49 protein-coding genes and 1 tRNA gene (1 of these 50 only partly in view) are annotated in these 57,177 nt (G+C 71.3%); 31 read left to right on the forward strand and 19 right to left on the reverse strand.

Annotated elements, in window-relative coordinates; genetic code table 11:
• Positions 1-17: 17 nt before the first annotated feature.
• From C4U44_RS38390 to C4U44_RS38410, 4 genes are all read right to left on the reverse strand, one after another.
• A complete protein-coding gene (locus tag C4U44_RS38390; protein WP_103884115.1) occupies positions 18-1,460 on the reverse strand; it encodes an NF041680 family putative transposase in 1,443 nt (480 codons plus the stop codon).
• A 755-nt stretch (positions 1,461-2,215) separates the two neighbouring features.
• Entirely contained in the window at positions 2,216-2,980 is a 765-nt protein-coding gene (locus C4U44_RS38400; protein ID WP_103890761.1) for a DUF2637 domain-containing protein, read from the reverse strand.
• A 102-nt stretch (positions 2,981-3,082) separates the two neighbouring features.
• On the reverse strand, positions 3,083-3,775 hold the full coding sequence (locus C4U44_RS38405) for an ATP-binding protein (RefSeq protein WP_103890762.1): 693 nt from the start codon (positions 3,773-3,775) through the stop codon (positions 3,083-3,085).
• Positions 3,772-4,701: a hypothetical protein gene (locus C4U44_RS38410; protein ID WP_103890763.1), complete on the reverse strand. Its 930-nt coding sequence runs from the start codon at positions 4,699-4,701 to the stop codon at positions 3,772-3,774. Before C4U44_RS38410 ends, C4U44_RS38405 begins: the two co-directional genes overlap by 4 nt.
• Positions 4,702-5,419: 718 nt before the next feature.
• Here C4U44_RS38410 and C4U44_RS38415 point away from each other — a divergent pair.
• Both C4U44_RS38415 and C4U44_RS38420 read left to right on the forward strand, forming a co-directional pair.
• On the forward strand, positions 5,420-5,629 hold the full coding sequence (locus C4U44_RS38415) for an excisionase family DNA-binding protein (protein WP_235032668.1): 210 nt from the start codon (positions 5,420-5,422) through the stop codon (positions 5,627-5,629).
• Complete coding sequence (locus C4U44_RS38420; protein WP_103890765.1) at positions 5,629-6,834, forward strand: tyrosine-type recombinase/integrase; 1,206 nt, start codon at positions 5,629-5,631, stop codon at positions 6,832-6,834. Before C4U44_RS38415 ends, C4U44_RS38420 begins: the two co-directional genes overlap by 1 nt.
• Before the next feature lie 395 nt (positions 6,835-7,229).
• On the opposite strand, the gene C4U44_RS38425 is transcribed toward C4U44_RS38420, so the two are convergent.
• Positions 7,230-7,303: transfer RNA gene (locus C4U44_RS38425), tRNA-Gly, on the reverse strand.
• A gap of 453 nt (positions 7,304-7,756) precedes the next feature.
• Here C4U44_RS38425 and dcd point away from each other — a divergent pair.
• Positions 7,757-8,332, forward strand: a complete 576-nt coding sequence (gene dcd, locus C4U44_RS38430; protein ID WP_103890766.1) for a dCTP deaminase — start codon at positions 7,757-7,759, stop codon at positions 8,330-8,332.
• 107 nt (positions 8,333-8,439) lie between these two features.
• Here dcd and C4U44_RS38435 read toward each other — a convergent pair whose 3' ends face one another.
• Both C4U44_RS38435 and C4U44_RS38440 read right to left on the reverse strand, forming a co-directional pair.
• On the reverse strand, positions 8,440-8,916 hold the full coding sequence (locus C4U44_RS38435; RefSeq protein WP_103890767.1) for a DUF2000 domain-containing protein: 477 nt from the start codon (positions 8,914-8,916) through the stop codon (positions 8,440-8,442).
• Between the two features lie 104 nt (positions 8,917-9,020).
• Positions 9,021-10,052, reverse strand: coding sequence for a Yip1 family protein (locus C4U44_RS38440; RefSeq protein ID WP_235032659.1), 1,032 nt, complete (start codon positions 10,050-10,052; stop codon positions 9,021-9,023).
• Positions 10,053-10,194: 142 nt separating this feature from the next.
• Between C4U44_RS38440 and C4U44_RS38445 the strand changes: the two genes are divergently transcribed.
• Positions 10,195-11,043 (forward strand): DsbA family protein, encoded by an 849-nt coding sequence (locus C4U44_RS38445; protein WP_160145199.1) that lies wholly within the window; start codon positions 10,195-10,197, stop codon positions 11,041-11,043.
• Positions 11,044-11,135: 92 nt separating this feature from the next.
• Here C4U44_RS38445 and C4U44_RS38450 read toward each other — a convergent pair whose 3' ends face one another.
• Positions 11,136-13,394 carry a (Fe-S)-binding protein gene (locus C4U44_RS38450; protein WP_103890769.1) on the reverse strand — a complete coding sequence of 753 codons (2,259 nt, stop codon included), beginning with the start codon at positions 13,392-13,394 and terminating at the stop codon, positions 11,136-11,138.
• 450 nt (positions 13,395-13,844) lie between these two features.
• On the opposite strand from C4U44_RS38450, the gene dnaK reads away from it, so the two are divergent.
• The 5 genes from dnaK to C4U44_RS38475 all read left to right on the forward strand — a co-directional run bounded on the left by dnaK (position 13,845) and on the right by C4U44_RS38475 (position 18,806).
• On the forward strand, positions 13,845-15,722 hold the full coding sequence (dnaK, locus tag C4U44_RS38455; protein WP_103890770.1) for a molecular chaperone DnaK: 1,878 nt from the start codon (positions 13,845-13,847) through the stop codon (positions 15,720-15,722).
• On the forward strand, positions 15,719-16,429 hold the full coding sequence (gene grpE, locus C4U44_RS38460) for a nucleotide exchange factor GrpE (RefSeq protein ID WP_103890771.1): 711 nt from the start codon (positions 15,719-15,721) through the stop codon (positions 16,427-16,429). Before dnaK ends, grpE begins: the two co-directional genes overlap by 4 nt.
• A gap of 62 nt (positions 16,430-16,491) precedes the next feature.
• Entirely contained in the window at positions 16,492-17,682 is a 1,191-nt protein-coding gene (gene dnaJ / locus C4U44_RS38465) for a molecular chaperone DnaJ (RefSeq protein ID WP_103890772.1), read from the forward strand.
• Positions 17,683-17,686: 4 nt separating this feature from the next.
• On the forward strand, positions 17,687-18,163 hold the full coding sequence (locus C4U44_RS38470; RefSeq protein ID WP_322973736.1) for a heat shock protein transcriptional repressor HspR: 477 nt from the start codon (positions 17,687-17,689) through the stop codon (positions 18,161-18,163).
• 196 nt (positions 18,164-18,359) lie between these two features.
• Positions 18,360-18,806 (forward strand): SRPBCC family protein, encoded by a 447-nt coding sequence (locus C4U44_RS38475; protein WP_103890773.1) that lies wholly within the window; start codon positions 18,360-18,362, stop codon positions 18,804-18,806.
• Positions 18,807-18,968: 162 nt separating this feature from the next.
• On the opposite strand, the gene C4U44_RS38480 is transcribed toward C4U44_RS38475, so the two are convergent.
• Positions 18,969-20,012 carry a medium chain dehydrogenase/reductase family protein gene (locus C4U44_RS38480; protein ID WP_103890774.1) on the reverse strand — a complete coding sequence of 348 codons (1,044 nt, stop codon included), beginning with the start codon at positions 20,010-20,012 and terminating at the stop codon, positions 18,969-18,971.
• 108 nt (positions 20,013-20,120) lie between these two features.
• On the opposite strand from C4U44_RS38480, the gene C4U44_RS38485 reads away from it, so the two are divergent.
• A complete protein-coding gene (locus C4U44_RS38485; RefSeq protein WP_103890775.1) occupies positions 20,121-20,777 on the forward strand; it encodes a TetR/AcrR family transcriptional regulator in 657 nt (218 codons plus the stop codon).
• A 66-nt stretch (positions 20,778-20,843) separates the two neighbouring features.
• The gene (locus C4U44_RS38490) at positions 20,844-21,350 is read left to right on the forward strand and encodes an FBP domain-containing protein (RefSeq protein WP_103890776.1); all 507 of its coding nucleotides are present in this window, start codon (positions 20,844-20,846) and stop codon (positions 21,348-21,350) included.
• A 23-nt stretch (positions 21,351-21,373) separates the two neighbouring features.
• On the opposite strand, the gene C4U44_RS38495 is transcribed toward C4U44_RS38490, so the two are convergent.
• Both C4U44_RS38495 and C4U44_RS38500 read right to left on the reverse strand, forming a co-directional pair.
• Positions 21,374-21,781 carry a pyridoxamine 5'-phosphate oxidase family protein gene (locus tag C4U44_RS38495; protein WP_103890777.1) on the reverse strand — a complete coding sequence of 136 codons (408 nt, stop codon included), beginning with the start codon at positions 21,779-21,781 and terminating at the stop codon, positions 21,374-21,376.
• 43 nt (positions 21,782-21,824) lie between these two features.
• Positions 21,825-23,057 carry a cytochrome P450 family protein gene (locus C4U44_RS38500; RefSeq protein WP_235032660.1) on the reverse strand — a complete coding sequence of 411 codons (1,233 nt, stop codon included), beginning with the start codon at positions 23,055-23,057 and terminating at the stop codon, positions 21,825-21,827.
• A gap of 138 nt (positions 23,058-23,195) precedes the next feature.
• Here C4U44_RS38500 and clpB point away from each other — a divergent pair, with 138 nt between their 5' ends.
• The 3 genes from clpB to C4U44_RS38515 all read left to right on the forward strand — a co-directional run bounded on the left by clpB (position 23,196) and on the right by C4U44_RS38515 (position 27,123).
• Positions 23,196-25,826, forward strand: a complete 2,631-nt coding sequence (gene clpB / locus C4U44_RS38505; RefSeq protein ID WP_103890778.1) for an ATP-dependent chaperone ClpB — start codon at positions 23,196-23,198, stop codon at positions 25,824-25,826.
• On the forward strand, positions 25,823-26,356 hold the full coding sequence (locus C4U44_RS38510) for a YbjN domain-containing protein (protein WP_103890779.1): 534 nt from the start codon (positions 25,823-25,825) through the stop codon (positions 26,354-26,356). Before clpB ends, C4U44_RS38510 begins: the two co-directional genes overlap by 4 nt.
• Before the next feature lie 161 nt (positions 26,357-26,517).
• The gene (locus tag C4U44_RS38515; RefSeq protein WP_103890780.1) at positions 26,518-27,123 is read left to right on the forward strand and encodes a GNAT family N-acetyltransferase; all 606 of its coding nucleotides are present in this window, start codon (positions 26,518-26,520) and stop codon (positions 27,121-27,123) included.
• 37 nt (positions 27,124-27,160) lie between these two features.
• Here C4U44_RS38515 and C4U44_RS38520 read toward each other — a convergent pair whose 3' ends face one another.
• Entirely contained in the window at positions 27,161-28,384 is a 1,224-nt protein-coding gene (locus C4U44_RS38520; RefSeq protein ID WP_103890781.1) for a pyridoxal phosphate-dependent aminotransferase, read from the reverse strand.
• A 365-nt stretch (positions 28,385-28,749) separates the two neighbouring features.
• On the opposite strand from C4U44_RS38520, the gene C4U44_RS38525 reads away from it, so the two are divergent.
• From C4U44_RS38525 to C4U44_RS38585, 13 genes are all read left to right on the forward strand, one after another.
• Positions 28,750-29,271 (forward strand): DUF2617 family protein, encoded by a 522-nt coding sequence (locus tag C4U44_RS38525; RefSeq protein WP_103890782.1) that lies wholly within the window; start codon positions 28,750-28,752, stop codon positions 29,269-29,271.
• 186 nt (positions 29,272-29,457) lie between these two features.
• Positions 29,458-31,050 carry a polyamine aminopropyltransferase gene (locus tag C4U44_RS38530; RefSeq protein WP_103890783.1) on the forward strand — a complete coding sequence of 531 codons (1,593 nt, stop codon included), beginning with the start codon at positions 29,458-29,460 and terminating at the stop codon, positions 31,048-31,050.
• A 207-nt stretch (positions 31,051-31,257) separates the two neighbouring features.
• Positions 31,258-31,581: a hypothetical protein gene (locus C4U44_RS38535; protein WP_103890784.1), complete on the forward strand. Its 324-nt coding sequence runs from the start codon at positions 31,258-31,260 to the stop codon at positions 31,579-31,581.
• Between the two features lie 112 nt (positions 31,582-31,693).
• Positions 31,694-33,757, forward strand: a complete 2,064-nt coding sequence (locus C4U44_RS38540) for a hypothetical protein (RefSeq protein WP_103890785.1) — start codon at positions 31,694-31,696, stop codon at positions 33,755-33,757.
• Between the two features lie 686 nt (positions 33,758-34,443).
• Positions 34,444-35,370: a CoxG family protein gene (locus tag C4U44_RS38545; RefSeq protein ID WP_103890786.1), complete on the forward strand. Its 927-nt coding sequence runs from the start codon at positions 34,444-34,446 to the stop codon at positions 35,368-35,370.
• Between the two features lie 84 nt (positions 35,371-35,454).
• Positions 35,455-36,252 (forward strand): aldose epimerase family protein, encoded by a 798-nt coding sequence (locus C4U44_RS38550; protein WP_103890787.1) that lies wholly within the window; start codon positions 35,455-35,457, stop codon positions 36,250-36,252.
• Between the two features lie 132 nt (positions 36,253-36,384).
• Positions 36,385-36,924 carry an orotate phosphoribosyltransferase gene (gene pyrE / locus C4U44_RS38555; protein ID WP_103890788.1) on the forward strand — a complete coding sequence of 180 codons (540 nt, stop codon included), beginning with the start codon at positions 36,385-36,387 and terminating at the stop codon, positions 36,922-36,924.
• 229 nt (positions 36,925-37,153) lie between these two features.
• Positions 37,154-38,176 carry a class II fructose-bisphosphate aldolase gene (gene fbaA / locus C4U44_RS38560; RefSeq protein ID WP_103890789.1) on the forward strand — a complete coding sequence of 341 codons (1,023 nt, stop codon included), beginning with the start codon at positions 37,154-37,156 and terminating at the stop codon, positions 38,174-38,176.
• Between the two features lie 161 nt (positions 38,177-38,337).
• Positions 38,338-38,751 carry a DUF3151 domain-containing protein gene (locus C4U44_RS38565; RefSeq protein WP_103890790.1) on the forward strand — a complete coding sequence of 138 codons (414 nt, stop codon included), beginning with the start codon at positions 38,338-38,340 and terminating at the stop codon, positions 38,749-38,751.
• Positions 38,752-39,077: 326 nt separating this feature from the next.
• Positions 39,078-39,971, forward strand: coding sequence for a DUF3152 domain-containing protein (locus C4U44_RS38570; protein ID WP_235032661.1), 894 nt, complete (start codon positions 39,078-39,080; stop codon positions 39,969-39,971).
• Between the two features lie 181 nt (positions 39,972-40,152).
• A complete protein-coding gene (locus C4U44_RS38575) occupies positions 40,153-40,989 on the forward strand; it encodes a tryptophan 2,3-dioxygenase family protein (RefSeq protein ID WP_103890792.1) in 837 nt (278 codons plus the stop codon).
• On the forward strand, positions 40,982-42,286 hold the full coding sequence (gene kynU, locus C4U44_RS38580; protein ID WP_103890793.1) for a kynureninase: 1,305 nt from the start codon (positions 40,982-40,984) through the stop codon (positions 42,284-42,286). Before C4U44_RS38575 ends, kynU begins: the two co-directional genes overlap by 8 nt.
• A 3-nt stretch (positions 42,287-42,289) precedes the next feature.
• Positions 42,290-43,258: an alpha/beta hydrolase gene (locus C4U44_RS38585; protein WP_103890794.1), complete on the forward strand. Its 969-nt coding sequence runs from the start codon at positions 42,290-42,292 to the stop codon at positions 43,256-43,258.
• Between the two features lie 117 nt (positions 43,259-43,375).
• Here the strand turns inward: C4U44_RS38585 and C4U44_RS38590 are convergent, their stop codons facing one another.
• Positions 43,376-44,050 (reverse strand): Crp/Fnr family transcriptional regulator, encoded by a 675-nt coding sequence (locus tag C4U44_RS38590; RefSeq protein WP_103890795.1) that lies wholly within the window; start codon positions 44,048-44,050, stop codon positions 43,376-43,378.
• A gap of 294 nt (positions 44,051-44,344) precedes the next feature.
• Here C4U44_RS38590 and nth point away from each other — a divergent pair, with 294 nt between their 5' ends.
• The 3 genes from nth (at position 44,345) to C4U44_RS38605 (ending at position 47,122) form a co-directional block, all read left to right on the forward strand.
• Complete coding sequence (gene nth, locus C4U44_RS38595) at positions 44,345-45,142, forward strand: endonuclease III (RefSeq protein WP_103890796.1); 798 nt, start codon at positions 44,345-44,347, stop codon at positions 45,140-45,142.
• Entirely contained in the window at positions 45,139-45,822 is a 684-nt protein-coding gene (locus C4U44_RS38600; RefSeq protein WP_103890797.1) for an NUDIX hydrolase, read from the forward strand. The genes nth and C4U44_RS38600 overlap by 4 nt, the downstream gene beginning before the upstream one ends.
• A 100-nt stretch (positions 45,823-45,922) precedes the next feature.
• Positions 45,923-47,122: a MarP family serine protease gene (locus C4U44_RS38605; RefSeq protein ID WP_103890798.1), complete on the forward strand. Its 1,200-nt coding sequence runs from the start codon at positions 45,923-45,925 to the stop codon at positions 47,120-47,122.
• 396 nt (positions 47,123-47,518) lie between these two features.
• On the opposite strand, the gene C4U44_RS38610 is transcribed toward C4U44_RS38605, so the two are convergent.
• The 6 genes from C4U44_RS38610 to C4U44_RS38635 all read right to left on the reverse strand — a co-directional run bounded on the left by C4U44_RS38610 (position 47,519) and on the right by C4U44_RS38635 (position 56,295).
• Positions 47,519-48,517, reverse strand: coding sequence for an alpha/beta fold hydrolase (locus C4U44_RS38610; protein ID WP_103890799.1), 999 nt, complete (start codon positions 48,515-48,517; stop codon positions 47,519-47,521).
• A gap of 13 nt (positions 48,518-48,530) precedes the next feature.
• Positions 48,531-49,007, reverse strand: a complete 477-nt coding sequence (locus C4U44_RS38615; RefSeq protein ID WP_103890800.1) for a phage holin family protein — start codon at positions 49,005-49,007, stop codon at positions 48,531-48,533.
• A 79-nt stretch (positions 49,008-49,086) separates the two neighbouring features.
• Positions 49,087-50,487 carry a Na+/H+ antiporter NhaA gene (nhaA, locus tag C4U44_RS38620; RefSeq protein WP_235032662.1) on the reverse strand — a complete coding sequence of 467 codons (1,401 nt, stop codon included), beginning with the start codon at positions 50,485-50,487 and terminating at the stop codon, positions 49,087-49,089.
• 243 nt (positions 50,488-50,730) lie between these two features.
• On the reverse strand, positions 50,731-52,689 hold the full coding sequence (gene acs, locus C4U44_RS38625; RefSeq protein WP_103890802.1) for an acetate--CoA ligase: 1,959 nt from the start codon (positions 52,687-52,689) through the stop codon (positions 50,731-50,733).
• Positions 52,690-52,776: 87 nt separating this feature from the next.
• Positions 52,777-55,086 (reverse strand): bifunctional SulP family inorganic anion transporter/carbonic anhydrase, encoded by a 2,310-nt coding sequence (locus C4U44_RS38630; protein ID WP_235032663.1) that lies wholly within the window; start codon positions 55,084-55,086, stop codon positions 52,777-52,779.
• A 174-nt stretch (positions 55,087-55,260) separates the two neighbouring features.
• Positions 55,261-56,295, reverse strand: a complete 1,035-nt coding sequence (locus C4U44_RS38635) for an ATP-binding protein (RefSeq protein ID WP_103890804.1) — start codon at positions 56,293-56,295, stop codon at positions 55,261-55,263.
• A gap of 104 nt (positions 56,296-56,399) precedes the next feature.
• On the opposite strand from C4U44_RS38635, the gene C4U44_RS38640 reads away from it, so the two are divergent.
• Positions 56,400-57,177, forward strand: partial view of a Fic family protein gene (locus tag C4U44_RS38640; RefSeq protein ID WP_103890829.1) — the 5' portion only. 80 nt of this gene lie beyond the right edge of the window; only the first 778 of its 858 coding nucleotides appear in the window; the start codon lies at positions 56,400-56,402; the stop codon falls past the right edge of the window.

The following is a 57,177-nucleotide window of genomic DNA, read 5'->3' on the forward strand; positions in this document are numbered from 1 at the left end:
CTCTGCTTGTTCTTTATCTACCAAGATCTTCCGGGCTTGCCGATGGCTTTGAGGGTGTCGGGGCGTTTGACGGTTTTGCCGACGTCGTAGCGGGGTGCCCGGTGCTTGTTCTTGGCGCCGGGTGGCCGTCCAGGACCGGCCCCTCGGGGTTTGGGAACACGGGCCGGGCAGGCGAGATGAGCGCGGATGTTCCTGAACCCCCGGCGGACCCGGGCCGGGGTGAGCCGGCCGGAGGCGGCGGGTTTCTCCCAGGGCCGGCGGAGGTCCGCGGCGAGGGGCCGGGCGAGCCGGAGCTGGGTGTGAGCGACGATCAGGATCCAGGTCCAGCGGTCCGCGGCCTCGGGGGTGCGGAGTTTCGGGGTGGTCCATCCGAGGGTCTGCTTCGCGAAGCGGAAGGTGTGCTCCAGGTCGAAGCGGCGGAGGAATGCCTGCCAGAAGCGGTTCACATCGTCGGGGGTGGCACCGGTCTTGGAGGACCATAACCACAGTGGTGGAGCGTCCCGTTCCTTCGACAGGTGCTCGACCTTCAGCCGCATCAACGTGCCCTCGACCAGAGGTAGTTCGCCGTCGTGGTCGAGCCATGAGGAGCGGTGGGTCAGCCGGGGGTGGACCCGGTCCCATGCCTGGGTCTCGGCCTTGCCGTAGTTGGTGGTGTCGGCGACCGTGGTGATCGCGGGCTCGGGCCAGGTCTCCGGCTTGGTGAACCGGAATTCCGGGCCGTGCTTGGGCGGCCGGCCGTTCGTCCCCGGTTGGCGGGTCGGCTTCGGCAGGCGCATGACGCGGTCGGAGCGGACTCGGCCGACCAGCTCGACGGGCAGGTCGCGCAAGACCCAGGCCAGGCGGGTGACGTCGTAGCCGGCATCGCTGACGATCACGATGTCCGGGTTCCCGGCCTGCCACTGGCCGGCGGCGATGAGTCGTTCAATGACCCCTCGGAGCTGGGCTGCGGTGACAGCGGTCGCGTCATCGGCCGGACCGAGCCGGACCGCATCCAGGATCGCGGTCCACGACGTGGCGCCCGGCTCCAGCACGGCCACGAAGGAGTAGGGCCAGCCCGGAATGAACTGCGAGGCGGTCTTCGCACGGCCGTAAACGTGACAGAACAGGCGGTCCGCCGAGCATGGCGCGTCCGAGCGGAGCCACGGCGACACATCGACCGCCAGGACCATGCGGCCGCCGTCGAAGCGCGGCAGCGGCAGGCCGGCCAGCACCGTCCGCAGCCGGTTGGTGTCGAGCCGGCCGTGGTTCAAGCCGCCATACATCGCTCCGTGCCCACGCCGGTGCTCGGGCAGCAGAGTCAAGTCCACCGGGGACTTCACCGCACCGTCCGCACACAGCACCGCGTCAGCCAACTCGAACAACTCGTCGCGCCGGGCGGTCAGACACTCGTAGAACTCGCCCCGGAAGCGTGACGCTTCCGCGAACGCCTCCCTCCGGACAGAGTCAGGCAGCAGACTCACTCTCACGGCCTTCGTCTCGGTCACGTTGCACCTTGGTCGGAGCACATGATCAGACGAAGGTCGTCCCCACGTCCGGCGAATCCTCAGGTGAGCGAATCCGTTCGAGACGCCATTCGAGACCGTGGCACCATGTACCGCATGACGACGAACCGAAAGGTCCATGCCGCGTAGACGGCCAGGACACATCCGTGCCGGCGCCCCCGGCAGCCACCAGACCACCGGTACAAGGCCGGTCATCGACGGCCTGTCTTCGCGTGCGGTCTCCGAGATCATCCGCCTTGAGCACACCCGCAACTATCTGCAGCCAGGCGACGTCAGCGCGGCTGTGAGTCTGTGGAAGGACTACGTCCACCAGCCCGAGCGCACCCTGTGGCACGACTACGAGTGGGGCAACGTGCACTGGTACTGCTGTGGCAACCCTCTCGAAGCCCGAGCCCTCCTCGACACCGTGATGCAGGCCCTATCACCACGAAGCGCCCGCGAACTTCGAAAGATCGTCCACCGGTCAGACGCCGTCTGGAATCTTCCGACCCCGCCCTACGACGCGGCCGGAAGATAAAGAACAAGCTCTGTTCAGTTGCTGAACGGCCCGCGTGTTCAGTAACTGAGCAGGATGAGCTTCCGGCAGGCCGTGTAGAGAGGGCCGATGGGCTGTGGTCCGGAGGCTCTTGGGCGGGGGACCGCCGCTTCGGGTGTTGACCGGTTGGGCGGACCAGGCGGGGCTGGTCCGCGGGTTGAGCTGGGGAGACTTCCGGTCAGTGGCCGTCGCGTTCGCGGCGGAGCGCGGCGATGAGCTGGGTGAGGCGGTCCTCGCTGATGGTGTGGCCGGCGGCGCGGATGGCCTCGCGGACCACGGCGCGGGTGGGGGTTTCGTGCAGGTGGAAGGCGGGGCGGGCGAGGACGAGGAGCTGGTCGAGTTCCGCGCTGGGCGGCCTGCCGATGCGGCGGACCGGGCGGGATGTTTCGTGGCGTGCCGGGGGGAGTTCGGGACGGGTGTGCTGGATCTCCTGCTCGGGGCCGACCGGAGTCTCGTGCTGGCGCTCGGTGGTTTCGGGCTGCGTGACGGTGTCGGTCGTGGGCGGGGTGGCGTCGGCGCGGGTGATGAGGATGTGGAGGTGGACGGCTCCGGCGAGCGCGAGTGGGGCGATGGTGGACAGGATGCCGACGGTGGTGTCGCCGAGGTGTAGTCCTGCGGTCGGAGCCTGTTGGTTGAGGCGGATGGCGTGGAGGGCGTTGGCCCAGACGCTGGCTGTGGTGGCGGTGGCGAACAGGGTCCAGATGTAGAGGCGGGCGCGGAAGGGGGCGTTGCGCAGGACGAGGAGGGCGCGCACCCCGTAGGCGATGAAGCCGTCGATGACCAGGGGGAAGAGGTAGGTCAGCGCGGGGCGTACGTGGACGGCGAGGGCGATTTGCTGGAGGGCGTCGTAGGAGAGGGTGCAGCCGGCGGCGCCGAGCAAGGTGACGGCGGCGCGGTCCCAGGTGGTTGCCTGGTGGGCTGTGGTGCGGGTGTTCGGTGGCATGCGGGAGCTCCGGTGTGGGTTCTGCTTCTGCGCGTGGGCAGGCGTCGGCGGAGGAGCGAGGCGGGAGCGTGACGGCGGGTCCGCGGGGCGGCCCGGGGCCGTTTACGAAGCGGCGGTGCGCCTTCTGCGGTCGTGGCCGGTGAGGATGACGCGTTCGGTCATCTCGGCCAGCCGGGAGGCGACGCGGTCGCCGACGGCGTCGCGGAGTTCGGCGACGGGCAGGTTGGTGGTGACCAGGGTCGGCAGCATGTGGTTGTAGCGGTGGTTGACCAGGCGGTAGGTCAGTTCCTCGGTCCACGCGGACTGCTTGGTCGCGCCGAGGTCGTCCAGCAGGAGGAGCGGGCTGCGGGTGAGGCGCCCCAGCTGCTGTTCGGGGTTGGCGCCGTGCTGGGGGCGTTGGGCGGCGTAAAGGTCGGAGGCGGTGGTCGCTTCCCAGCGGAGCCGTACGCCTGCGGCGAGGAGGGACCGTATGGCGCCGTACGCCTGATGGGTCTTGCCGGTGCCGGTGGGGCCGGCGATCAGCAGGGACGGGCCGCTGGCGATGCCAGGCGCTCCACCGGGCCCGGTTGTGCCGGTGCGGGCGATCTCGGTGACCCAGGCGGTGGTGCGCGGGTGGTCGGCGAGGGCGTGGCGGTAGCGCGGCGGGATGCGGGCGTCGGCCGACTCCAGGGCGGTGACCGGTTCGGGGGCTGCCGAGGGTTCTGTGGCCGGGTTGATGCCGCGGGCGGTGAGGATGGCGGCGAGGCGGGTGATCGCGCCTGCTGCGGTGCGGGGTTCGCGGGTGGCGGTGGTCACAGCTCACCGCCGTACGCGGACTCCACGTCGGCCGGGTTGGTCCAGGCCCGATGCCGCGGGCGGGTGTTCGGCTGGACCGAGATGGCGTTCATGGCCTCGTTGACGAGGCTGGGCAGCACGCTGGTGCTCAACCCCTTGACCCGCAGCCGCTCCAGGGCGGGGCGGACGTGGGCGGGGGCGATGCCCTCGGCGAGCAGCCGTTCGACGGCACGGCACAGTTGCGCGAGGAACGCCTTCGGCGGGCGGTGGGCGCAGGCGGCGATGTACTCGCCGACGAGGTCCGAGGCCGTGGCGGGAAGGTCGGGCGGGGGCGGCGGCGCACTCGCGCGTTCCGCAGGTACTGATCCTAGATCCAGGATCCTAGGTCCTAGATCCGGACCGTGAGGGATCACCGCAGCCTCACTGAGTCCTCCGTGAGGCGTCACCGAGGGCTCGGCGAGAGGGCTTTGACCTGCTGGTTCGTGAATCGGTGAGGGCTCGCCCGGATGCGGGTAGCCCTCGGGGAGCTGTCCGTGAGGGCTCCCTGAATCCTCAGGGAGGGCGCGGTGCGTGCGCGGTGACGGCTCACGGTCCGTGGGGTCGTCATGGTGCGGGCAGGCGGGTGCCCGGTTGCCGCTGGGGCGGTTGATCTTCTGGTGCCGGTGCCAGGAGACGACGTGCAGGTACCGCTTGCCGTCCTGGCCCTCGTAGCGGCACACGAGGTCGGCGGCGGCGAGTTGGGTGAGGTCGTCCTCGACGCCGATCGGGCCGTGGTCGGGGCGCAGTGACCACAGCAGGCCGGCGATGACGGCGGGTTGGTCGCGGAAGCGGCCGTGGTCGTCGGCCTGGGTGAGCAGGCCGAAGAAGGTCCGCTCGGCCGACAGGGACACGGCGGCCAGGGACTCGGACGCGAACGCCTCGGGCTTGATCGTGCGGATGCGTGCCATGCCTCAGCACCCCGCCTTCGGGGCCGGGCGGCCGAAGCGGAGTGCGCGGCGGGGGCGCGGGGTCGTAGGGTGGTGCACAGAGCTCCTTGTCAGCGGGCCATGCGGGGTGGCAGCCCCGGCGTGCTGGCGGACCGTTCAGGGATGGGCGGACGGGGTTTCTACTTCGGCCTCCGGCGTTCTCAGCGCCGGGGGCCTTTCTCGTTCTCGGACGGTGGGACGGACAGTAAAACCACACCGCGGCTGAATAGTCCATACATAGCTCTAGTTATCCGTGAAACTTAGACGGAAAATCCTTGCGGCGTATGGGCGGGCACGCTAGCCATGGATCACGGATCGGCCAAACAGCAGGTCCGGACAGGTCAACCTGCCGCCATGCGGTCCGCGTTGTCTGGTTTGAGTGCATTCAGGGCGCGTCCGGGATTCGGTGCTACCGTCCGGGCGGCATCGCGGCCGAGGAATTGAGCGGGGCGCGTTGTACACCCGAAAATGCCGTTTCCCAAAACGCGTTTCCAGAGGTACAACATGACGTCCCTCCGAAAGCCCCCGACCCGAAACCCGCCCATCCCCGCGCCACCCGCCGGCATCACCCGGGGCTGCCACCCCGCGCCGGCAGACAAGGACCGCCATGTGCTCCGCCGCGGCATGCCCGCACACCGTCACCCGACCCCATCCCGGCCCTCGCCTCGCCAATGCGAACGCCGCCCCCGCGCCCGGGCGGCTGCTGAACGTCGCCGAGGCCGCCGAACGCCTCGGAGCCGGCGAGCGCTTCGTGCGCCGCCTCATATCCGAGCGCCGCATCGCCTTCGTCAAAGTCGGCCGCCACGTCCGCCTCGCCGAGAGCGTCCTGGACGCCTACGTCCTCGCCAACACCGTCCCGCCCGTCACCGCCCGTCGCCGAGGACGGGCGTCCTACCGGAGGGCGGCCTGATGGCGAACGCCAAGGGAGGCAAGCGCCGATTCGGCTCGATCCGGCAGTACCGCTCCGGCCGGTGGACTGCCAGCTACGTCGATCCCACGGGGCTGCGCCGCCCCTCCCCGGAGACTTTCGCCACGAAGACGGACGCCGAGGTCTGGCTGAGCCAGATCGAGGCCGACCTCACGCGCGGCGACTGGACGGACCCGGACGCCGGAGCGGTCAACTTCGAGGAGTACGCGCTGCGCTGGGTCGCCGAACGCGGGCTCGCCGCGACCACCGACGAGCTCTACCGGCGTCTCCTCCGCCTCCACCTGCTGCCGGTGTTCGGCCCGTACGAGCTGGACGAGATCACCCCCGGCCGAGTCCGTGCCTGGCGGGCCGACCGGCTGGAGGCGACCGGGGCCACGACCGTCGCCAAGAGCTACCGCCTGCTGAAGGCCGTTCTGGAGACGGCGGCCGACGACGAGCTGATCCGCCGCAACCCGTGCCGGATCAAGGGCGCGGGGAAGGAAGAGGCCGAGGAGCGTCCGATCGCCACCGTCGAGCAGGTCGACGCCCTGGCCGACGTCATGGGTCCGCGCTGGCGGCTGATGGTCTACCTCGCCGCCTACGGCAGCCTCCGCCCTGAAGAGCAGGCGGAGTTGCGGCGCCCCGACGTGACGCTGCCGGACGAACCGGAGGAGGCGAGGCGGCGACGCGACGCAGCGCGCGAGCCCGCGCTGCTCCGGATCGCCCGAGCCTCACCGGAACTGACCACCGGTCGCCGCGTCACTGGCGACCCGAAATCCCGGGCGGGAAAGCGGGTGGTCGTGCTGCCCGCATTCCTGACGGTGGACCTCCGACGGCATCTCGACTGGTTCGCCGCAAAGGAAGACGACGGACTGATTTTCGTCGGAGAGCGCGGGGCGCCTTTCCGCCGATCCACCTTCGGCCGTAAATGGCGGAAGGCCCGAGCGAAAGTCGGCCTGCCCGGAAACTTCCGCTTCTACGACCTCCGCCACACCGGAAACACCCTCGTCACCCAGTCGGGCGGCACGCTGAAGGACGCCATGGTCCGCGCCGGCCAGTCCTCGGAACGCGCTGCCCTGATCTACCAGCACTCCACGCTGGAGCGGCAGAAGGAGGTCGCGGCCGGTCTCGACGACCGCGTCCGCGCCGAGCGCCTCAATGCGGCGGCCGACGACGCATCTGGTGCGGAAGTGGTGCGGCTGGCCTGACACCGGCCTGACTGCCCGTCCGGGGGCCGACGCGATCCCGTGTCGGCCCCCGAACCCTGCCCACCGCGACACTCCGTGGCGGAACCTGTCGGCCAGGCGATGCGCTGCGCGCGTCGCAATCCGGTTACTGAGCAGCGGCGTTGTACGTGGGCTCGCGTCCGCGCCGCTATGCAGCCTTCAATCACGCGTGACGGAACGCAACTTCACCCTGTGGCGCAGGTCACTCATAATGCGTCTCATTATTCGAGAATTTCGCCGCACTGATATCCGACCCAACGTTCGGCGCCGCCCGATAGTCCCAATTGGCCGCCGCATGTGGTGCGCAAGTGGTGCGCGACTCGCTAATTGGTCTGGACAACGACAAAGCCCCAACTCGCTGAGCTGGGGCTTTCATATGGAGCGGATGACGGGAATCGAACCCGCGCTCTGAGCTTGGGAAGCTCATGTTCTACCATTAAACTACATCCGCAGATGGGTGGCCTTGGGGAAGGCGCTCCGGGGCTACTGTACCGCATGGTGAGGGGCGGGTGGGGCGGGAATCGGGGGTGGGGGGAGGGGTACGTTGGGGTCGGTGTGGTGGCGTGGGTGGCGCCGGGGGATCCCCTAATGTGTGGGTTTGTCGGCCACGCGGAGTTGGGGAAGGGGCTACATGGAGCGCACGGTTGTTCGGTGTGCGGAGGGACATGTGTTCAGCACGACGTCGTTTCCGATGCAGCATCTCGGAGCCGAGCGGTTGGGCCCCGGGCGGCTGTTGAGGTGTCCGAAGTGCGCTCGGCTGCGGCATGCGGTGCCCGTGGACGAGGTGCGCGGCGGCGTCGGGAAGTAACGGGCCGGGACGGCGCGGAGGGCGCCGCGGCGACGGGGCGCTGAGCTGCGGGATGGTGCGGCGGGGCGGGAGATCCGGTTCGGTTAGTCTCGGGGGGTGCTTCTCTCTGACAAGGACATCCGAACCGAGATCGACAACGCGCGCGTGCGGGTCGAGCCGTTCGACGCGTCGATGGTGCAGCCCTCGAGTATCGATGTGCGGCTGGACCGGTTCTTCCGGGTGTTCGAGAACCACCGGTACCCGCACATCGATCCGGCGGTGGAGCAGCCGGACCTGACGCGGCTGGTGGAGCCGGAGGGCGACGACGCGTTCATCCTGCACCCGGGGGAGTTCGTGCTCGCCTCGACGTACGAGGTGATCACGCTCCCGGACGACGTCGCGTCCCGGCTGGAGGGCAAGTCGAGCCTCGGACGGCTGGGCCTCCTCACGCATTCGACGGCCGGCTTCATCGACCCCGGCTTCTCCGGCCACGTCACGCTGGAGCTGTCCAACGTGGCGACGCTGCCGATCAAGTTGTGGCCCGGGATGAAGATCGGGCAACTCTGCCTGTTCCGGCTGTCGTCCCCCGCGGAGTTCCCGTACGGGTCCGCCCGGTACGGCTCCCGCTACCAGGGCCAGCGCGGGCCCACGCCCTCCCGCTCGTTCCTCAACTTCCACCGCACGCAGGTCTGAGCGGCCGCCCCCGGACGCAGTACCCGCCCCGACGCAGGGCCCGCGCAAACGCACGACCCGCCGCGACGGAAGACCCGGGTACGGGAACCCGTGCGCCCAGGCACCCACTACCGGTGCATCCGCGCACCCTTCAACACCTTGTCCACCGCGTTCCTCGGCCCGTACACGGCCAGCCCCACCAGGTCGAGCCCGTCCCGCGGCACCGCCCGGACCGCCGCCCGGTTGTCGTGGTCGTTGCCCGTGGCGAAGAGGTCCGCGGTGAAGATCGCCCGCGGCAACGCGCGGGACAGCGCCCGCGCGTGGGCGGTGACCAGCATCTGCTTGTCGCCCTCGAAGACCAGGACCGGCTGCCGGAACATCGGCAGGTAGGGCGTGCCGTCGGCGTCCTCGTAGGGCTCCCCGACCACCTCGGGCAGTTGCGAGCCGAGCCCGCTGACGAGGAAGGCGGTCACGTTCAGCCGCTGCCACGTCTCCAGGTCGTCCCGCAGCAGGACGGCGATCTTCGTGTCGAAGCGGACGGGCGCCGGCGGGCCCGATTCGGGCTGCGGCAGCGGTTCGGGGGAGGTGCGGTTCGCGTTGCTCATACCGCCACTCTCGCGCCCGCCCCACCCCGCGTTCTTGTACGTTCCTGCCCGATCCGGGAAGTCGGCGGCCCACGCGGGTGGACCGCCCCGCCGGAGAAACCCGATCAGATCAGCGGCAGCTTGAACAGCATCAGCAGCGCGACCAGCTGGATCGACGACGCCCCGAGCGCCTTGTGCCACGGCAGGTCGTGCGACTTGGCCACCATCGACGTGAGGAGCGCGCCGCAGGCGATCCACGTCGCCCACCCGAGCAACTGCACGAAGCCGTTGCCGCCGCCCAGGAAGAGCGCGAAGAACAGCCGGGGCGTGTCCGTGAGCGAACTCACCAGCATCGCCAGGCCGATCGTGGGAGCCCAGGCGCCGTCCCCGCCGAGCTGGCGGGCGAGCGTGTGGGTGACCGCGCCGAGGGTGAGCCCGCACAGCACGACCACGACCCCGGTGGTCAGCACCCACGGGATGCTTGCCGTCAGCGTGGAGTTGAGCACGTCACTGCGGGCGGCGTCGAAGCCGAAGACGGCGAGCAGCCCGTAGAGGAAGGTCACGGTCAGAGCCGGGCCCCACACCGAGTGGTCGCGCATCTGCCAGAACGTCCGGCCCGGCCGCAGCACGATCCCGCTCAGCAGTTGCTTCCAGTGCAGCCGGGGAGCGGCGGGCGTCGCGCTCGCCTGGCCCGCGCGGTAGGTGGCCACGTGGTCGTCGCCGTAGCCCCGCTCGTCGTAGCGCTCGCCTCCGTAGGGCCCGCCGCCGTAACCCTGCCCGCCGTAACCGGAGCCGGCCCCCTCGTAGCCCTGCCGGTCGTACGAACCGCGGTCGTACGCCCCGCCGTCGCCTCCCTGGTCCGCGTACGGGTCGGAGTAGCGCGCGTCCGCGCCCAGGGTGAACGCGCGGGTGCTGCCGGGGGAGTCGTCGTAGGAGGGGGCGGGGCCGCGGTCGAAGTACTCGGGTTCGCCGCCGCGGGGTGCGCCGCCGCGCGGCGCGCCGTCGGGGTAGCCGCTCCCGGGGTGCCCGTTGCCGTACCCCCGCGGGTATCCCTGGCCCTGCTGCGGCGCACCGGAGGGACCGGGCGGCCGGTACTGCGCCGGCTGCGCCCCGCCCCGCTGTCGGCCCTCGCCCCGTCGTCCCTTGAAACCAGCCACGCCTTCGAACGTACCCGCTACCCAGTGGTGCCGGGACGGCCCGCTGTCCACAGGCCGCCATTGCTGCCAACCTGTGACACGCCCGGTAGCCTGCCGGGCGGTGACGCGTGACGGCCACGACATGCGCGGGGGGAAGCCGACCATGAGCGGTACGACAGGTGGGAACACCGGGACGAACCGGACGAACAAGGACGCCCGGTCCAGGGCCGATCGGGTGATATCCCGGCGGCGGGCGGCCGCCCTGCCGGCGGTCGCGGCCGTCCTCACGCTCGCCTTGGCGCTCGCCGGCTGCGACAGCGGCTCCGGCCCGGCCGACGGCTCGCGCCTGCCGGAGTCCCGTACGAGCACCGCGACCGCCACCCCGCCGCCGCCGGAGACCGCGACGAGCAGTCCGGCCGCCGGCCAGGGCACCATCCCGGCCCGGCTCGAAGCGGACGGCACGACCGTCACCGTGGGCGACCCCGCCGCGCCGCACACCCTCACCGTCGTCGAGGACCCGCGCTGCCCGTACTGCGAGCGGTTCGAGCAGGCGAACGCCGCCCGGATCCAGGAGCTGGAGAAGGCCGGCACGATCCGGGTGCAGTACACCTTCGCGTCGTTCCTCGACCAGAGCCTCGGCGGGGGCGGCTCGAAGCGGGCGGTGAACGCGCTGCGCGCGGCCCTGGGCACGGACGGGCACGGCAGCGGCTTCGTGACGCTGCACACGCTGGTGTACGAGTACCAGCCGAACGAGAACAGTGACGGCTTCACCGCGGACTTCCTGCTCGAACTCGCGGGGAAGGTCCCGGGGTTGCGCTCTGCCGCCTTCGACGCCGCGGTGCGCGGCCAGACCTACGCGAGCTTCGTCACCGCCTCGGAGAGTGCCTTCACCAAGAGCGGGGCGAGCGGCACGCCCGTGGTGAAGATCGACGGTGACAACGTGTCCGGCCAGGACGGGGTCTCGACGGCCGCGGGCTTCGACAAGCTGCTGGCCGGCCACGGGGTGTCCTGAGGGACGGTCCCGCAGCCGGCCAGGGGGGTATGCGGCCGATCAGCCGGTCCGACGTCCGGCCGACCCGGTCGGAAGGTCGGCCGGTCGGATGATCAGCCTGTCGGCGCGGCCTCGGCGGGCACCGCCACCGGCGTCCGCACGGAGTCGAGCAGCAACTGCGCGACGTCCACGACCTGCAACGACTCCTTCGCCTTGCCGTCGTTCTTCTTGCCGTTGACCGAGTCGGTGAGCATCACCAGGCAGAACGGGCAGGCGGTGGAGACGATGTCCGGGTTGAGGGACAGCGCCTCGTCCACGCGCTCGTTGTTGATGCGCTTGCCGATCCGCTCCTCCATCCACATGCGCGCGCCGCCGGCGCCGCAGCAGAAGCCGCGCTCCTTGTGGCGGTGCATCTCCTCGTTCCGCAGCCCGGGCACCTTGGCGATGATCTCGCGCGGCGGCGTGTAGACCTTGTTGTGCCGGCCGAGGTAGCAGGGGTCGTGGTACGTGATCAGGCCCTCGACGGGGTTGACCGGGACCAGCTTCCCCTCGTCCACCAGGTGCTGGAGCAGCTGGGTGTGGTGCACGACCTCGTACTCGCCGCCGAGCTGCGGGTACTCGTTGGCAAGGGTGTTGAAGCAGTGCGGGCAGGTGGCGACGATCTTCTTCGACGAGCGCGGCTTGCGGCTCGAGGGGACCACCTTGCCGTCGTCGTCGAGCTCCTCGCCGAACGCCATGTTCAGCATCCCGACGTTCTCCTGGCCGAGTTGCTGGAACAGGAACTCGTTGCCGAGGCGGCGGGCCGAGTCGCCGGTGCAGTTCTCCTCGCCGCCCATGATGGCGAAGTCGACCCCGGCGATGTGCAGCAGTTCGGCGAACGCCTTGGTGGTCTTCTTGGCGCGGTCCTCCAGCGAACCGGCGCAGCCGACCCAGTAGAGGTACTCGACCTCGGTCAGGTCCTCGATGTCCTCGCCCACGATGGGCACCTCGAAGTCGACCTCCTTCACCCAGGCCAGCCGCTGCTTCTTCGGCAGGCCCCAGGGGTTGCCCTTCTTCTCCAGGTTCTTCAGCATCGTGCCGGCCTCGCTGGGGAAGGCCGACTCGATCATCACCTGGTAGCGGCGCATGTCGACGATGTGGTCGACGTGCTCGATGTCGACCGGGCACTGCTCGACGCAGGCGCCGCAGGTGGTGCAGGACCACAGCACGTCGGGGTCGATGACCCCGTTCTCCTCCAGGGTGCCGATCAGCGGGCGTTCGGCCTCGGCGAGCGCCGCGGCGGGGACGCCGGCGAGCTGCTCCTCGGTCGCCTTCTCCTCGCCCTCCGCGGACTTGCCGCCACCCGCGAGCAGGTAGGGCGCCTTGGCGTGGGCGTGGTCGCGCAGCGACATGATCAGCAGCTTCGGCGACAGCGGCTTGCCGGTGTTCCATGCGGGGCACTGCGACTGGCAGCGGCCGCACTCGGTGCAGGTGGAGAAGTCGAGGATGCCCTTCCAGGAGAACTGCTCGACCTGGGAGACGCCGAAGACGTCGTCCTCGCCCGGGTCCTCGAAGTCGATCGGCACGCCGCCGCTGGTCATCGGCTGGAGCGCGCCCAGGGCGACCGGACCCTCGGCGTTGCGCTTGAACCAGATGTTGAAGAAGGCCAGGAAGCGGTGCCAGGCGACGCCCATCGAGGTGTTGAGGCCGAGGGTGATCGCCCAGATCATGGTGACGCCCAGCTTGATCATCGCGACCAGGTACACGAGGTTCTGGAGCGTGTGGGTGCTCAGCCCGCGCAGGCCCGCGACCAGGGGGTACGACACCCAGTACGCCGCCTCGTAGTGGCCGACGCCGTGCAGGGCGCCCTCCAGGCCGCGCAGCATGAGGATCGCCAGCCCGATGACGAGCACCACGTACTCGACGAAGTACGCCTGCCAGGCGGTCGATCCGGCGAACCGCGACTTGCGGCCGGCCCGGGAGGGCAGGTTCATCAGCCGGACCGCGATGAGCACCAGGATGCCCAGGGTCGTGAACAGCGTGATGAACTCGACGTACACCTCGTACGGCAGCCAGGTGCCGATCACCGGCAGGATCCAGTCGGCCTTGAAGAGCTGGCCGTAGGCGTTGACGATGGTCAGGCCCAGGGTGAGGAAGCCGACCGCCACGAACCAGTGGGCCACGCCGATCGCGCCCCACTTGTTCATCCGGGTGTGGCCGACGAACTCCCTGGCCAGGGTCTTCGTCCGCGCGACCGGGTTGCCGGTACGGGTACCCGCGGGGGCGGGCTGACCGAGCGTGATGAACCGGTAGATCTGCGCGACGGCGAGGCCGATCAGGGCGACGCCGACCGCCGTGAGGACCAGCGACACGATGATCGCGGCGAGTTGCATGGGGGCTCCTCGGGCCTGCGCGAGCGAAACGTACTAAGCGGTAACTTACTCCGGTCTCGGCTGAGGTTACCCGGGAATTCGGGGCCCATAAAGCCGCCCTGCTGGTGATCTGCGTCGCGAGAGGGGGTCGTGATGCGCCGGGCGTGCCGCCGAACGGGGGAAGTGGGCGGATCGGGCTCGGGGAGGGGAACTACGCAGGGTGCTCGTCCGTGAGACAAGAAGAGGGGTGGAGCGGGGTGTGGGGCTGCGCGGGGGCGACGGTGTCGGGGGTGCGGTGAGGCGAGAAGGGGTGTGAAGGGGTGCGGTGAGGTTCGGAGGGGCGAGTGGCTGTAGTGCGTCGACCACGCGCCGTTAAGTTGAGTCGCCTCGACTCATGTCAATTGACAGCGGGCTCCCGGTCGTGCACTCTTGAGCCAGTTGCACTCAAGTCAGTTTGTTGGAGGATTCACCATGGCACGTGCGGTCGGCATCGACCTGGGCACGACTAATTCCGTCGTCAGCGTTCTCGAAGGCGGCGAGCCCACCGTCATCACCAACGCAGAGGGCGCCAGGACCACGCCGTCCGTCGTCGCCTTCGCCAAGAACGGCGAGGTGCTCGTCGGCGAGGTGGCCAAGCGCCAGGCTGTCACCAACGTCGACAGGACCATCCGCTCGGTCAAGCGCCACATGGGCACCGACTGGCGGATCAACCTCGACGGCAAGGACTTCAACCCGCAGCAGATCTCCGCGTTCATCCTGCAGAAGCTGAAGCGGGACGCCGAGTCGTACCTGGGCGAGAAGGTCACCGACGCGGTGATCACCGTCCCCGCGTACTTCAACGACTCCGAGCGGCAGGCCACCAAGGAGGCCGGCGAGATCGCCGGCCTGAACGTGCTGCGCATCGTCAACGAGCCGACCGCCGCCGCGCTGGCGTACGGCCTGGACAAGGACGACCAGACGATCCTCGTCTTCGACCTCGGTGGCGGCACCTTCGACGTGTCCCTGCTGGAGATCGGCGACGGCGTGGTGGAGGTCAAGGCCACCAACGGCGACAACCACCTCGGTGGCGACGACTGGGACCAGCGGGTCGTGGACTACCTGGTCAAGCAGTTCCACTCGGGCCACGGCGTGGACCTGGGCAAGGACAAGATGGCGCTCCAGCGGCTGCGTGAGGCCGCGGAGAAGGCCAAGATCGAGCTGTCCTCGTCCACCGAGACCTCGATCAACCTGCCCTACATCACGGCGTCCGCCGAGGGCCCGCTGCACCTGGACGAGAAGCTCACCCGGGCGCAGTTCCAGCAGCTCACCTCCGACCTGCTGGAGCGCTGCAAGACCCCGTTCCACAACGTGATCAAGGACGCCGGCATCCAGCTGTCCGAGATCGACCACGTGGTCCTGGTCGGCGGCTCGACCCGTATGCCCGCCGTCGCCGAGCTGGTGCGCGAGCTGACCGGTGGCAAGGAGGCCAACAAGGGCGTCAACCCGGACGAGGTCGTCGCCATCGGCGCCTCGCTCCAGGCCGGTGTCCTGAAGGGCGAGGTCAAGGACGTCCTGCTGCTCGACGTCACCCCGCTGTCCCTCGGTATCGAGACCAAGGGCGGCATCATGACCAAGCTGATCGAGCGGAACACGACGATCCCGACGAAGCGTTCGGAGATCTTCACCACCGCCGAGGACAACCAGCCGTCCGTGCAGATCCAGGTCTATCAGGGCGAGCGCGAGATCGCGGCGTACAACAAGAAGCTCGGGATGTTCGAGCTGACCGGCCTGCCGCCGGCCCCGCGCGGGATGCCCCAGATCGAGGTCACCTTCGACATCGACGCCAACGGCATCATGCACGTCGGCGCGAAGGACCTGGGCACCGGCAAGGAGCAGCGGATGACCGTCACCGGCGGCTCCTCGCTGCCCAAGGACGAGGTCGACCGGATGCGCCAGGAGGCCGAGCAGTACGCGGACGAGGACCACAAGCGCCGCGAGGCCGCCGAGACCCGCAACCAGGGTGAGCAGCTCGTCTACCAGACCGAGAAGTTCATCGCGGACAACAAGGACAAGCTCCCCGAGGACGTCCGCTCCGAGGTCGAGACCGCGGTCGCCGACCTCAAGGAGAAGCTGAAGAACGAGTCGTCCGACGACAGCAACACCTCGGCGATCCGCGAGGCCACCGAGAAGGTCGCGGCCACCAGCCAGAAGCTCGGCCAGGCGCTGTACGCCAACGCGCAGGCCGAGGGCGGCGCGGCCGGTGCCGGCGCGGGTGCTCCCGGCGACGAGCAGGCCGCACCGGCTGACGACGACGTCGTGGACGCCGAGATCGTCGACGACGAGAACGGCAAGAGGGATGGTGCCGCGTGACGGAGGAGCCGAAGGGCTTCGAGGAGCCCGACGTCCCCTCCGACGCCGCCGACAAGCCGGAGTCCGGCAAGGCGGGCAAGTCCGGCTCGGGCACCGGGGCCGCCGGTAAGGCGGGCCCGGGGTCCGGTGGCGGGGACGACGCGACCTCCCAGGAGCTGACGGCCGTCAAGGCGCAGTTGGACCAGGTGCGCACCGCCCTCGGCGAGCGCACCGCCGACCTCCAGCGCCTCCAGGCCGAGTACCAGAACTACCGCCGCCGGGTGGAGCGGGACCGTGTCGCCGTCAAGGAGATCGCGGTCGCCAACCTGCTGTCCGAACTGCTCCCGGTGCTCGACGACATCGGCCGGGCGCGGGAGCACGGCGAGCTGCTCGGCGGCTTCAAGTCGGTCGCCGAGTCGCTGGAGACGGTGGCCGCGAAGCTGGGCCTGCAGCAGTTCGGCAAGGAGGGCGAGCCCTTCGACCCGCTGGTGCACGAAGCGCTGATGCACAGCTACTCGCCTGATGTCACTCAGACGACATGCGTGCAGATCCTTCAGCCTGGGTACCGCATCGGGGAGCGCAACCTGCGGCCCGCCCGGGTCGCGGTCGCCGAGCCCCAGCCGGGCAGCCACGGCAAGGACGAGCAGTCCGAGTCGGGTGAGCCGGCCGACCAGGCCGACCGGAAGGCGGACGACGACGAGGAGACCGGTGGCCCGGACCAGGGCTGACGGAGCAGGGCGCACCGGGTACCCCGGGGCGGCGGCTGTGACGGAGAGGAGGGACGCCGAGGATGAGTATCAGTAGGGACCTGTTGGAGAAGGACCTGTACAAGGTCCTCGGCGTCCCCAAGGACGCCACCGACGCCGAGATCAAGAAGGCCTACCGGAAGCTGGCCCGGGAGTTCCACCCGGACGCCAACAAGGGCGACGCCAAGGCCGAGGAGCGCTTCAAGGAGATCTCCGAGGCCAACGACGTCCTGTCCGACACCAAGCGCCGCAAGGAGTACGACGAGGGCCGCGCGCTGTTCGGCAACGGCGGCATGCGGCCCGGTCCTGGCGCGGGCGGGACCGGCGGGTTCAACTTCGACCTGGGCGACCTCTTCGGCGGCGCCCAGGGACCCGGCGGCACCACGACCGGCCAGGGCGGCGGCTTCGGCGGCGGCCTGGGCGACGTGTTCGGCGGCCTGTTCAACCGGGGCGGCGGCACTCGCGTGCAGCCGCGCCGCGGCCAGGACATCGAGTCCGAGGTGACGCTCAGCTTCACCGAGGCCGTCGACGGGGCCACTGTCCCGTTGCGGATGTCCTCGCAGGCACCCTGCAAGGCCTGCTCCGGTACCGGCGACAAGAACGGCACGCCCCGGGTGTGCCCGACCTGCGTCGGCACCGGGCAGGTCTCGCGCGGCGGCGGCGGTGGCTTCTCGCTCACCGACCCGTGCGTGGACTGCAAGGGCCGCGGCCTGATCGCGGAGAACCCCTGCGAGGTCTGCCACGGCAGCGGGCGGGCGAAGAGCTCGCGCACCATGCAGGTGCGCATCCCCGCCGGGGTCACCGACGGGCAGCGCATCCGGCTGCGCGGCAAGGGCGCCCCCGGCGAGCGCGGCGGACCGGCCGGCGACCTCTACGTGGTCGTGCACGTCGGCCGGCACCCGGTGTTCGGCCGCAAGGACGCCAACCTGACCGTCACGGTGCCGGTGAGCTTCAGCGAGGCCGCGCTCGGTGCCGAGATCCGCGTGCCCACCCTCGGTGGGCCGCCGGTCACCCTGAAGCTGCCCGCGGGCACGCCCAACGGCCGGACCCTGCGGGCCCGGGGCAAGGGCGCGGTCCGCAAGGACGGCACGCGCGGCGATCTGCTGGTCACGGTCGAGGTGGCCGTGCCGGAGCGGACCGAGGGCAAGGCGCTGGACGCACTGGAGTCGTACCGTGAGGCGACCGCGGACATCGACCCGCGGGCGGAGCTGTTCAAGGCCGCAAAGGGAGCGTGAGCGGATGAGCATCGACGGCGGCGGGGCCTCCGGGCCCCGCATGGGACGCGGCCGCAATCCGTACCAGCTGACGGAGGAGTCGCCGGTCTACGTGATCTCGGTGGCGGCCGAGCTGTCCGGGCTGCACCCGCAGACCCTGCGGCAGTACGACCGCCTCGGCCTGGTCTCCCCGGACCGCACGGCCGGCCGCGGGCGGCGCTACTCCTCCCGCGACATCGAGCAGCTGCGCGAGGTGCAGCGACTCTCGCAGGACGAGGGCATCAACCTCGCAGGCATCAAGCGGATCATCGAGCTGGAGAACCAGGTCGCCGCGCTCCAGGCCCGCGTCGCCGAACTCTCCGCCGCCGTCGAGGGCGCCGCCGCGGTGATCCAGCAGCGCGAGGCCGCCGTGCACGCGTCGTACCGGCGTGACCTCGTGCCGTACCAGGACGTGCAGCACACCAGCGCGCTGGTGGTCTGGCGGCCGAAGCGCGACGGTTGAGCGCACCAGCAGGCGGATTCAGCGGACCATGGCCTCGGCCGTGGTCCGCTCGCGTTTTCCGGACCGGGGGCGGATCGGCGCAGTGTGCGGACGGCACGAATCGCAGTACGTTGAGAACGAGGCGGTAGGAGCCTGAGCCCCCGCGCGGGTCACCGGCCGGCGGGTGTGCGTCCTTCCGGATCGAGGAGTGACATCCATGAGCGGACAGTTCGAAACCGTGACCGAGGTCGACCGGTCGATCGACGAGGTCTTCGCCTACCTGGCGCAGGGCACGCACGATGCGGAGTTCAGCCCCCGGGTGCAGGAGATCACCAAGGAGCCGGCGGGACCCACGGCGGTCGGCACGACGTTCCGCAGCACGGTGAAGGACGCGGGATTGACGTCCCACCGCGAGATCCGGATCACCGAGCTGCAGGAGCCGTCGACGATCCGCTGGTCGGAGACGTCGAAGAACTCGGTGACCTCCCGCGAGGGCGGCTACGACCTGCAGCCGATCGCGGACGGGCGGACCCGGGTGCGGCTGTTCAACGTCCTCGAAGGGCACGGCATCGGCAAGCTGCTGGTGGGCGTCGCCCTCGGCGCGGCACGCAAGGACGCACCCGCGTTCGGCGAGCGGATCAAGAAGGCGGTCGAGGCGGCCTGACCGCTGCTCCGGACTCCCGGGGCCCTTCCCCGGGGCAGGCGGCGCCGCTCTCACCCCCGGCGCCGCTCGCACCCCCCGCGCCGCTTTCGCAAGGGACGTCCTTTTTCCGCCCGGCGGACGCTCTCCCGACGGGCACCCTCCCGCCCGCCGCCGCCCACGCGCTCACGCGCCGGGGACGAGGATGACCTTGCCGGCCACCGTGCGCGACTCCGCGAGCCGGAGCGCTTCCGGGGCGTCGGCCAGCGGCATGCGCGCGGCGATCTGCGGAACGAGGACGCCCTTGGCGAGCAGCTCCAGTACCTGGGTGAGGTCCGCGTGCAACCGGCGCCGGAAGCTCGCCCTGCGGCGCCGGCCGGCCCAGAAGTTGTAGAAGTGCGCGCTCCTGCCGTTGGGCAGGCAGTTCCACAGTGCGAGCCGCGCGAACAGCGTCAGCACCGGCAGCTGCGAGTTGCCCTCGTCGTCCTTCGTCGCCGCGGTGCCGTACGAGACCAGCGTGCCGCCCCGGCGCAGCAACTGCCACGACCGCACCAGCCCGGCGCCGCCGACGTGGTCGAACACCGCGTCCACGCCGTCCGGCGCCAGCTCCCGGATCCGGGCGTGGAGGTCCGGGGAGCGGTAGTCGACCGGAATGGCGCCCAGCTCGCGCACCGTGGCGTGGTGGCGCTCCGACGCCGTGCCGATCACGGTGATCCCCGCGTGCCGGGCAAGCTGCACGAGCGTGGAGCCGACCCCGCCGTTGGCGCCGAGGACCACGATGGTCCCGCCGGAGCGGACCTTCGCCGTGCGGTGCAGCATCTGCCAGGCGGTGATCCCGTTGACCACCACCGTCTCCGCGGCGGGCGCGTCCACGCCGTCCGGCACGGGCACGAGGTCGGCAGCGTCGATCAGCACGTGGCTGGCCCAGCCGCCGGTCTTGGTGACGGCGGCGAACCGGCGTCCGGTCAGCGCGGCGTCCACGCCTGGCCCGGTGGCGGTGACGGTGCCCACCAGGTCGTAGCCGGGCACGAAGGGGAAGGGCGGCTGGTCGTAGTACTTGCCGCGGCGCATCTGCTGCTCGGCGAAGGAGACCCCGGTCGCGTCCATCCGCAGGACGACCTGTCCCGCGGCCGGCGGCGGAAGCTCGCGGGTGCGGACCTCCAGGCCGCTCGGGTCGACCAGGCCGGGCAGGACGATCTCGGTGGCGAGGACGGTGGCGCTGCTGGTCATGGGGCACTCCGGTCGGTCGGGCCGTTGGCTTACACGTGTAAACATACAGACGTAACCACGGGGCGGCAAGAAGTTACGGCCGTAACCTTCACGGTGTAAGCTCACAGCGTGGAAGAGACCGGAACCGGGGCGCGGGCCGCGTCGAGACCCGCCCGCGCGCGCAACCGTCGAGGCGAGGGCGGGCGGCTGCGCGAGGACATCGTCACGGCCGCGGTGGAACTCCTCGACGAGGCCGGCGACGAGCGGGCCATCACGTTGCGGTCCGTGGCGCGCCGGGTCGGGATCGCGGCTCCGTCGATCTACCCGCACTTCCCCGACCAGCCGGCCATCATGCTGGCCGTCGTGCGGCGGGAGTTCGCGGAACTCGATCGCACCCTCCGCTCCGCCGTGGAGGAGGCGGGGGGCGACCCCCGGCGGCGGCTGTTCGCCGTCTGCGAGACCTACCTCGACTTCGCCCGGACCCGTCCCGAGCGCTACCGCGCGATGTTCGGCGGCGTCTGGGTGCCGACCCTGGGCGACAGTTCGCTGGTCGAGGCGGATCTGAGCGAGCTGGGAGCCGAGACCCTTCAACTCCTCGTCGACACGCTCGACGCCTGCGTCGCGGCCGGGGAGGCCACCAGCACCGACCTGTTCGGGGACGCGGTCGCGCTGTGGCTGGGGTTGCACGGGCTGGCCCACCAGCGTGCGGTCACCCGGGCGTTCCCCTGGCCGGAAGGCATCGCCGAGCGCCTCATCACCTCGCTCGCCCACCTCAGGGACGCGTGAGGCCGGGCCGTCGCTCCGCGGAAATTCGGGCGACACCGCGCGGTGGTGGCGTTAGCTTCGGATGCCATGGACCCACTTGGTGAAGCGCAGATCCGGGACTCCTTCGTGAACTGCTCGAAGGGCGAGGCGAAGCGCGTCAGGCTGCCGCGGGAGCTCGCGGAGGTGTCGTGGGCGGACCTGGACTTCTTCGGCTGGCGCGACCCCGGTGCCCCGGACCGCGCGTACCTCGTGACCGGCGGCCCGCGTCCCACGGGCATCGCGCTGCGGGTCGCGCCGGGCGCCCGGCGGAACCTGATGCGCAGCAGCCTGTGCTCGATCTGCCTGACCGGCCACTCCGGCGGCGGCGTGGACCTGCTGGCCGCGCCGCTGGCCGGGGCCGCCGGCCGGCAGGGCAACACCGTCGGCACTTACATGTGCGCCGACCTGGCCTGTTCGCTGTACCTCCGGGGCAAGAAGACCTCCGCGCTGGTCAAGCGGATGGAGGAGACCCTGACGCTGGAGGAGCAGATCGCGCGCACCGTGCGCAATCTCGACGCCTTCCTGGCGAAGGTGACCGCGGCACGGGTGGCCTGAGCGGGATCATCGGCGGGGACGCGTCAGGCGTTCCCCATCGCCCGGGTGAGGGCGATCTCGATGACCACCCGGTCCGGGTTGTAGGCCGGGGTGCGCTTGTAGCGCTCGGCGTAGCGGCGTACGGCGTCGGCGACCCGTTCGGGATCCTCGGAGACGGTGGCGATGCCCTCCAGGGTGGCCCAACGGCCGCGGTCCGCCTGGCAGACGGCGACGCGGGCACCGGACGGCCCGGCGGCGCGCACGTTCGCGGCCTTGCGGCTGGCGGTGTTGGTGATCACGCGGGCGAGTCCGGCCTCGGGCTCATAGGTGACACCGACCGGGACCAGGTGCGGGGAGCCGTCGGGGCGGGTGGTGGTCAGCGTGCACAGGTGGTACTCGCGCCAGAAGGCGAGGTACCCGGGCTCGGGGGAGCGGGGATCGCGGTGCGGCATGGCACGAACGGTAACCCGTCGGCCCGGTCGGCCGTGGGAACGCTCAACCTCCGAGTCCGACCGGCAGTTGCGCCACGCTGTTCCCGATGAACCCCGGCAGCCGGGGCAGTTCCGCGTCGGGCACGGCCGGCGCCAGCCGCGGATGGGCACCGTACAGCGTGCGCAGCGCGACCGTTGCCTCGAGCCGGGCCAGCGGGGCGCCCAGGCAGTAGTGGGCGCCGTGCCCGAAGGCGAGGTGGCGGGTGCCGGGCGGCCGGGTGATGTCGAACCGGTCGGCGTCGGGGCCGTAGGCGCGCGGGTCGCGCCCGGCACCGGCGTAACCGGCGAGGACCGGTGTGCCGCGCGGCACGAGGGTGCCGTCGACCTCCAGATCGGTGGTGGGATAGCGGAACGGGAAGTTCGCGACCGGACCGTCCCAGCGCAGCGTCTCCTCGACCACCGCGTCCCAGGAGGCTTCACCCGAAAGGACGAGGTCGAGTTGGGCGGGGTGGGCAGACAGGGCGCGTACCGCGTTGGTGATGAGGTTGAGCGTGGTCTCGTGTCCGGCGACGATCATCAGCAGCAGGGTGCCGGTCACCTCCTCGTCGCTCAACCGCTCGGTGCCGTCGTCCCGTTCCCGGTCGCGGGCCGCGATCAGCGCGCTGGTCAGGTCGTCGCCGGGGTGTGTGCGGCGGTCCGCGACGACGTCGGCGAGCACCGCGTGGATCTCGCGCTGCGCGGCCATCGCGTCGGCGGCCGGGCTGGAGGTGCTGACCAGGAGGTGGGTGAGGTCGTGCAGGCGGTCGCGGTGCGCCGGGTCCACGCCGAGCAGCTCGCTGATCACGCCCATCGGCAGCGGGTACGCGAAGGACGCGCGCAGGTCGACGATGCCGTCCGGGTCGGTACGGCCGGGCAGTTCGGCCACCAGCTCGCCGGCCAGCCGCTCGATCCACGGGCGCAGGGCAGCCACCCGGCGCGGCGTGAACGCCTCGGCGGCCAGGCCCCGCAGCCGCCGGTGGTCGTCACCGTCGGCCGTCGTCATCCCGGTGACCAGGGCGAACGCGCTGAGCTGCCACTGCGCCGGGACGCGGCCCTGCTGGAGGGCGGCGAAGTGCCGCGCGTTCTTGGCCACGCGGGGATCGGTGAGGAAGTCGCGCAGCTCCCGGTGGCGAGAGACGATCATGCCGGGGACTCCGCCCGGCAGCACCACCGGACAGGCGGCCGCCCGCTCGCGCAGTGCGGCGGCGTCGGCCTGAACGGCTGTGCCGTCGGGGTCCATCGGGTGTGCCACGTCCATGGGGGCTTCCCTTCCGAGACGGTGCCCCGCCCTGTGCCCGGAATCACCTTGAGTGGAATAGACTCAACTTGCTTCATGTTCCCGTGATCAGGTTGGGGTACATGGTAGCGACGATCGAATGAGGAGGACAGCACGCCCGTGGAAGCCGAGCTGACCAACAAGAGCCGGGAAGCGCTCAACAGCGCCAACGCCAAGGCCGTCGCCGAGGGGAACCCGGACCTGACGCCCGCGCATCTGCTGCTCGCTCTGCTGAGCGGCACGGACAACGAGAACGTGCTCGACCTGCTGACCGCGTCCGGCGCCGCCCCCGCCGCGCTGCGCTCCGACGCGGAACGCCTGGTCGGGAACCTGCCGTCGGTGAAGGGCGCCACCGTCGCCCCGCCGCAGGCCAACCGGGACATGCTCGCGGTCATCGCCGACGCGTCCCAGCGCGCGAAGGACCTCGGGGACGCCTATGTGTCCACCGAGCACCTGCTGATCGGGATCGCCGTCAAGGGCGGTCCGGCCGGCGACCTGCTCACCGCCGCGGGCGCCAAGGGGAAGGCGCTGCTGGCCGCGTTCGAGGGTGCCAGGGGCGGGCAGCGCGTGACCAGCCAGGACCCCGAAGGCACCTACAAGGCGCTGGAGAAGTACGGCACCGACTTCACCGCCGCGGCGCGCGAGGGCAAGCTCGACCCGGTGATCGGCCGTGACCAGGAGATCCGCCGGGTGGTCCAGGTGCTCTCCCGCCGCACCAAGAACAACCCGGTCCTGATCGGCGAGCCCGGCGTCGGCAAGACCGCCGTCGTGGAGGGCCTGGCCCAGCGCATCGTCAAGGGCGACGTGCCCGAGAGCCTGCGCAACAAGCGGCTGGTCTCCCTCGACCTCGGCGCGATGGTGGCCGGCGCGAAGTACCGCGGCGAGTTCGAGGAGCGGCTGAAGGCCGTCCTCGCCGAGATCAAGGACAGCGGCGGGCAGATCATCACCTTCATCGACGAGCTGCACACCGTCGTCGGCGCGGGCGCCGGCGGCGACTCCGCCATGGACGCGGGCAACATGCTCAAGCCCATGCTGGCCCGCGGCGAGCTGCGGATGGTCGGCGCCACCACGCTGGACGAGTACCGCGAGCGGATCGAGAAGGACCCGGCCCTGGAGCGGCGCTTCCAGCAGGTGCTGGTCGCCGAGCCCACCGTCGAGGACACCGTGGCGATCCTGCGCGGCCTCAAGGGCCGCTACGAGGCACACCACAAGGTACAGATCGCCGACTCCGCGCTGGTCGCCGCCGCCGCGCTGTCCGACCGCTACATCACCTCCCGCTTCCTGCCCGACAAGGCCATCGACCTCGTCGACGAGTCCGCGTCCCGGCTGCGCATGGAGATCGACTCCTCGCCGGTCGAGATCGACGAGCTGCAGCGCTCGGTGGACCGGCTGCGGATGGAGGAGATGGCCCTCAAGAACGAGACCGACCCCGCCTCCGTGCAGCGGCTGGACAAGCTCCGCAAGGACCTCGCCGACCGCGAGGAGGAGCTGCGCGGACTGACCGCCCGCTGGGAGAAGGAGAAGCAGGGCCTGAACCGGGTCGGCGAGCTGAAGGAGCGGCTCGACGACATCGTCACCCGCATCGAGCGCGCCCAGCGCGACGGCGACTTCGAGACGGCCTCGAAGCTGCTCTACGCGGAGAAGCCCAAGCTGGAGGAGGAGCTGGAGGAGGCCACCCGGGAGGAGCAGGAGGCCGCCGCCCAGGGTCCCTCGACCAACATGGTGAAGGAGGAGGTCGGCCCCGACGACATCGCCGACGTGGTCGCCGCCTGGACCGGCATCCCCGCCGGCCGCCTGCTGGAGGGCGAGACGCAGAAGCTGCTGCGGATGGAGGACGAGCTCGGCAAGCGGCTGATCGGCCAGACCGAGGCCGTCCGCGCGGTCTCCGACGCGGTCCGCCGCTCCCGCTCCGGCATCGCCGACCCGGACCGCCCGACCGGCTCGTTCCTCTTCCTCGGCCCCACCGGCGTCGGCAAGACCGAGCTGGCCAAGGCGCTCGCGGACTTCCTCTTCGACGACGAGCGGGCCATGGTCCGCATCGACATGAGCGAGTACGGCGAGAAGCACTCGGTGGCCCGGCTGGTCGGCGCCCCGCCCGGGTACGTCGGCTACGAGGAGGGCGGCCAGCTCACCGAGGCGGTCCGGCGCCGCCCGTACAGCGTGGTGCTGCTCGACGAGGTGGAGAAGGCGCACCCGGAGGTCTTCGACGTCCTCCTGCAGGTCCTCGACGACGGCCGGCTCACCGACGGCCAGGGCCGTACCGTCGACTTCCGCAACGCGATCCTGATCCTCACCTCCAACCTGGGCAGCCAGTTCCTGGTCGACCCCAAGCTGGACCCGGAGCAGAAGAAGGAGAACGTCCTCGCCACGGTCCGCGCCTCCTTCAAGCCCGAGTTCCTCAACCGGCTCGACGACATCGTGGTGTTCTCCGCGCTCAGCCAGGAGGAGCTGCGCCGGATCGCCCGGCTCCAGACCGGCCGCCTCGGCGCACGGCTCAAGGACCGCCGGCTCTCCCTGGACATCACGGACGAGGCCCTGGACTGGCTCGCCGAGGAGGGCAACGACCCGGCCTACGGCGCCCGCCCGCTGCGCCGGCTGATCCAGACCGCCATCGGCGACCCGCTGGCCCGGGCCCTGCTGGCCGGCGAGGTACTGGACGGCCAGACCGTCCGGGTGGACCGGGCGGTCGACGGGCTCATCGTGATGGGGGAGGATGGCGGGGAAACGTCACGAAGGGAACCTTCACGGTGAGCATCGACCCCTCCTCGATTCCGAACTTCGGGGGCCAGCCGGACCCCAACCAGCCGAGCGGAGAAGCCTCCGGCAGCGTGGTCATCCCGGACCAGGACCTGGTCAAGCAGCTCCTCGACCAGATGGGGCTCAAGCACGCCGTCGACGACGAGGACGACCTCCTGGCGCCGTGGGAGGAGTTCCGTACCTACTTCATGTTCCGCGGCGAGGAGCAGCAGCACGTCTTCGCGGTGCGCACCTTCTACGAGCGCACCTACTCCGTCGACGAGAAGCCGCAGCTCCACGAGGCGATCGACGAGTGGAACCACCTCACGCTGTGGCCGAAGGTGTACACGAACACCGATGACGAGGGCGCCGTCCGCCTCATCGGCGAGGCCCAGATGCTCATCGGCATGGGCGTCAACCTCGACCACTTCGTGGCCACCACGGTCAGCTGGATCCAGGCGTCCGTCGAGTTCAACAAGTGGCTCGGCGAGCGGCTGGGCCTGGAGGACGCCACCGGCGAGGACGACGGCGACTCCGAGGACTGAGCGAGCAAGGCACTGAGCGAGGGCGCGCGAGGGGGTACCAGGCCCTCGCGGGCCGAGCAGGACCACGCGGGCGGGCGCCCGGGACCGGCGGAACACGCCTCCCGGGCGCCCGCCCGTATATGCACGGCGCAACGACGCGGACGATCAGTAAGGTGTTGGCCATGGCCTCTCCGCGCGGTGCCGCTCTCGGCACGCCCACCATCCTGCACGCCCACGGACTGGTGCTGCGCCCGGTCACCGCCGCCGACGAGCCGGCGGTCGCACAGGCGATGACCGACCCGGGCGTGCTCCAGTGGGCCGCGGGCATGGCGGTGCTCGACGCGCCGCCGAAGGACCGCGCCACCGTGTGGCTGTCGGCCCGGATCGGAGCCTGGTCGACCGGCACCGCCGCGTTCGCCGTGACCGACCCGGCCGACGGGATCATGATCGGCTACCTCGGCCTGCGCGATGTCCATCGCATCCCGGACCAGGCGATCGCCGGCTACTGGGTGACGCCGTCCGCCCGCGGCCGCGGGATCACCGCCCGCGCCCTCGACGCTGCCGCGAGCTGGGCCTTCACCTCGGCCCACCGGGGTGGCCTCGGCGTGCACCGCATCGTCCTCGACCACGTGCTGGACAACCCCGGCTCCTGCCGCGCCGCGCTGCGGGCCGGCTTCGCGGAGGAGGGCGTGATGCGCGAGGCGTTCATCGCGCGCGACGGCGTCCGGCACGACTGCCACCTGCACGCCCGCCTCGCCACGGACCCGGCCGCGCGACCCTTCACCTGAGCCCGGCGCGGGATTCCGGGTCGCCGTGGGGCCCGGTTCAGGGCCGGGCGAACGCCTTCCGGAGGCGGTCGGCGGCCTCGGCGAGGACCTCCTGCTTCTTGCAGAAGGCGAAGCGGACCTGGGTGCGGCCGGCATCGGGGTGGTCGTAGAAAACGGAGTTGGGGACGGCGACGACACCCGCGCGTTCGGGGAGGGCGCGGCAGAAGGCGAGGGCGTCCTTCTCGCCGAAGGGGGCGACGTCGGTGGTGATGAAGTAGGTGCCCTGAGGGGCGTACACGGTGAAGCCGGCGTCGGCCAGGCCGGCGGCGAGCAGGTCGCGCTTGGTGCGCAGGTCCTCGCGGATGTCCTCGTAGTACGTGTCCGGGAGGGCGAGGGCCTCGGCGACGGCGTACTGGAACGGGCCCGAGGCGACGTAGGTGAGGAACTGCTTGGTGGTGCGGACCGCCGCGACCAGCTCGGGGGAGCCGGTCACCCAGCCGACCTTCCAGCCCGTGAAGGAGAAGGTCTTGCCGGCGGAGGAGATCGAGACGGTGCGCTCGCGCATGCCGGGCAGCGAGACGAGCGGGACGTGCTCGCCGTCGAAGGCGAGGTGCTCGTACACCTCGTCGGTGACCACCAGGAGGTCCCGCTCGACGGCCAGTTCGGCGATCGCGGTGAGTTCGTCGCGGGTGAGCACCGTCCCCGTCGGGTTGTGCGGGGAGTTGAGGAGCAGCAGCCGGGTGCGCGGGGTGAGGAGGGAGCGCAGCCGGTCCAGGTCCGGCCGGAAGTCGGGGGCGCGCAGCGTGAGCGGGACGCGGACCGCCCCGGCCATCGCCACGCACGCGGCGTACGAGTCGTAGAAGGGCTCGAAGGCGATGACCTCGTCGCCGGGTTCGAGCAGGGCGAGCATGGCGGCGGCGATCGCCTCGGTCGCGCCCGCGGTGACCAGCACCTCGGTGTCGGGGTCGAAGTCCAGCCCGTAGAAGCGCTTTTGGTGGTCGGTGACGGCGGTGCGCAGCTCGGGCACGCCCATGCCCGGCGGGTACTGATTGCCGTGCCCGTCGCGCAGCGCGCGGACGGCGGCCTCCCGTACGGACTCCGGGCCGTCGGTGTCCGGGAAGCCCTGGCCGAGGTTGATCGCGCCGGTGCGGAGGGCGAGCGCCGACATCTCGGCGAAGATCGTCGTGCCGAGGCCGTCCAGCCGGCGGTTCAGCAGGGCGCGGCGGGGGCGCTCCTCGCTCACGTCGCCGGCCGCACCCGCATCGCCAGCCGCACCCGCCATGGCGTTCCACCCGCTTCCCGCGTGCCCGCGATTCCGATCAGCCGATGGTACCGGGTGGTCATATCGGAACACCTGAACTCGTAAACGCTCCAAGGGATGGAAAGTACGCGCAGATGGGTAAAAACGCTGAGCGCGGGGTGCGATCCGTGATTCCGTTGGTCCCGGATCCCTTCGGGGCCTCACGATCATCCCGGTCATCCCGAAGCTCTGGGTCAGTCCTGATCCACCGCGATCCGCTCCCGAACGACCTCTGATCCACTCGGCCCACGCCGGCGCAAGCCACCGCACCTTCGCCTCGCGGCGGGGGCGGGACGGCCCGACCCGCGCCGCGTGTGCGATCCCAGCGTGCCCAGCGGAGCCGACCCATGCTCACCAGCCTTGAGACCGCGTACACGGACACCCGGGCAGGCGACCTCGCCTGGTGCCTGGACAAGGAAGCGCTGCCCGCGCTCGCCACCCTCGGCGTGCGCGTCGGCGACGCCGGCGGACTCCACGCCGACATCGAGTTACGCCTGCTCGGCGCCTCCCACCAGGTGCTCGTCGACGCCGGCCGGAGCGGCTGCTCCGAGACGGTGGCCTGCATGCCCGGCAGCCAGGCGCCGCTGCCCTTCGGGGTGTCCCGCCGCATCGGCACCTGGGACTACGAGTTCGCCGCCCGCATCGAGCAGTTGTCGGCGGACTCCTTCACCGGCCGGGCCCAGGAGTTGCTCGCCCTGGTGGCCGACCACCCGCGCGGACTCGCGGGGACGTTCCCGGGCGACCCGAACGCGTTCACCGCGATGCTGGTGCAGTGCGCGGAGGGAAGCGTGCGGTGGCGGACCTGGCACGCGTATCCGCAGGAAGGGCGACTCGTCGCCACCCGGACCAGGGTGCGGGTGGTGGGGTGAGCGGGGGGCGGGCGCCCGGTGGCGGGCCCCGCCGTTCGCGGGGCGCGCGCCGTCCGGGCCCGGGGCCGTGGCGTACTCCCGCGTGCTTCCGGGCGCCGTCGACCGCCGCCGTCCGCCGGCCGGGCCGCACCGATTACACCCTTGTGGGTGACCGGTTGCGGACCAAGCCTGACATAGCGTGCATTCATGCTTGACCAGCGCGGCCGCCCGCACGTCCCCCGCCAGTTCTCGTTAGCACTGCCCGTCCCCGCTCGGGCGGCCCGCGTGCTGGTCCTCACCGCCGTCTTCGTCTGCGCCGCCTGCGGCCTGGTCTACGAACTCGAACTCGTCGCCCTCGCCTCGTACTTGGTGGGCGACTCGGTCACGCAGGCGTCGGTCGTGCTGTCCGTGATGGTCTTCGCGATGGGGTGCGGCTCCCTGCTGGCGAAGCGGTTGCGCAACCGCCCCGCCGCCGCCTTCGTCGCCGTCGAGTCCGCGCTCGCGCTGGTCGGCGGGCTGTCGGTGATGGCGCTCTACGCGGTCTTCGCCTGGTACGGCCAGGCCCGGTTCGCGATGGTCGGCTGCGCCTTCGCGATCGGCGTGCTCATCGGCGCGGAGGTACCGCTGCTGATGACGCTCGTGCAGCGCATCCGCCGGCAGGACGCGGGCGGCGCCGTGGCCGACCTGTTCGCCGCGGACTACGTGGGCGCGCTCGTCGGCGGCCTCGCCTTCTCCTTCCTCCTGCTGCCGTTCCTGGGGCAGTTGACCGGTGCGCTCGCCACCGGCGGGGTCAACGCGGTCGCGGGCGGCGCCACCGTGCTGTGGCTGTTCCGCGGCGACATGTCCCCGCGCGCCCGCGGCTGGCTGCTCACCGCGAACGTCGGCGTGCTCGCGCTGCTCGCCTGCGCCGCCCTCGGCGCGGGCCCGTTCGAACGCGCCGCCCGCCACGCCGTCTACGGCGGCCGGGTACGGGTCGCCGAGCAGAGCGGGGCCGAGGAGATCGTGCTCACCGGAGGGACCGGCGCGAGCGGCGCCACCTCGCTGCGCCTCTACGTCGGCGGGGACCTCACGGTGTGCGGCGCCGACGCGGCCCTCTACCACCAGGCCCTGGTGGAACCGGCGTTGAGCGGACCGCATGCCCGGGTGCTCCTCCTCGGCGGCGGTGACGGCCTCGCCCTGCGCGAGGTCCTGCGCCGGCCGGGCGTCGACACAGTGACCGTCGTGCCGGGAGACGCCGAACTCGCCCGGCTGGGCCGCACCGACCCCGGGCTCACCGCGCTCAACGCGCACGCCTTCGACGACCGGCGGGTGCGGGTGGTGGCGGGAGACGCGTTCGATTGGTTGAGGGAGGCGGCGGGCCGCAGCCCCGCCGGCCGGAGGTACGACGTGATCCTCGCCGATCTGCCCGAACCCGCCGCCTCCGACAGCGCCAAGCTCTACTCCCAGGAGTTCTACGGACTCGCCGCGCGGGCGCTGGCGGACGGCGGGCGGCTCGCCGTCCACGCCGGTTCGTCCACCCACAGCCTGTGGACAACCGACGCCACGCTCGGCACCGTTCCGCTGCGCGCCACCCCGTATGCGATGACCGCCGTCCGCGCGTGTGGCGCCGCCGCCGACTGGAACCTCCTGCTGGCCGCGCCCGGTTCGGCCCGGCCCCGGCTCGCTCTTCCGCCCGACTCGCCCCCCGGGCAGGTCGTCACCGCGGCGATGCTGCGTACCGCCGGCCGCAGGGCCCTCCACTCCCGTCCTGCGCATGCGCTGCTCCCTTCCACGCTGCTGCGCCCGCGGATCACCGAGTAGCGGGGGTCGGTGAGTGGCGAGGGTCGGTGAGGAGTGGGGGCGGCGACGCGCGGGGGCGCCCAGGTGGTGAGACGAGGGATCGGGTGTCCGAGTTGTGCCAGAATTCCCCTGTCCTCCCGGGCAGTTGAAGAGTGCCGGGACGGGTGCGCGCCGATCCGGGCGGGCCCGTACCCGGACGGGCATGGACGCGTACGGGGGAGTTGGCGAGTGTCGGCGGACAACGGCGGCCACGGGCCCATGGTGGACAACCCGTGGCGGCAGCAACTGGTGACCTTGAGGGGCGACCTCCTCAAGGAGATGCACGAACTGCGCGCCCTGCTCAAGGGTCCCTGCGCCGACGTGGGCCAGGGCGAGACGTGGGTCGGCCCGGCCGCCGACGCCTGGCACGCCGAGGCCGAGGGTCGCCGTACCGACATACTCGCCCAACTCGGCAGGCTGGTCCCGCTGGTGGACGCGGAGATCCGCACCTGCCCGGAGCAGGTCACCCTCGGCGAGGCGAAGAGCCTCCGGATCGATCTGCTCCAGTCCTGACCCGTATCCCTGCGGAGGCGGCTCCTCGACGGAGACCTGCGTCCGCAATCCCGTACACGCGCGGTGCCCGCCGGCCGGCCGTACCGCGTCCGGAACCACCGTGGGACGACACGTGGGACACCCCCGACACACCGCGACCTTCTCCGGAATCGACCCGGACAAGTTGCCCGGAACCATCAACTCCCTGGAGAGCGACCGGAAGCGGCTGTACGACAGCGCCGCCCGCTTCCGCACCCGCTTCACCCGCTACTCCCTCGACACCGGGCCGCTGGACCGGCTGCTCGCCATCTCCCACTGGGCCGGTGACCAGGTGCCCCTGCTCCGCCGGCGCCAGCACCTCGCGGCGGCCATCGGCGAACACGGCTCGGGCCGCACCCTGATCTCCGTGCCCGACAGCGCGGTCACCCCGGGCGCTGCCGCCCGGGCCGCCGCGCAGGGCCGCGCGCTTGCCACCCGCTTCGCCCGGCAGATGGCCGATCACGACGGCGCCGTCCCCGAGGACCTCTTCGCCGCGCTCGCCGCGGGCGGCAACGACGGGGACCTCCTGCACGGCTTCTTCGCCGCGCTCGGCCCCCGCCGGCTCTCCCAGCTCTCCAACTCCATGTCCGGCAACCCCTACGACCGCCGCTACGCCGACCACCCCGACCAACTCGCCTACGACCGCGACGTCCTGGCCCGCAGCTTCGGCGGCTTCACCCGGGTTGCCGCGGACACCCGCCCGCTCCCGGCCCAACGCTCCTTCTGGGCCTCCTGGTTCGACGGCTTCGACGACCCCGGACAAGGGTTCCGCCCCGACCTGCTCCTTCCGCTGGTCGACAGCGGCACCTACGACACGGACTTCCTCGTCGCCCTCGCCGACCGCGTCTTCACCACCGACCCGGCCCGCAGCGTCACCCCGCGCATGTCAGGTTCCCCCACGGCCGACCCCTGGCAGGCCGACCACTACGTCCAGCTCTTCGACGCCCTCGCCAAGTGCCCCTTGGCCGCGGGCCGGTTCGTCTCCCTACGGCCCGACATCACGTCCAACGCCCTCTACCCGGGCGGCGGCAACACCACCCCCGACCGCGTCGGCGCCTTCGCTCGCGCTCTCAAGGCCGCCACGATCACCCTCCGCGCGACCGACCCCGCCCTCTCCGACCGCAACACCGCGTGGCTCCTCACCACCAACCTCGCCCACACCCGCGACCCCGCTCTCCAGAGCACCCACCCGTACCCCGCGATCTCCCTCCTCTTCTCCGAGGTGATGGCCCAGCACTGGGACGACCTCCAGTACGCCCTCACCTCCCCCGCCCAGGACGCCTTCTGGCCCGCCCCCACCTGGAACCCCACGGCCTTCACCCGCTCCCAGAACCCCACCCGCGACGGTCTCGAACTCCACCCCTCCGTCTGGAAGGCGTTCATGGAGGAGGCGATCCGCGAGCCGCACGCGGCGGCGAGTATGAGTGCGTTGTTCGAGACCTACGGCAACAAGCTCGCTGCGCTCACGTCGTCTATCGGCCGAAGCTCTGACGCGTCGGTTGACTTCATCAGTTTCAAGATGGGGCTGAGCGACAACTTCTACAGTGACGCATTCACCCAGACTGAACTGCACTTGGGGAATGAGGCCCAAGCGTGGGCTGATGACATGACCAAGGTTCGAAAGGATCTCGTGCTCACCGCGGTGGGAGTGGCGGCTGGTGGAGAGGAGGGAGCAGCGGAGATCGCGAAGGAGCAAGGGCAAGGTTACGCACATAGCCTGCTGGAAGCATGGGTCGGAGAGCAGGTTCAAGTTCCGCCAGAGAAGGCCCCGTCGGACTTGATCGAGGGAATCAAAGGCCTTAAGAACACTCGCCTGAAGTCCACTTGGAAGTCTGCCTTCGCTATCAGGGCTGGCGCGCTGATTGCCACGCATTTTTCGACGATCAAAAAGGTTACCTTCGTGGCGCCTGGTGGTGCAGATAATCCTCCCTTCTATTCCGGAAATCCCTATGCGCCACATGTGCCCGCTGACGGACCACGCTACATCGCTGGACCGGAGGACGACTTTGTTGCGGCGATCAAGAGCAACCATGGTCAGGTGGACGTGGCCAAGATGACGCCAAGGCAGCAAGGCGCGTATGCCGCCTGGTTGGAGGACCCGGCCGTGGCGGCCAAGCTTGGAGATGACGGGGTCTACTTCCAAATCATGGGCCAGTGAAGAAGTCTATCCCTGGTTTGAGATGACTTGCCAAGCAAGGACGGCCGAGGCGGGCTTATACGTCTGGAAGCTGAACGAAATAAGATCGCCCCCGGTGAATGCGTACCGCAATGTGCCGCCATCGCAGCTCACCGTAGGACTGCCGCTGTGTGGAATTTTAGTGACGCGGGAGAGTCCCAACGATCCATTTCCGGCACAGGCCGCCTCCACCACGTACGACGTGCCATCGGGAAGACCGACTGTTGTCCGAGGGAGGACGGTCGGACCGTTCACCGGCCCCGTCCAATGCAGCCGCACCTCGGACGAGCGCGTCAGCGCACCCTCCGCCTGCTGACGAAGCTCCGCCTCGCTGCGGGGCGCCGTGGTGGCGGGGGGCGCGGGGTGCCGGGAGGACGTGTCGCACCCGGCGGTCAACGGGGCGAACGCGGAGGCGATGAGGACGAGGCTCACGGCGGCGGTGCCGTGCTGGGGCCGAGGCATGTTCCGCTCCGCACTTCCCGGGAAATTCGGGCAGAAACGACGATAGTGCAGCCTGCTCTCTCAAGATCGCGAAGCGCGCTCGCGGGGGACCGTCGGCGTGGGAAAGCAGCCGGGCGGCGTAGAGCGAGGCGGGGGAGGGGCGGGCGGGCGAGGGAAAACGGCACGGGGAGCCGTCATCCCCGGTCCGCGTGGGTAGGCTCCGCCGCATGGAGCACGAGTCTTTCGTCCCGATCCCGTCCGCCCGGGTGGCGGAAACGTTCCGTACGCCGGGCGCCGTGGCGTCCGCGCTGCCCGGGTGGCAGCCGGATCCGGACGCGGCGGCGGGCGACCACGTGGTGCGGGGAAGGCTGCGACTGCGGATCGCGGGCTCGACCATCACGTACCGGGGCTTCGTCACCGTGGAGGGTGACTCCTCGCCGTTCACGGTGGAGGCCCGGGGCACGGAGGTGCGCGGCGACGGCGTGGTCGAGGTGACCGCGCGGATCACGCTGGCGGACACCGACCTGCCCCAGCCGGGCACGACGCTGGAGTACCAGGGCACGGCGACGGCGACCGGACGCCTCACGTCGTACGACCCCGCGGTGGCGGATGCCGCTGTCCGGCGTCTGCTGGACCGTTTCTCCGCGGGCATCGCCGAGCAGGCGTCCGCCGCCGAACCGTCCGCGACGGACACCTCCGAGGAGCCCCGCCCGGCGGACGAGCCTGGCGTGGATCACCCGGAGCACCCGGACCACGAGAAGCCCAAGGTCCAGGGCCCCGCCTCCGAGGAACCGGACTCCCAGGAACCCGACTCCGAGGCGGAGGACTCCGAGGAACCCGACGTCGTGGACGACCTCGGCGACCCCGCCCCCGACCTCGAGGAGTTCGAACTCGTCGAGGTCGAGGTGGAGGTCCCCGAGAGCGCCGCCGCGCTGGACGACCTCGTCCCGCCCGCCGAAGCCGCGCACGCCCGGCGAACGATGATCGGGCGCAGCGCCGAGGAGGTCGACCATGCGCCGCCGCGCGGCCGGTACGCACCGGTGCCCGCCCCGGACGCCAGTTCCGCGGCGACCCTGCGCTGGGCGGCCCCGGCGGCGGCCGCACTGCTGGCGTCGGCGGTGGTGGTGGGCAGGGTGCTGCGCCGCCGCAAGTGAGGCCGTGGTGACCGTCGGTGGCGGTCGGCGGCACGGGGCGAGCATGCGCGAGCCTGCGGCACCACGGCCGCTACGCTCACTTCCGTGGAGACTGAAACGAAACTGACGGCGGGCGACGCCGAACTGACCTTGCAGCCCGAGCACGGTTGCCGGATCGCCTCGCTGAAGGTCGGCGGGACCGAACTCCTCCGGCAGGGCGAGAAATTCGGCGCCTTTCTGATGGTGCCGTGGTGCGGGCGCACCGAGAACGGTGTGTTCCGCAACGGCGGGGTGACCCATCGGCTCCCCGTCGACGCGCCGCCGCACGCGATCCACGGCACCGGACGGCACTCGGCCTGGCACGAGGCCGCCCCGGCGACCGAGACCACCGCGGCCTTCTACTACGACCTCGCCGACCCGTGGCCCTACCCCGGCCGGGTCACCCACACCGTCGAACTCGCCCCGCACTCCGTGAAGCTGTCGCTGAGCGTGGAGGCACGCGGCGACTCCTTCCCGGCGCAGGCCGGCTGGCACCCCTGGTGGCTGCGCAATCTCGGCCAGGGCGGCCAGGACGTCGAGCTGGCGTTCAGCGCCGAGTGGCAGGAGGAGCGCGGCGACAACCACCTGCCCAACGGCAACCGCATCGACCCCAAGCCCGGACCGTGGGACGACTGCTTCGGCATGCCGGACGGAGTGGACGTCACGCTGAACTGGCCGGGCGAGATGACGGTGCGGGTCACCAGTGCGGCCGAGTGGGTCGTGGTCTACACCGAGCAGCCCGAGGCGGTCTGCGTGGAGCCGCAGTCGGGCCCGCCCAACGGCTTGAACACGCAGCCCCGCCTGGTCACCCCGATCGACCCGCTGGAGATCAGCACGACGTGGAGCTGGGACAAGGTCGGCTGAGGGAACCAGGGACAAGTCCGGTCGAGCTGCCGGCCCGGCGACGGGACCGGCGGTTCGCCCCGGCACCGGGACCTTCTTCCGCCCTTCTGTCCGGAACATACCCGTGCCCGACGCTCGGCTAATCTCATCCGTATGAGCGACGTACGCACCGCCCTCCTGCGGCACATCAAGGACAAGGCCGTTGTGCACGGCAAAGTGACCCTCTCCTCGGGCCTCGAAGCCGACTTCTACATCGACCTGCGCCGGATTACGCTGGACGGCGAAGCCGCGCCGCTGGCCGGCCAGGTGATGCTCGACCTGACCGCCGACCTGGAGTTCGACGCGGTGGGCGGCTTGACCCTGGGAGCCGACCCGGTGGCGACGTCGATGCTGCACGCGGCCGCAGCGCGTGGCCGCCGGCTGGACGCCTTCGTGGTCCGCAAGGCCACCAAGACCCACGGCCTCCAGCGCCGGATCGAGGGCACCGACGTCAAGGGGCGCCGCGTGCTGGTGGTGGAGGACACCTCCACTACCGGCGGTTCGCCGCTGACCGCGGTCGAGGCGGTGCGCGAGGCGGGCGGCGAGGTCGTCGCGGTCGCGGTGATCGTCGACCGGGGCGCCGCCGCGAAGGTGGCCGAGATGGGCCTGCCGTACCTGGCGGCCTACTCGCTCGTGGACCTCGACCTGTCCTGAGAGACCGGCTCTGACCTGCAACGTCGCGGCTCCCGGGATGTTTCACGTGAAACATTACGGGAGCCGTTGCACATCCCGCCCCCGCGCGTCGTCCGCCTGCCGGGCCTGCGGCACGAGCTCCGTTCGGGCGGAGGTGGTGTCTCCGATCGAGTCTGGGAAGATAAGGGCGACGATGACGTCGCCACGCACGCCAGCAGTACCACCCGCACAGTCATGAGGAGCGGAAACGATGCCCATCGCAACCCCCGAGGTCTACGGCGAGATGCTCGACCGGGCGAAGGCCGGCAGTTTCGCCTACCCGGCCATCAACGTCACGTCGTCGCAGACCCTGCACGCCGCCCTGCGCGGCCTCGCCGAGGCGGAGAGCGACGGCATCATCCAGATCTCCACGGGTGGCGCGGAGTTCCTCGGCGGCCAGTACAAGAAGGACATGGTGACCGGTGCGGTCGCCCTCGCCGAGTTCGCGCACATCGTCGCCGAGAAGTACCCGGTCACGGTCGCGCTGCACACCGACCACTGCCCGAAGGACAAGCTCGACGGGTACGTCCGCCCGCTGCTGAAGATCTCCCAGGAGCGCGTGGCGGCCGGCCGCAACCCGCTCTTCCAGTCCCACATGTGGGACGGCTCCGCCGAGACCCTCGACGACAACCTCGCCATCGCCAAGGAACTGCTGGCCGAGGCCGCCAAGGCGAAGATCATCCTGGAGATGGAGATCACCCCGACCGGCGGTGAGGAGGACGGCGTCTCCCACGAGATCAACGACTCGCTGTACACCACCGTCGACGACGCCTTCCGCACCGTGGAGGCCGTCGGGCTCGGCGAGCACGGCCGCTACCTGCTGGCCGCCTCCTTCGGCAACGTGCACGGCGTGTACAAGCCGGGCAACGTGGTGCTGCGCCCGAGCATCCTGCGGGAACTGCAGGACGCCGTGGCCCAGAAGTACGGCAAGGCCAACGCGTTCGACTTCGTCTTCCACGGCGGCTCCGGCTCCACGACCGACGAGATCAACGAGGCGCTGGAGAACGGCGTGGTCAAGATGAACATCGACACCGACCTCCAGTACGCGTTCACCCGCCCCGTCGCCGGCCACATGTTGAGCAACTACGACGGTGTGCTGAAGGTCGACGGCGAGGTCGGCAGCAAGAAGGCGTACGACCCGCGGGTGTGGGGCAAGGCCGCCGAGGCCGGGATGGCCGAGCGCGTCGTCGTCGCCGCGAAGGACCTGCGCTCGGCGGGCAACCGCCGCAAGTAGCGCTCCGGCTGACAGCGCTCCGGCAGACACGGTCCGCGTGCGGGCGGCCGTGTCGCATCTACGGGCGCGCGGACGTCATCAGGCGTCACCAGGCGTACGGAATCGGGCCTCCGGCAACTGCCGGGGGCCTTCCGCCTGTCCGCTCGGGCAGACTGGAACCCATGGCCAATCACGAGAACCTGCTCGGGGGTCCCGCCCCCACCCACCTGCCCGACGACCCGGAGCCGCGCGAACTGCTCGCCTCCGGTGCCGCGCCCGCCGAGGTGGCGGCGAAGTACCCCACCTCCTCGCTCGCCTGGGCGCAGCTCGCCGACGAGGCGTTCGAGGGCGGCCGCGTGGTGGAGTCGTACGCCTACGCCCGTACTGGCTACCACCGCGGTCTGGACGCCCTGCGCAAGGCCGGGTGGCGTGGCCACGGCCCGGTGCCGTTCGAGCACGAGCCGAACCGCGGCTTCCTGCGGGCACTGCACGCGCTCGCCCGGGCCGCCCAGGCGATCGGCGAGCAGGACGAGTACGAGCGCTGCAGCGCCTTCCTGCGGGACAGCTCGCCGACCGCCGCCGACACACTGGGCTGACCCCGTTTCGTCGGTGCCGGGCGGCGCCGTTCCGGGCCTTCGGTGCCCGGGGCGCCGCCCGGATCCGCCCTCTTCTCCCCCAACTGCCCCCGGCGTCCCGCTGGCCCCGCTGACCTGCCCAAATGTCGCGGTTCGGCAACAGTCGGCCGTCTGTTGGCATATTCACGTATCCCTGTGCGATCGTGTGCATGCCGTCCTCCTCGCAGGGCGGCATCAGCACGTACGGCACCAATTGCGTGCGTACGCATCACGCCGACACGCAGTTCGGAAGCGCCACGGGGGGTCCGGGGCCGCGGTTCCGGCTGCCGACGCCTTCAGGGGGAGCCTTGGCAGCAAAGGGCCGCCATGGCCGCCACAAGCACAGCCGTCGGGCGGCCAAGCGCCGCGCTGCGTTCGCCGGTCCGCTCGTCGTGCTCTGCGTCGTCGTCCTCGGCTGCGGCGGGGGCTACGCGGCCTGGCACAAGTCCCGCGGTGACGGCTCCGCCGCGGCGATCGACGCGCCGCTGTCGCAGACGGCGACGGCCGGAGGCAGCCCGTCGGCGCACGCCGACAGCCGCATAGGCACCGGCACGCCCACGCCGTCCTCGCCCTCCCCCTCGGCCACGCCTACCAGCACCGCCCCGAGCCACTCCCCGTCGCCGAAGCCGTCGAGCGTGCCGAAGTCCGGCACCGGCGTCTTCACCACCGCACACGCCTCCGGCGAGGCGTCCGGGCACGGCGACATCCGCCGCTACAAGGTCGAGGTCGAAGGCGGCATACAGCTCTCCGCGGGCGACGCCGCCCGCGAGATAGCCGGCATACTCGCCGACCCGCGCGGCTGGGAGAACGACGGCCGTGACGGCTTTCAGCTCGTCTCGTCCGGATCGGCCGACTTCGTGATCAAGATCGCCACGCCCGACACCGTCGACAACATCTGCGGCGCGGCCGGCCTGCTCACGCGCGGCGAGGTCAACTGCGACGTCGGCGCGACCGTCGTGGTCAACCTCAAGCGCTGGATCCTCGGCTCGCCCGAGTTCGACGGCCCGATCCACGACTACCGCGCCCTGATCATCAACCACGAGGTCGGCCACCGCATCGGCCACGGCCATGAGGGCTGCCCCGGCACCGGCAAGCTCGCCCCCGTCATGATGCAGCAGATCAAGGGCCTGCACGGCTGCAAGGCCAACGCCTGGCCGTACGACAGCAACGGCCACTACATCCAGGGACCGCCGGTCGCCTGACCGGTCCGCCATCTCGGGCCCGGCCCGGGACCGCGCCATCCTCCCGCTCCCTTCGCGCCGCGCCCCGCTCGTGGCCGCGCCACGCCTCCGCCTGCCGCCGTCGGCCCTTGCCGGATCCGCCCGCACCGCAGATGATCTCGGCACAGGCCCGGTGACCCCGGGACACGACGGAGGTAGAACCATGTCCGATGCACCGACCGACGAGGCGGCGACCCCGAACCTCTCGTTCGAAGGCAGCACGCCCTACGAGGACTACGTCCAGGCGTCCGTCCTCACCCACCTTCAGCACCCGCTCTCCAACGAGCCGGGGGAGATGGCCTTCCTGGTCACCACCCAGGTGATGGAGCTGTGGTTCACCCTCCTGGTGCACGAATGGAGTACCGCGGCGGCGGCACTTCGCCAGGACGACCTGCCGACCGCGACGGCCGCGCTGCGCCGCAGCCTGCCGGAGCTGGAGTCGCTCAACGCGTCCTGGAAACCGATCGCCCACCTCACCCCCGCCCAGTTCAACGGCTACCGCTCCGCCCTCGGCGAGGGCTCGGGCTTCCAGTCCGCGATGTACCGGCGGCTGGAGTTCCTGCTCGGGGAGAAGTCCGCGTCGATGATCGTCCCGCACCGCGGCACCCCCAGCGCGCACGCCGAACTGGAGAAGGCCCTCACCGAGCCGAGCCTGTACGACGAGGTGCTGCGGCTGCTGGCCCGCCGCGGCCACGCCATTCCGGCGGCCGTCCTGGACCGCGACCCGGCGCTGCGCTACGAACCGCACCCGGATGTCGAGGCCGCCTGGCTGGCCGTCTACGCCGACGAGGACCAGGACTCGGACCTGATCCGGCTCGGCGAACTGCTCACCGACGTCGCCGAACTGGTGTGGCGCTGGCGCAACGACCACCTCGTGGCGACCCGGCGGGCCATGGGGGCCAAGGCCGGCACCGGCGGCTCCGCGGGGGTGGCCTGGCTGGAGAAACGCGCCGCGAAGAACGTCTTCCCCGAGCTGTGGACGGCGCGCAGCCATGTCTGACGTGCCCCCCGTGCTCGCCCTCGACGCCCTCGCCGACCGGGCGGCCGAACTGGACTCCGCCGATCCGCTCGCCCACGTCAGGGACCGCTTCGCCACGGACCACACCGTCTATCTCGACGGCAACTCCCTGGGCGCCCTGCCCACCGCGGTACTGCCCCGCCTCACCGATGTGGTCCAGCGCGAGTGGGGTGAACTGCGCATCCGCTCCTGGGAGGAGAGCGGCTGGTGGACGGCGCCGGAGCGGATCGGCGACCGGATCGCGCCGCTGGTCGGCGCCGCACCCGGCCAGGTCGTGGTCGGCGACTCCACCAGCGTCAACGTCTTCAAGGCGCTGGTCGCCGCCGTCCGCATGGCGCCCGAGGACCGCGACGAGATCCTCGTCGACGCCGCCACCTTCCCCACCGACGGCTACATCGCGGCGTCCGCGGCCCGGCTCACCGGCCGCACCGTCCGTGCCGTCCCCGCCGACGCGATCGCCGAGGCGGCCGGCGACCGCACCGCCGTCGCCCTCGTCAACCACGTCGACTACCGCACCGGGCGGCTGTACGACCTGCCCGCGGTCACCGCCGCCCTGCACGCCGCCGGCGCGCTGGCCGTGTGGGACCTGTGCCACAGCGCCGGGGCCCTGCCGGTCACCCTGGACGCCGCGGGCGTCGACCTCGCGGTCGGCTGCACCTACAAGTACCTCAACGGGGGCCCGGGCGCGCCGGCCTACCTCTACGTGCGGGCCGAGCACCAGCCGCGCTTCGACTCCCCGCTGCCCGGCTGGAACTCGCACGCCGACCCCTTCGCCATGGCCGATGAGTACGTCGCCGCGGAGGGCGCGCCGCGCGGACGCGTGGGCACCCCCGAGATCCTGTCCCTGCTCGCCCTGGACGCTGCACTCGACGTCTGGGACGGGGTGGCCATCGCGGACGTGCGCGCCAAGAGTCTCGGCCTGACCGACTTCTTCCTTGAGTGCGTGGCCGCGGCGGCACCCGCACAACGCCTGCGGCCCGTGACGCCCGTCCCGCACGCGGAGCGCGGCAGCCAGGTGTCGCTCAGCTGCGCTGACGCCGGCGGCATGATGCGCGAACTGACCGCACGCGGCGTCGTGGGCGACTACCGGCGGCCCGATGTGCTGCGCTTCGGCTTCACCCCGCTCTACACCCGCTACACGGACGCCTGGCGCGCCGCCCGGGTGCTGGCGGACATCCTCGAAGAACGCCCCCACACCCGTCCGGACGCCCACCCGGACACCCCCGCCGGCATACGCGCTGACGCGCCCGCCGGCGGCGAACGCGAAGGGACCCCGTAACCGATGACCGCTGTCGTGCCCCGCCCGCCTTCGCCCCAGCCCGCTGACCGGGCGGCGGCCGAGGAGGCCTCGGCGTTCGGCCACGACCCCGTGCCGCCCGACGTCATGGCGGCCTACGGCGACCACCCCGACCAGGTGGTCGACTTCTACCGGCCGGCCCGCGGCGAGGGCGCACGCCCGGCACCCCTCGTCGCGCTGCTGCACGGCGGCGCCTGGCGGGCGGCGTACGACCGCACCTACGTGTCCCCGCTGGCCGCCCACCTGGCGGCGAGCGGCCTCGCGGTGGCCTCGGTCGAGTACCGCCGCGGTGGCGAGGGCGGCGAAGCAGGTGGCGCGGAGCCGGCGCTGCGGCAGCCGACCGGGGCGGCCGAGCTCACGCCTGCCGGCGAGCCCGCGCTTCCGCCCGCGGGCCGCTGGCCCGACACCTTCGACGACATCGCGTCGGCGATCGACGCCCTGCCGGCCCTCGCCCGCGAGGCCCTCGGCGAGGAGACGGTCGACCCGCGGCGCATGGTGCTCACCGGCCACAGTGCGGGCGGGCACCTCGCGCTGTGGGCCGCTGCCCGCCACCTGCTGCCCCTCGACTCTCCCTGGCACCGCCCCACACCTCCCGCCCTCCGCGGCGTCGTGGCCCTCGCCCCGATCGCCGACTTCACCTCGGCGATCCGGCTGCGGGTCTGCTCCGGCGCGGTGCTCGACCTGCTCGGCGGTCCCGATCACGCCACCGACCGCCTGCCCCACGCCGATCCGGCCGCGCTGCTGCCCACCGGTATCGCCACCACCATCGTGCACGGCACCTCTGACAACGTCGTCCCGCCGCAGGTCAGCGCCGCTTTCGCCCGTGCGGCTCAGGCGGCGGGTGAGGGGCCCGTGGTCGCGTGGCTGCCGTCGACCGGCCACTTCCCGCTGATCGACCCGGCGAGCCCGGCCTGCGCGGCCGTCCTCGACGAGATCGGCCAGCTCGCCTTCTGACCCTTGCGGCTCGCGCACGGCGACGGTGCACGATGGCCGACGGCGATAAAAAGAAGACCCGCGCCGGCCCCTGAGGGCGGCCCGGGTCTTCCCGTGGTGCGAACGACCCCTGTGGGGTTACCTGCTGCGCTTCGCGAGCCGCTCGACGTCGAGGAGGATGACCGCGCGGGCCTCCAGGCGCAGCCAGCCGCGCCCGGCGAAGTCGGCCAGGGCCTTGTTGACGGTCTCGCGGGAGGCGCCGACGAGCTGCGCCAGCTCCTCCTGGGTGAGGTCGTGGACGACGTGGATGCCTTCCTCCGACTGCACCCCGAAGCGGCGGGACAGGTCCAGCAGCGCCTTGGCGACGCGGCCGGGAACGTCGGAGAAGACCAGGTCGGACATGACGTCGTTGGTGCGGCGCAGGCGCCGCGCGACCGCGCGCAGCAGCGCGGTGGAGACCTCGGGTCGTACGTTGAGCCAGGGCTGGAGGTCGCCGTGGCCGAGGCCGAGCAGCTTGACCTCGGTGAGAGCGGTGCCGGTGGCGGTGCGCGGGCCGGGGTCGAAGAGCGACAGCTCGCCGATCAGCTCGCCGGGGCCCACCACGGCCAGCATGTTCTCCCGGCCGTCGGGCGAGGTGCGGTGCAGCTTCACCTTGCCCTCGGTCACGACGTATAGCCGGTCCCCGGGGTCACCCTCGTGGAACAGCGCGTCGCCACGCGCCAGCGTGACCTCGGTCATGGAGGCGCGCAGTTCAGCGGCCTGCTCGTCGTCGAGCGCCGCGAAAAGCGGGGCACGGCGCAGAACGTCGTCCACGAGCTCTCTCCTTGTCGACAGTCGACCTCGCCGGGGTGTCCGCCGGGCTGCCCCCCATGATGCATGACACGGGAAACAGTGCGATCAATCACAAGTTTGTCTTATGTGTGCGCGCCGCCGTGCCGCGGGGGTCCGATTGGCGGTCGGATTTGCGTGATTCGGGGCGGCCCTGCGACCAAATGGGTGGCCGCCACGGGGGGTTCCGCTGTAAGCGAACACGGTACCGGAGCCGGCCCGGGAGAGCGCCGGTGTGATCGGCCGCACCTTGTCGGACCTTCGGCGTAGCCTTCCCTCATGGCAGAGAGCAAGGTCCGCAAGGCCCCCAAAGCGGAGTCCCAGGTCGCGAAGGTCCGCAGGGCGCGCCGGATCAACCGCGAACTCGCCGAGGTCTACCCCTACGCGCACACCGAGCTGGACTTCGAGAACCCCTTCCAGCTCCTGATCGCCACCGTGCTGTCCGCGCAGACCACCGACCTGCGGGTGAACCAGACGACGCCCGCCCTGTTCGCGAAGTACCCCACCCCCGAGGCCATGGCGGCGGCCGATCCGGCGGAGATGGAGGAGATCCTCCGCCCGACCGGTTTCTTCCGTGCCAAGACCCGCTCCGCGCTCGGCCTGTCCGCCGCCCTGCGGGACGACTTCGGCGGCGTGGTGCCCGGCCGCCTGGAGGACCTGGTGAAGCTGCCCGGGGTGGGCCGCAAGACTGCCAACGTGGTGCTGGGCAATGCGTTCGGGGTGCCCGGCATCACCGTCGACACCCACTTCGGCCGGCTCTCGCGCCGCTTCGGCTGGACCACCTCGCAGGACCCGGAGGAGGTCGAGCGGGATGTGGCCGCGCTCTTCCCCAAGTCGGACTGGACGATGCTGTCGCACCGCGTCGTCTTCCACGGCCGCCGGATGTGCCACGCCCGCAAGCCCGCCTGCGGTGTCTGCCCGATCGCCGCGCTCTGCCCGTCGTACGGCGAGGGCGAGATGGACCCGGAGAAGGCGAAGAAGCTGCTGAAGTACGAGAAGGGCGGCTACCCCGGACAGCGGCTGAAGCCCCCGCCGGACTACCCCGGGCAGCCCGCGCCCCCGCTGGGCGCCTCATGACACAGGCCCGGGGGGCGGGCGCATCGGGCGTGGAGGTCAGCGCCAGGGGCGTGCCGCAGTGGCTGGCGCCGGTGGTCGAGGCAGTCGGCACCGTACGGCCCGAGCAGCTCAGCCGCTTCCTGCCGCCTGACGCCGGGGGACGGCAGTCGGCGGTCCTCGTGCTGTTCGGCGAGGGCGAGTTCGGGCCGGATCTGCTGCTCATCGAGCGCTCGGCCGCGCTGCGCTCGCACGCCGGGCAGCCGTCCTTCCCCGGCGGCGCCCTCGATCCCGAGGACGGCGACCCGGAGGGCGAGGGGCCGTTGCGGGCGGCGCTGCGGGAGGCCGAGGAGGAGACCGGCCTCGACCCGGCGGGCGTGCAGCTGTTCGGCGTCCTGCCGCGGCTCTACATCCCGGTGAGCAGCTTCGTGGTCACCCCGGTGGTGGGCTGGTGGCGTGAGCCGAGCCCGGTCCGCGTGGTGGATCCCGCCGAGACCGCCCGGGTCTTCCGCGTGCCGGTGACGGATCTCACGGACCCGGCCAACCGTGCGACGCTCGTGCACCCCAGCGGTTTCCGCGGCCCCGCCTTCCTCGTCCACGACGCCCTGGTGTGGGGCTTCACCGCGGGCCTGATCGACAAGTTGCTGCACTACGCGGGCTGGGAGCGGCCCTGGGACCGCGAACGCACCGTGCCGCTCGGCTAGTCGCCGGCCCCGCCCGCGGCGGGTCCGCCCGGATGTGCCGATCGATCCGGCAGGGGCGTACGCCCCCGCACGCTCAGGCCGACGTGAGAACGTGTTCCCCGTGAACGTGCTGGACATCCTGCTCATCCTCGCCGCCGTGTGGTTCGCCGTGATCGGCTACCGGCAGGGCTTCGTCGTCGGCGTCATGTCGGTGATCGGCTTCCTCGGCGGCGGCCTGGCCGCCGTCTACCTGCTGCCGTTGCTGTGGGACAAGGCGACCGACAGCGCCACCCCGGGCTCGGTCGCGGTGATGTCCGCGGTGGTCCTCGTGATCGTGAGCGCGTCGGTGGGTCAGGCGTTCACCACGCACCTGGGCAACAAGGCGCGCACCCGGATCACCTGGTCGCCCGCCAAGGCGCTGGACGCGAGCGGCGGGGCGCTGGTCAACGTGCTCGCGATGCTCCTCGTCGCATGGCTGATCGGCAGCGCCCTGGCCACCACGACACTGCCGACGATAGGCCGCGAGGTGCGGTCCTCGAAGGTGCTGCTCGGGGTGTCCCAGGTGGTGCCGCCCTCCGCCGACACCTGGTTCACCAACTTCAGCGACACCCTCGCGCAGAACGGCCTGCCGCAGGTCTTCGGCACGTTCGGCTCCGAGCCGATCACGTCGGTGCCCGCCCCTGACCCGGCACTGGTCGGCAGCCCCGCGGTCGCCGACGCCCGCGGCAGCATCGTGAAGGTGGTCGGCACCGCGCCGAGCTGCGGGAAGGTACTGGAGGGCTCGGGCTTCGTGTTCGCCAAGGACCGGGTGATGACGAACGCGCACGTGGTCGGCGGCGTCTCCGAACCCACCGTGCAGGTCGGCGGGAAGGGGAGGCTGCACGACGCCCGGGTGGTGCTCTACGACTGGCAGCGCGACATCGCGGTCCTCGACGTGCCCGGACTGGATGCGCCGACCCTGCAGTTCGCCACGGGGAGCGAGCACAGCCGGGACGACGCCATCGTGGCGGGATTCCCGGAGAACGGCCCCTTCGACGTACGTGCCGCGCGTATCCGGGACCGGATCAAGGCCAGCGGGCCGGACATCTACCACCGCGGCACCGTGCACCGCGACGTGTACTCGCTGTACGCGACCGTCCGGCAGGGGAACTCCGGCGGGCCGCTGCTGAGCACCGACGGGAAGGTCGCCGGTGTGGTCTTCGCGAAGTCCCTGGACGACTCCCACACGGGGTACGCACTGACCGCAGCCGAGGTGGCGCCGGACGTCACGGCGGGGCGTACCGCGGACCGGCAGGTCGACACCCAGGGATGCGCGCTGTGACGTGCGACCCGAGGCGAACCCGAGGTGAAGAGGTGTGTACGGTCAGCCGCGTGCGGTGAGGCGGTGGGGGCTCAGTCCCTCACATGGCGGAGCCGCGCGCTGACCCAGCGCGCCCGACGGCCGAGTATGCGGGGAATGCCGAGCCGGCCTGCCCCCGTGGGGAGCAGGGTCATCCGGACAGCCTGATCCGAGGCGGTGAAGCCGCGGTGCGTGCGTGATACGTCACGGTAGTCGTGCGTCCAACCCATACCGAGCTACGTGCCCGCGCCTCTTGGTCGGTAATCGCGCTCGGGTCGACCGATTGGCTTATGCGCCCGGCAATATGACGATCATCGGATGGTCGTACCGCGGCCTCGGTGGTCCGGTCCGGGTCACTCGGCGGTTCCGTCCGGGTCCTCAGCGGTCCGGTTCCGGGTCCCTCAGCCAGTTGATCAGCTCGGCCGAGAACGCCGCCGGGTCCTCCTCGTGCGGGAAGTGCCCGAGGCCGTCGAAGAGCCGCCAGCGGTAGGGCGCCTCGACGTACTCCCCGTTGCCCGCCACGTTCTTGGTACCGATCGCCGGGTCGAGTGAGCCGTGCATCTGCAGGGTGGGCACCCGGACCGGGCGCTTCATCCGCCGGTTGAACTGGAGCCCGTCGGGCCGGGCCATCGATCGCACCATCCAGCGGTACGGCTCCACGGCGCAGTGCGCGGTGGACGGGATCTGCATGGCCTCGCGGTAGACGGTGATGGACTCCTCGTCCAGCGGCTGCGGGCCCGACCACTCCCGGATCAGCTTGCCGACCAGCGCGGCGTCGTCGGCGACGAGTTGGCGCTCGGGCACCCAGGGCCGCTGGAAGCCCCAGATGTAGCCGCCCGACCGGCTCTGCCGCAGGTCGGTGAGCATCGCGGCCCGCCAGCGCCGTGGGTGCGGCATCGAGCACACCGCCAGCCGCCGTACCAGCTTGGGCCGCATCGCCGCGGCGGTCCACGCGAGGTAGCCGCCGAGGTCGTGGCCGACCAGCGCGGCATCGGGTTCGCCGAGGGAGCGGATCACCCCTGTCACGTCGAGCGCCAGGTTGCCGGGGTCGTAGCCGCGGGGCGTGCGGTCGCTCCCGCCCACCCCGCGCAGGTCCATCGCGACCGCGCGGAAGCCCGCGTCGGCGAGCGCGGTGAGCTGGTGCCGCCAGGCCCACCAGAACTGCGGGAAGCCGTGCAGGAGCAGCACGAGCGGGCCGTCGCCGGCCTCGGCGATGTGGAAGCGGGCGCCGTTGGCGGCCACGTCGCGGTGGGTCCAGGGACCGTCGAGGCGGGGGACCTGCACGCCTCGGCCGCGCTCCGGGCCGCTTCGGCCGGTTCCGTCCTGCACCGGGCTGGGCCGGTTGGGCTGGTTGGGCGACCTGGCGGCGAGGTTCATGCTGACGAGCGTGTCACATCTTCGATTCGAGCGCGGGCGCCGCGGCCGTTGCGCCGACCGGCTTGGCGTCCTGCGGCTCGACCGGGCGCGCGTGCGGCTTCGCCTTCTGGAGGACCGCGGCGGTCTTCTTGGCCGAGTCGATCGAGCGCTCCGGCTTCTTCACCTTCTTGAACCGGCCGTACGCCAGAAGTGCGAGCACCGCGAAGATGAGCAGATAAGCGCCGAACACGATGAAGAACGACCAGCCGAGGGTGATGCCCAGCGCGTGAATGCCCAGCGCGGCCGCCACGCTGCCGACCGGCACCGCGAAGAAGAGTGCGGCCAGCGCCATGATCAGGGCGCCGCTGCCGACCGCGGCACGTTTCGCGTCCTGCCTGATCTCGGTCTTGGCCAGCGCGATCTCGTCGTGCACCAGGGCGGACAGTTCTGCCGTGGCAGCGGAGAACAGCTCGCCGAGGCTGCGCTCGTCACCGTTCGAGGCTGGGCTCATCGAGTCCTCCGTGGTTGTTGCGCCGCTTCGCTGCGGGTCGTGGTGGTCCGGTCAAGTGAACGTCTGCCCCGATCATGCCTTACGCGCCGTCAGGGCCGCCCGCGTCCCTGTCCTGCCGCGCCAGTGCGGCGAGCCTGCGGTGCTCGGCGGCTTTGCGCTCCAGGATCTCGGCCATCCGTACGTGGTAGGCGAACCGGTCCTGCACGTAGATGTCGGGGATGCCGTCCTCGTCGTCGTCCCGCTCCTCCTCCGCGGTCAGCGCGCGGTACCTGTTGTTGCGGAGTTTGAGCAGAACCGCGGCCAGTAGCGCCGCGATGAGGGAGCCGACCAGGACGGCGGCCTTGGCCTCGTCGGCGAGCCGCGGGTGGGCGGCGAAGGCGAGTTCGCCGATCAGGAGGGAGACGGTGAAGCCGATCCCGGACAGGGTCGCGAGGGCGAGAACGTCCGGCCAGCTCAGGTCGGGGTTGAGCTTCGCGCGGGTGAAGCGGACGGCCAGCCAGGTGCCGCAGAACACGCCCAGCGTCTTGCCGAAGACCAGGCCGAGGACGACGCCGAGCGTCTCGGGGCGGCGGAACACGTCGCCGAGCGCACCGCCGGAGACCGACACGCCGGCCGCGAACAGTGCGAACAGCGGGACGGCCAGGCCCGCCGACAGCGGCCGCACCAGGTGCTCGATGCGTTCGGCGGGTGCCTGCTCCTCGCCCTCCCGGCGGGTACAGCGCAGCATCAGGCCCATGGCGACACCCGAAATCGTGGCGTGGACACCGCTGTTGTACATCAGCGCCCAAGTGACGAGTGCGAGCGGGACGTACACGTACCAGCCGTGCACCGCCACGCGTTGCAGCAGCCAGAACAGCACCAGGCACGCCACCGCGCCGGCCAGCGCCGCGTAGTCGAGGTCGGAGGTGAAGAAGATCGCGATGATCAGGATCGCGAGGAGGTCGTCGACGACGGCGAGGGTGAGCAGGAAGGCGCGCAGCGCGGAGGGAAGCGCGGTGCCCAGGACGGCGAGTACGGCCAGCGCGAAGGCGATGTCGGTGGCGGTCGGCACCGCCCAGCCCTTGAGGGAGCCGCCCCCCGCGACGTTGACGACGGTGTAGACGACCGCGGGGAGGGCCATGCCGCACACGGCCGCGACGACGGGGAGCGCCGCCTTGGCCGGTTCGTGCAACTCGCCTGTGACGAGCTCGCGTTTGAGTTCGATCCCCGCGACGAAGAAGAACACGGCGAGCAGGCCGTCGGCGGTCCAGTGCGCGACGGACAGGTACAGGCCGACCGCGGACGGGCCGAAGTGGAAGTCGGAGGCGGTCTCATAGCTGTGGTGGAGGGTGTTCGCCCAGATGAGGGCGACGACGGCGGAGAGCAGCAGCAGGATGCCGCCGACGGTCTCGGTGCGCAGGGCGTCGGCGACGAAGTTCCGTTCGGGCAGGGGGAGGCGGTCGAGCAGCACGGAGGAGCGGCGGGGTGACTGCTCGGTCACGGGCGCGGCCTCCTGGGCGTCGATGCCTGCGGGGACACAGGTCTCCTGTGTGCCGACCAGACGTACCGGCGCGTCCACCAGTCTTGTCGCGTTGGCGGGGTGAGGGGGGATCGGATTAGCCCGGAGGAGTGAAGCGCGAAGGGCGCCCGCACTCATAGGAGTGAGGGCGCCCTTCGAGGGGTCGTGCCGGTCGTACCGTTCGTTCCGGGGGTGCGGCGGTGTGCTTGTGCGGGACTTCCGGGGTCAGTCCTCGCTGGGCGCCGAGGGCAGCTTGCTCTGGATGAGGTCCATGACGGAGGAGTCCGTGAGCGTCGTGACGTCACCCAGGGCGCGGTTCTCCGCGACGTCGCGCAGCAGGCGGCGCATGATCTTGCCGGACCGGGTCTTGGGCAGCTCGGAGACGATCAGGATGCGCTTGGGCTTGGCGATCGGGCCGAGGGTCTTCCCGACGTGGTCGCGCAGTTCTCCGGCGAGTTCGGCACTGTCCTCGGCGGTGCCGCGCAGGATGACGAACGCGACGATGGCCTGCCCGGTGGTCTCGTCGGCGGCGCCGACCACGGCGGACTCGGCGACCTTGGGGTGCGAGACGAGCGCGGACTCGACCTCAGTGGTGGAGATGTTGTGGCCCGAGATCAGCATCACGTCGTCGACCCGGCCGAGCAGCCAGATGTCGCCGTCGTCGTCCTTCTTCGCGCCATCGCCGGCGAAGTAGCGGCCGGGGAAGCGGGACCAGTAGGTGTCGATGTACCGCTGGTCGTCGCCCCAGATGGTGCGGAGCATCGACGGCCAGGGCTCGGTGAGCACCAGGTAGCCGCCGGAACCGTCGGGCACCTCGTTCGCCTCGTCGTCCACCACCGTGGCCGAGATGCCGGGTAGCGGGGTCTGCGCCGAGCCGGGCTTGGTCTCCGTGACACCGGGCAGCGGGCTGATCATCATGGCACCGGTCTCGGTCTGCCACCACGTGTCCACGATCGGGGTATGGCCGCTGCCGATGTGCTCCCGGTACCAGACCCACGCCTCGGGGTTGATCGGCTCGCCGACGCTGCCGAGAACGCGCAGGCTGCTCAGGTCGAAGCCGGCGGGGATGTCGTCACCCCACTTCATGAAGGTGCGGATCGCCGTCGGCGCGGTGTAGAGGATCGTCACGCCGTACTTCTGCACGATCTCCCAGAACCGGCCCTGGTGCGGGGTGTCGGGCGTCCCCTCGTAGATCACCTGGGTCGCGCCGTTGGAAAGCGGGCCGTAGACGATGTACGAGTGCCCGGTGACCCAGCCGATGTCGGCGGTGCACCAGTAGACGTCGGTCTCCGGCTTGAGGTCGAAGACGGCGTGGTGGGTGTAGCTGGCCTGGGTGAGGTAGCCGCCCGAGGTGTGCAGGATGCCTTTCGGCTTCCCGGTGGTGCCCGAGGTGTAGAGGATGAACAGCGGCTGCTCGGCCTCGAACGCCTCGGGGATGTGCTCGGTGGACTGCCGGCCGGTGATCTCGTGCCACCACACGTCGCGGCCCTCGGTCCACGCCACGTCCTGCCCGGTGCGGCGGATCACCAGGACGTGCTCGACCTGCGGGGTGCGGGCCACCGCGTCGTCGATCGCGGGCTTGAGCGCCGACGGCTTGCCCCGGCGGTACCCGCCGTCGGCGGTGATGACCAGCTTGGCGTCGGCGTCGTCGATCCGGGACGCGACCGCGTCGGCGGAGAAGCCGCCGAAGACCACCGAGTGCGCGGCGCCGATCCGGGCGCAGGCGAGCATCGCCACCACGGCCTCAGGGATCATCGGCAGGTAGACCGCGACCCGGTCGCCCTTGCCGACGCCGAGCTCGGTCAGGGCGTTGGCGGCGCGGGACACCTCGTCCTTCAACTCCGCGTACGTCACGGCCCGCGTGTCGCCCGGCTCGCCCTCGAAGTGTATGGCGACGCGGTCGCCGTGCCCTGCCTCGACGTGTCGGTCCACGCAGTTGTACGCGACGTTGAGCCGCCCGTCGGCGAACCACTTGGCGAACGGCGGGTTGGACCAGTCAAGCGTCTGGGTGGGCTCGGTCTCCCAGGTCAGGCGACGGGCCTGCTCGGCCCAGAAGCCCAACCGGTCGGCCTTGGCCTGTTCGTACGCGGCCGCGGTGACGTTGGCCGCCGCGGCCAGTTCTTTCGGGGGAGCAAACCGCCGCTCCTCCTTCAGCAGGTTGGCCAGGCTCTCGTTGCTGCTCACGCCAGCTCCTTGTCAGGGTGTCCCAGATGTCCCGGCACTACCTCATCAGTCCTGGCGCACCCTGACAAGAGCTCATCGAGAAATGGTTTAGACCTTTGTGATCAGGGTGGCGGCCGGCTCGCCGGGAGGGTCCGCGGGCGGTCCGGGTGCGGCGGCTTCGGGCAGCACCGCGGTGAACACCCCGGTCGGGCGGTCCAGGATGTACGCCTGCGCCTCGGCGACGTGGAAGTACATCCCGTGCAACTGGAGGGTGCCGTCGACGACCCGGCGGGCCACGCGCGGATGGGCCGTCAGATGCTCCAGCTGGGTGATGACGTTGGCCAGCGCGAGGCGTTCCTGGTCGTCGGCCACGGGGCGGTCGGCGAGGGAGGGGACGGCGGCCGGCATGGTGACGGCCGGGGTGGCGGGGATAGGGGCGTCATGAGCGGGGGCCCGGCCGCTGTCGGTGCTGTCGCCGGCGAGGCGGGCCAGGCTGGGTCGGCCATGGCGCAGCCACCTGGCCAGCGGGGTCTGCGCGCCCGGTTCGTGATCGGAGCCGAGCAGAGCCTGCATCGCCCCGCATCCGGAGTGCCCGCACACGGTGATGCCGGAGACCTGGAGCACATCGACGGCGTACTCCACGGCGGCGGCCACCGAGTCGCAGGAATCGTCGGAACCGGGCGGCGGCACCATGTTGCCGACGTTGCGGACCGTGAACAGGTCGCCCGGTCCGCTGGAGGTGATCATGCTGGTGATCAGCCGGGAGTCGGCGCAGGTCAGGAAGAGGTGACCGGGGCTCTGGCCCTCCCGCGCGAGTCTCGCCAGCTCGTCCCGCACCAGCGGCGCGGTGTGGCGCTGGAAGTTGCTGACCCCGCCCAGGAGTTGGCCGCCACTGGTCGCCGGGGCCGCCACCGGCCGGGTGCAGTGGTGGTTTCGCCATGGTGTCCAGGGCCGGCACGCGTGAGAGCTGACCGGCTCGCTGACGGTCCGGCCGGCCGCGTCGCCGAGCATCGCGTGGCCGCCGCGCGAACGGTGCCGCGTGCACCAGGCGTTGAGCGCCTCGTAGGCGGCGTGGTCCATGAACGAGCCGTCCAACTCCACCATCACGCTGGCCTGCGCCGGGACCTCGGCAAGCGCTTTGGTCAGCCGTGGCACCGCGAGGAACGTCAACTGCCCGCTGACCCGCACCCGGTGGCACCCCTCTTCCGCGCTGACGCTGACCCGCGTGTGGGTGAGGCTGCGCAGCGCGAGGACGACCGCGACGGCGATGCCGGCGAGCACGCCCTGGAGCACGCCGAAGACCACCACGGTGCCGAGGGTCACCGCGTACACCGGGAACTCCCGGTGGCGCTGGATGTGTCGGATGTGCGCGAAGCTGACCATGCGCATGCCGACCAGCATCACCAGAGCGGCGAGCGCCGCGAGCGGGATCTGCTCCAGGATGCCCGCCGCGAGCCCCGCGCACGACAGCACCCAGACGCCGTGCAGCACCGTGGACCGGCGGGTGCGCGCGCCCGCCTCGACGTTGGCCGAGCCGCGCATCGCGCCGCCCGCCACCGGCAGGCCGCCGAGCAGACCGGACATGACGTTGGCGGCACCCTGGCCGAGCAGTTCGCGGTCGAGGCGGGCCGGCGGTGCGTGCGGTCCCGGGCGCTTGCTCTGGAGGGCGTCCACGGCGACGGCCGACAGCAGCGACTCCATGCTTGCCACCAGGGTGACGGTCAGGACCGCCGCGACGACGGCCGTCACGGGTCCACCGGGGACGGCCGGCAGTCCTGGGGCGCTCCAACGGGGCAACTCCACCCGCGGCATCGACCATGCCGCGCTCGCCGCGGTGGCCAGCGCGATCGCCGCCAGCGGTGCGGGCACCGCACGCAGCATCCGGGCCCGGCCGCGCAGCCGCGGCCAGCCGATCAGCACGGCCAGGGTGAGGGCTCCGATGACCGGGGTGGTGCGATGGGCGTGCACCAACTGTTCCGGCAGCGCCGCGAGGTTGGCGACGGCGGAGATCTGCGGGGTGCCGCCGAGCACGACGTGCAGTTGGCCGACCGCGATGACCATACCGATGCCGGCGAGCATGCCGTGCACGATGGCCGGGCTGACCGCGAGCGCGGCTCTGGCCACCCGCAGCCCGCCGAGCAGCAACTGCGCCAGGCCGGCCAGCACGGTGATCGCGCAGGTGGCACGCCAGCCGTAGCGGTCGACCAGGCCCGCGGTCACCACGACCAGGCTGGTGGCACCGCCGCTGACCTGTAGCGGCGCTCCGCCCAGCGACCCGGCGACGATGCCGCCGACGGCTGCCGCGACCAGACCGGACTGCAAGGGGGCTCCGGTCGCGAGCGCGATGCCGAGCGACAGGGGCACGGCGATCAGGAAAACGGTGATCGACGCGGACAGATCAGGCCGCAGGCTTCTCATGGACTCCCCACTCCTCATTCCCTCGACACTCCCAAGCATCTGTAAATGGAGGGTAATGGAGCGATTGCGGAGAGTGAAGTATGGAGCCCGAATCCCTGTGCTATTTCCGTCTTTCGAGTGAATTGTGCTGCGCGGAGGTGAGTTGGACTCGCGTGATGGGGAGTGACCCTGCGGTCAATGAGCGAGTGCGGTCGACATCTTGATCGGGCTCTCGCTCAGCGTGAATCCCGGATCGATCTGGGCGACGAGGTCGGCGCCGGTCCTGGCGTTGCCCCAGCTCTCGGCGTTCCGGCGGTGGAAGTGCGCCATCTGTCGGGTGTAGCGGTCCCAGTCGCGGGCCTCGTACGACCGATCCGCCCGCTCGTGCATCGTGCGCAGTGCTTGCCGGTTGGGCTCCTCCAGCAGTTCGAAGCGGGGCGGGCCGCCCTTCTCCATCGCCCGCACCCAGTCCGAGTTCCCGACGGCGACCAGGAGGTCGTCGCCGATCTCGGCCCGCAGGAAGGCGAGGTCGTCCTCCCCGTGCACCTTGTTGCCGATCACCGCCAGGCCGACGCCGAAGTCGCGGGCGTACTCCTTGTACTGGCGGTAGACGGCGACACCCTTCCGGGTTGGCTCGGCCACGAGGAAGGTCAGGTCGAACCGGGTGAACAGGCCCGAGGCGAAGGAGTCGCTGCCCGCGGTCATGTCGACCACCAGGTACTCGTCGCGGCTGTCCACCAGGTGGTTCAGGTACAGCTCGACGGCTCCGACCTTCGAGTGGTAGCAGGCCACGCCGAGGTCGGCCTCGGCGAAGGGGCCGGTGACCATCAGCCGCGCGCTGCCGGCGCCGCTCCTGCCCGCCGCGGCGTCCTTGTCGGTGCAGGTATCGAAGGCGATCGTGCGGGCGCACGCCGAGTGGACCGGGTTGTCCTCGCCGAGCCGCAGGAGTTGGGAACCGCGCCCCGGCGGAGTGGTCTTGATCATGCTGTCGGCCGAGGCGATGAGGGGGTTCGCCCCGCGCAGGTACTCCTTGATCTCCGGCAGGTGCGCGCCGAGCGCGGGCAGCGCCGCGGCGTCGTCCTCGTCGAGACCGAGCGCGGCACCGAGATGCTGGTTGATGTCCGCGTCGATCGCAACGACGGGGACGCGGGTTGTGGCGAGATGGCGGATGAACAGGGAGGACAGCGTCGTCTTACCGCTGCCGCCCTTCCCAACGAAAGCGATCTTCATGTTCGCTAAGCGTAGGGGCCCCACCGAGCAGCAACTGACGGTGAGTGGGCAAGGCCACTCGATCGTGGCCTTTTCGCGCCACGGAGGGCCTTAGGGTCGTGGACATGGCTACGAACGCTGCTCCCTCTCCCGCTTCCGGGCAGCCGGACCCGCTGGCCGTGCTGGCCGCGCTTCCCGGCGTGCCCGAGGCGGTGGAGTCCGTGCGCCAGGCCGTGGACCGGGTCTACGGCCACCGGGTGATGCGCCGCCGGGCCGGCGAGGTCGCGTCCGAGGCGGCACTGCGCGGCGCCCGGGCGTCCGCGGCGCTGGCCGGCGCCGACTGGTCACTCGAGGAAGTACGCCGTCGCAGTGACTTCTCGGCCGACGACCAGTCCCGTACGGTCGGTGCCGCGTTGCGGCTGACGGCCGAGGCGGGGCAACTCCTCGGAGTGTGGCGGCAGTCGCCGGTGCAGGCACTGGCGCGGCTGCACCTGGTCGCGGCGGGTGGAGCCGCTCCGGAGCCCACCGTCGGGCGGCCCCGGCTGGCCGGTGAACCGGTGGCGGAGTCGTCGGTCGGGTTCGAACAGATCCCGCTGCCCGAACCGTCCGAGGTAGCCGCGCGGCTCGATGGGCTGGCGGACCTGCTGCGGTCCGGCTCCGCGGCGCCGGCGCTGGTGGTGGGAGCCGTCGTGCACGGTGAACTGCTCTGCCTGCGCCCCTTCGGTTCCTTCAACGGCCCCGTTGCCCGGGCCGCCGAGCGGACCGTCCTGGTCGGCAGCGGACTGGACCCGAAGTCGATCTGCCCGGCCGAGGTGGGCCACGCCGAGCTGGGCCTGGCCGGCTATCTCAAGGCCCTGGAGGGATACGTCTCCGGCACCCCCGAGGGGATGGCCGAGTGGATCG

It is taken from the genome of Actinacidiphila yanglinensis (assembly GCF_900107965.1).
Lineage (GTDB): Bacteria > Actinomycetota > Actinomycetes > Streptomycetales > Streptomycetaceae > Actinacidiphila > Actinacidiphila yanglinensis.

Bases quoted from the DNA above. Each gene is read 5' to 3' on its own strand.
- C4U44_RS38400 (WP_103890761.1), bottom strand. From the start codon at position 2,980: ATGCCACCGAACACCCGCACCACAGCCCACCAGGCAACCACCTGGGAC.
- C4U44_RS38410 (WP_103890763.1), bottom strand. From the start codon at position 4,701: ATGGCACGCATCCGCACGATCAAGCCCGAGGCGTTCGCGTCCGAGTCC.
- C4U44_RS38420 (WP_103890765.1), top strand. From the start codon at position 5,629: ATGGCGAACGCCAAGGGAGGCAAGCGCCGATTCGGCTCGATCCGGCAG.
- C4U44_RS38435 (WP_103890767.1), bottom strand. From the start codon at position 8,916: ATGAGCAACGCGAACCGCACCTCCCCCGAACCGCTGCCGCAGCCCGAA.
- C4U44_RS38445 (WP_160145199.1), top strand. From the start codon at position 10,195: ATGAGCGGTACGACAGGTGGGAACACCGGGACGAACCGGACGAACAAG.
- C4U44_RS38450 (WP_103890769.1), bottom strand. From the start codon at position 13,394: ATGCAACTCGCCGCGATCATCGTGTCGCTGGTCCTCACGGCGGTCGGC.
- dnaK (WP_103890770.1), top strand. From the start codon at position 13,845: ATGGCACGTGCGGTCGGCATCGACCTGGGCACGACTAATTCCGTCGTC.
- dnaJ (WP_103890772.1), top strand. From the start codon at position 16,492: ATGAGTATCAGTAGGGACCTGTTGGAGAAGGACCTGTACAAGGTCCTC.
- C4U44_RS38470 (WP_322973736.1), top strand. From the start codon at position 17,687: ATGAGCATCGACGGCGGCGGGGCCTCCGGGCCCCGCATGGGACGCGGC.
- C4U44_RS38475 (WP_103890773.1), top strand. From the start codon at position 18,360: ATGAGCGGACAGTTCGAAACCGTGACCGAGGTCGACCGGTCGATCGAC.
- C4U44_RS38480 (WP_103890774.1), bottom strand. From the start codon at position 20,012: ATGACCAGCAGCGCCACCGTCCTCGCCACCGAGATCGTCCTGCCCGGC.
- C4U44_RS38490 (WP_103890776.1), top strand. From the start codon at position 20,844: ATGGACCCACTTGGTGAAGCGCAGATCCGGGACTCCTTCGTGAACTGC.
- C4U44_RS38495 (WP_103890777.1), bottom strand. From the start codon at position 21,781: ATGCCGCACCGCGATCCCCGCTCCCCCGAGCCCGGGTACCTCGCCTTC.
- C4U44_RS38500 (WP_235032660.1), bottom strand. From the start codon at position 23,057: ATGGACGTGGCACACCCGATGGACCCCGACGGCACAGCCGTTCAGGCC.
- C4U44_RS38515 (WP_103890780.1), top strand. From the start codon at position 26,518: ATGGCCTCTCCGCGCGGTGCCGCTCTCGGCACGCCCACCATCCTGCAC.
- C4U44_RS38520 (WP_103890781.1), bottom strand. From the start codon at position 28,384: ATGGCGGGTGCGGCTGGCGATGCGGGTGCGGCCGGCGACGTGAGCGAG.
- C4U44_RS38525 (WP_103890782.1), top strand. From the start codon at position 28,750: ATGCTCACCAGCCTTGAGACCGCGTACACGGACACCCGGGCAGGCGAC.
- C4U44_RS38530 (WP_103890783.1), top strand. From the start codon at position 29,458: ATGCTTGACCAGCGCGGCCGCCCGCACGTCCCCCGCCAGTTCTCGTTA.
- C4U44_RS38545 (WP_103890786.1), top strand. From the start codon at position 34,444: ATGGAGCACGAGTCTTTCGTCCCGATCCCGTCCGCCCGGGTGGCGGAA.
- pyrE (WP_103890788.1), top strand. From the start codon at position 36,385: ATGAGCGACGTACGCACCGCCCTCCTGCGGCACATCAAGGACAAGGCC.
- fbaA (WP_103890789.1), top strand. From the start codon at position 37,154: ATGCCCATCGCAACCCCCGAGGTCTACGGCGAGATGCTCGACCGGGCG.
- C4U44_RS38565 (WP_103890790.1), top strand. From the start codon at position 38,338: ATGGCCAATCACGAGAACCTGCTCGGGGGTCCCGCCCCCACCCACCTG.
- C4U44_RS38575 (WP_103890792.1), top strand. From the start codon at position 40,153: ATGTCCGATGCACCGACCGACGAGGCGGCGACCCCGAACCTCTCGTTC.
- kynU (WP_103890793.1), top strand. From the start codon at position 40,982: ATGTCTGACGTGCCCCCCGTGCTCGCCCTCGACGCCCTCGCCGACCGG.
- C4U44_RS38585 (WP_103890794.1), top strand. From the start codon at position 42,290: ATGACCGCTGTCGTGCCCCGCCCGCCTTCGCCCCAGCCCGCTGACCGG.
- nth (WP_103890796.1), top strand. From the start codon at position 44,345: ATGGCAGAGAGCAAGGTCCGCAAGGCCCCCAAAGCGGAGTCCCAGGTC.
- C4U44_RS38600 (WP_103890797.1), top strand. From the start codon at position 45,139: ATGACACAGGCCCGGGGGGCGGGCGCATCGGGCGTGGAGGTCAGCGCC.
- C4U44_RS38610 (WP_103890799.1), bottom strand. From the start codon at position 48,517: ATGAACCTCGCCGCCAGGTCGCCCAACCAGCCCAACCGGCCCAGCCCG.
- C4U44_RS38615 (WP_103890800.1), bottom strand. From the start codon at position 49,007: ATGAGCCCAGCCTCGAACGGTGACGAGCGCAGCCTCGGCGAGCTGTTC.
- C4U44_RS38630 (WP_235032663.1), bottom strand. From the start codon at position 55,086: ATGAGAAGCCTGCGGCCTGATCTGTCCGCGTCGATCACCGTTTTCCTG.
- C4U44_RS38635 (WP_103890804.1), bottom strand. From the start codon at position 56,295: ATGAAGATCGCTTTCGTTGGGAAGGGCGGCAGCGGTAAGACGACGCTG.